This is a genomic window from Streptomonospora alba (genome assembly GCF_000826685.1).
In the GTDB taxonomy this organism is placed as follows: Bacteria; Actinomycetota; Actinomycetes; order Streptosporangiales; family Streptosporangiaceae; genus Streptomonospora; species Streptomonospora alba.
On sequence record NZ_JROO01000009.1, the window covers coordinates 56,356 to 111,402 of the forward strand.

Genomic DNA, 55,047 nt, shown 5'->3' on the forward strand with positions numbered 1-55,047 from the left:
ACCGGCGAGAACGGTCGCCGGGTGCCCGGCCAGGTCATGGGGCACGAGTCCGCGGGCACCGTCGCCGGCCTCGGTGCGGGCGTCGACGGCCTCAGCGTCGGAGACACCGTCACCTTCAACCCCGTGGTGGTGGCCGAGGAGGACGTCGAGGCCTACGCCGGACGCGAGCAGCTGTCCCCGAACAAGCGGGTCGTCGGCGTGACCCCCGACATCGTCGCGTCCTTCGCCCAGCGCATCGTCGTGCCCGCCCGCAACGTCGTGCCGCTGCCGCCGGAGATGCCGATCGAGCTGGGAGCGCTCGTCGAACCGCTGGCCGTGGCCGTCCACGGCGTGCGCAACGCCGGAGTGCAGCCGGACGACGCGGTCGTGGTCCTGGGAGGCGGGCCCATCGGCCAGTCGACGGTACTCGCGCTGCAGATGATCGGCGTGAGCCGCATCGCCGTCACCGAGGTCGTCCCCTCGCGCCGCGCGCTGGTGGAGGAGCTCGGGGTCACCGCCGTCGACGCCGGAGCCGAGGACGCCGAGGAGCTCGTCGCCCGAGCGCTGGGAGGCCCGGCCGACAGGGCGATCGACGCCGTGGGGATCGAGGCGACGCTCCGTTCGGCGCTGCGCGCCACGCGGATCGGCGGCACGGTGTGCCTGGTGGGGATGGGCGCGCCCACCCTCACGCTGGACGCCTTCCTCATCAGTACGCAGGAGCGCTCGCTCGTGGGCTCCTTCACCTACTCCGCCCGGGACTTCGCCGACGCCGCCGCCTGGATCGGCACCGCCCCTCCCCAGGCCCGCGCGCTCATCTCCCGCCAGGTGCCGCTCGCGCAGGGCCCCCAGGAGTTCTCCGCGCTCGCCGCCGGCGACGGCACCCCCGGCAAGGTCCTGATCAGACTGGACGAGGAGCAGTGACGATGGATCGGACCATCGCGCAGGTTCGCGCGTACACCGTGCGCGGCAAGGGTGCCGACTACCACGATCAGCCCGGATACCACTGGATCGACGACCACATCGCCACGCCGATGTCGGTCTATCCCGAGTACCGGCAGTCGCGGCAGAGCTTCGGCATCAACGTCCTGGGGACGCTGGTCGTCGAGATCGAGGCCGACGACGGCACCGTGGGCTTCGCCGTGACCACGGCCGGCGAGATCGGGGCCTGGATCGTCGAGAAGCACCTGTGCCGCTTCCTGGAAGGCCGCCCGGTCACCGACATCGAGCGCATCTGGGACCAGATGTACCGCTCCACGCTCTTCTACGGCAGGCGCGGCGTGGTGCTCAACGCGATCAGCGGCGTCGACCTCGCGCTCTACGACCTGCTGGGCCGGCTTCGCGGCGAGCCCGTCTACGCCCTGCTGGGCGGCCCGGTCCGCGACGAGCTGCGGTTCTACGCCACCGGCAGCCGCCCCGACGTCGCCAAGGAGCTGGGGTTCATCGGCGGCAAGATGCCGCTGCACCACGGTCCCGCCGAGGGCGAGGAAGGGCTGCGCCGCAACCTCGCCGAGCTGGCCGACATGCGCGAGCGGGTCGGCGACGACTTCTGGCTGATGTGGGACTGCTGGATGTCGCTGGACGTCGAGTACGCCACCCGGCTGGCGCACAAGGCCGCCGACTACGGCCTGAAGTGGATCGAGGAAGCGCTCATCCCCGACGACTACTGGGGATACGCGCAGCTCAAGCGTCAGGCGCCGCCGGGGATGCTCGTCACGACGGGCGAGCACGAGGCGACACGCTGGGGCTTCCGGCAGCTGCTGGAGACCGGCGTCGACGTCGTCCAGCCCGACGTGGGCTGGTGCGGAGGCATCACCGAACTGGTGAAGATCTCCGCGCTGGCCGACGCGCACGGGGCGATGGTCGTGCCGCACGGGTCGTCGGTGTACTCCTACCACTTCGTCGTGACGCGGACGAACAGCCCGTTCGCGGAGTTCCTGATGATGCACGAGACCGCAGAGCAGGTCGTGCCGATGTTCTCTCCGCTGCTCCTCGGCGAACCGGTCCCCGAGAACGGCCGGCTGCGCGTGCCCGACACCCCGGGATTCGGTGTCGAGCTCAACCCCGAGGTCGAGCGGACCCGCCCTTTCACCCACTAGGAGATTCGATCGTGCGATTCATGAGACTCGGAGAACCCGGTCAGGAGATCCCCGTCGCTGTCGACGGCGACGGGCGCAGGCTCGACCTGCGTCCGGTGACCGGCGACGTCGACGGCGCGTTCCTCGCAGACGGCCTCGGCCGGGCCCGCGAGGCCGTCGAGGGCGGCAGGCTGGAGCCGCTGGCCGGCGCCGAGGGCATGCGTATCGGAGCCCCGATCGCCCGGCCCATGGCCGTCCTGTGTATCGGCCAGAACTACGCGGCCCACGCCGCGGAGTCGAACAGCCCGCCTCCCGACGTGCCGATCCTCTTCTTCAAGCACCCCAACACCGTCGTGGGGCCCTACGACGACGTGGCGATCCCGCCCGGCGCCGAGACCGTGGACTGGGAGGTCGAGCTCGGGGTCGTCATCGGGCGCAGGGCGCGCTACCTGTCCTCCGCCGAGGAGGCCTCGGCTCACATCGCCGGCTACGTCACCAGCAACGACGTTTCCGAGCGCGAGTACCAGAGCGAACACTCCGGCGGCCAGTGGTCCAAGGGCAAGTGCGCCGAGACCTTCAACCCGGTCGGGCCCGAGCTGGTCACCGCCGACCGGGTCGACCCGCAGGATCTGCGCGTGTGGTCGCGCGTCAACGGCGAGCCCCGGCAGGACTCCACGACGGCCGACATGATCTTCACCGTCGCCGAGATCGTCCGCCACCTGTCCCACTACGTGGTGCTGGAGCCCGGCGACCTGATCAACACCGGCACACCGCAGGGCGTCGCGCTCTCGAAGCGGTTCCCCTACCTGCGCGCCGACGACGTCATGGAGATCGGAATCGACGGCCTCGGGGCGGCCCAGCGCCAGCGCCTGGTGGCCGCACGCCCCTGACGTCCCCGTACGGCATCCGCGTACGGCGCAATGCCGCGCCCGCATGCGGCGCCCACGCAAGTCGCTCACGTGCGGCGCCCACGTGCGGCGCCCACATACGGCGTCCCCGTACGCCGGGGCCCCGGCACGACCGGGGCCCCCATCCCCCCTCACCCGATCGGACCCGCGGCGGTCGAGCGGCCGCGCTGTCCGCTTCCGGGCCGGAAGAAAGGAAATGACAGTGGCCGACGCATCAATCCCGCCGGAGCGGTGGTCGCGCGCATGATCGATCTCCTCTGGCTTCTCATCAGCATCCTGGTGATCGTCCTGCTGATCATCAAGGCGCGGCTGCATCCGGCGATCTCGCTGGTGATCGGTACGCTCCTGCTGGGGCTGCTCACCCGGATCGCCCTGCCCGACCTCGCCGGCGCGGCAGCCGGCGGCTTCGGCGACCTCATGGCCGGTATCGGGCTGTCCGTGGGCTTCGGCATCATCCTCGGCCAGCTGCTTTCGGACTCCGGCGGCGCCCGCGTGATCGCCCGCACCCTCGTGAACGCGACCTCGGCGCGCTTCTCCATGTACGGGCTGGCCGGCGCGGCGTTCGTGCTCTCGATCCCGGTCTTCTACGACGTGACCTTCGTGATCCTGGTCCCGCTGGCCGTGGCCATCGCCCGGGAGGCCGGCAAACCCATGCCGCTGGCCGTGGGGTCGGTGGCGCTGGGTGCCGGGACGGCGCACACCCTGGTGCCGCCGACCCCGAACCCGCTGGCTGCCGGTGAGATCATGGGCTTCGACGTGGGCATCATGCTCCTCGTCGGCGGGATCGGCGCGCTGATCGCGGTGCTCCTGGCCGTGGCGGCCTACTCGGCGATCCTGCCGCGGATCTGGAAACCGGAGTGGGACGAGGAGGGGGCGCCCGCCTTCGTCGAGCAGAGCGCCGACACGGAACGGCGCGAACCCGGCTTCCTGCTCTCCCTGCTGCCCCTGTTCACACCCATCCTGCTCATCCTGCTGGGCACGGTGTGGAGCGCGGTGGCCGGCGACATGCCCGGCTGGCTGACCTTCATCACCGACAAGACCGTCGCGCTGCTCCTCGGCGTGCTCGTGGCCTACGCCATGGCCTCGCTCAACATGAGCAAGCACGAAAAGGACGCCTCGGCCGCCACAGCGGTGCAGAGCGCGGGCATCGTGCTGCTCATCACCGGTGCCGGCGGCGCCTTCGGCGCGATCATCCAGGAAGCGGGCATCGGCGACCTGATCGCCGAGTCGGTGACGGAGTTCGGTGGCAACTTCTTCGTCGCCCTGCTCGCCTGCTACTTCGTGGGTATGGCGTTCCGGCTGGCCGTCGGCTCGGGCACCGTCGCCTCGATCACCACACTGACGATCATGAGTTCGCTGGGACCCACGATCGGCGTGCACCCCGTGTGGGTGGCCATGGCGTGCCTGGCGGGCGCACTGAGCCTGGGCCACATCAACGACAGCGGCTTCTGGGTCACGGCCAAGCTCCCGGGCTTCTCGGTCTCCGGCGGGCTCAAGACCTACACCCTGGCGCAGTTCCTGGCGTCGGTGTTCGCCCTGCTGGTCGCCCTCATCGGCGCCACCCTGCTCCCGATGGGCTGATGCCCCGAGCTGTTCCAGCGCCCCGGCCCGTCGTCCTCCCCGCCACCACAGCAGGGGAGGACGACGGGCCTTCCTGATGCCCGGATCGCGGGCGGCGGGGACGGCCGGGCACAGGGCGCGGACCGTGCGTCTCACCGGTGCCTCGGCTGCCCCGGCCAGCGAGGGTTCATGCGGGGGAGAGAGAAGCCCGGTGCCGGCGGTTCGTGGCGATCGCCTCGTCGAGGGAGTCGCGGGTGCGCAGCAGTTCGGCGATGTGGGCGTCGAGGCGCTCGCGCTCCTCCGTCAGGCGTCTCCACGCCTGGTCGCTGTTCTGCGTGCTCGGATCGTCGACGCAGGGCAGCAGTTCGGCGATCGTGCGGCTGGACAGGCCGGCGTTGAAGAGCCGGCGCAGGAGCAGGACCCGGTCCACGTCGGAATCACCGTAGTGCCGCTGCCCGCTGGCGCTGCGCGTGCTGGTGAGCAGCCCCTGCTCTTCGTAGTAGCGCAGCGAACGAGCGCTGACCCCCGCCCTTTCGGCCAGCTCGCCGATTCGCATCCCAGGCCTCCGTGATCCTCGGCACAACACTTGCCTCTGACGTCAATGTCAACTCCTACCGTACAGGCATGAACACTCTTTTCGACAGCGTGGCACTCGGCGACCTCCGCCTGCCCAACCGCGTCGTCATGGCGCCGATGACGCGGGTCCGCTCCAACGCCGAAGGACTGGCCACCGCCTCCATGGCGGCCTACTACGCCCAGCGCGCCTCCGCCGGGCTGATCGTGACCGAGGGCGTCCAACCGAGCCTGGTGGGCCAGTCGAACCCGCTGACACCCGGGATCCACACCGACGAGCAGACCGCATCGTGGCGGCAGGTCACCGACGCCGTCCACACCAACGGGGGACGGATCTTCGCCCAGATCATGCACGGCGGACGGATCAGCCACCCGGACACCACAGGCCTCCAGCCGGTGGGGCCGTCGGCGGTGGCCGCCCGGGATGCAGGCGTCTTCACACCGAGCGGACCCCAGCCGGCACCGGTCCCGCGCGCGCTCACCACCGAGGAGGCCGGACACGAGGCCCTCTCCTACGCCGCCGCGGCCGAGCGGGCCGTAACCGCCGGTTTCGACGGTGTGGAACTGCACGGCGCGAACGGTTACCTGATCGGGCAGTTCCTCTCCAGCAACGCCAACGTCCGCACCGACCACTACGGCGGCTCGATCGCGGGCCGGATCCGCTTCGCCGTCGAAGCCGTCACCGCCACCGCCGAGGCGATCGGCCCGCAGCGGGTGGGCCTGCGGCTCTCGCCCGGCGCCGGAATCTGGGACGCGGTCGAAGACGAGGTCGCCGAGCTCTACGGCGCTCTCCTCGCCGCGCTCGCACCTCTGGGGCTCGCCTACATCCACGTGGAGGCCACCACCGACGAACAGACACTGGTGGATCTGCGCGGCGCCTGGCCGGGCCGGTTGATCGTCAACCCGTCCTTCCCGATGGGGCCCGTTGTCGCCGACCGCAAGCTGGCGGACCACTGGCTCGACCTCGGTGCCGACCTGATCTCCTTCGGCCGGGCGTACCTGGCCAACCCGGACCTGGTGGAGCGGCTCCGCGCGGACCTCCCCTTGGACGAGGCCGACCCGGCGACCTACTACCAGGGCGGGGACGAGGGGTACCTCGACTACACCTCGTACCGCTACTGACCGCCCGGGTTCACACGGCACCGCCGATGCTGAGCCCCCGCCCGGCGCGGCGGGCGCCGCGGTACCCGCGTTCGCGGCGTCCGCCCCGGGAAACGGGGGCGACGGGAGCTCTGGGAGAGGCCCGCTTACCGTGGAGCGATGACGAAGTACGCGTGGATGTACCGCCTCGGCATCACGCCGTGGGAGCGCTACGGCGCCGTGGCAGGGGCGCAGCTCGGCGCCCTGCTCGACCGCGAGGCGGAAACGCGTTCGGCCGGTACCGGGCGGGCGTTGGACATCGGTTGCGGCCGCGGGCAGTTCACCCCCGAGCTGGCCCGACGCGGGTGGGAGGCGGTGGGCGTCGACATCGTCCCGGAGGCGATCGAGGCCGCCCGGAGCAAGGAGCCGGCGGAGGCGACCTACGTCGTCTCCGACGCGACCGACCTCGCGTCGGCGAACCTGGGCACGTTCGACCTCTTCATCGACATCGGCTGCTTCCAAGGGCTCGGCAAGGACCAGCAGGCCGCGGAGGGGCGAGGCGTGACTGCGCTCGCCGCGCGGGAAGCCACCCTGCTGATGCTCGCCTTCGGACCGTCGCGGTACCGGCGGCTGGTGGAGGGCGTCTCTCAGGCGGAGGTCGAAGCCGCATTCCCGGAATGGGAGCTACTCGAGGTCGAGGATGCGGCCACCGACGGCCTGGGCTGGCCGATGAACCGCACATCACCGAAGTGGTACCGGCTCCGCCGCCCCACCCGTTGACGCAGGCCCGGCATCCGAAGCCCCTCGGCTGGGAGCGGTAGGCACCGACCCGGCGGTGGTGTTCTCGGGCAACCTGCTGCGTTCGTACCGCCCGGCCGGCGTCCGCCCCGCCCGGATCAGCTTTGCTCGGTGTGTCCGACTATCGCCGAGACGACCACGTCCCACTGTTCCGGGGGCGGTTGTTGGTGCCCGACGCCGGGCAGGGGGACGAACCGCGCGCCGGTGATCTCCTCGGCAAGTGCCCGGCCGTGTGCCATCGGGAACATCGGGTCGGTGGTGCCATGCATGACCAGGGTGGGTGCGGTGATCCGGTCGAGCCGGGCCCCGGTGGGGGAGTCGTCCTCCAGGACGAAGTGATTGGTCATCGAGGCAGCCATGCTCCGGGTCCGATCCACCTCCAGGGCGGCGAGCCGCCGCTGACGGGGCTCGTCGAACCCGATGTCTCCCGCGAACGGTCGTTCGACCTCGGTCCGATAGGCCACCGCTGCGTCCCGGTCGGTCCAGTCGGGTTCGGGGTCCGGGTCGGTGAACGCCGCCATCACCCGCGGCGCCGGCGGCGGCAACCCGCGGTCGTGCTCGGCCGGGACCGCGGGGCTGGTCGAGATCAGGCACAAGGTACTCACCCGCTCGGGGTGTTCGAGGGCGATGCGCTGCGCGATTCCGCCGCCCATCGACAAGCCCACCAGATGTGCACGGCCGCCTCCCAAGGCGTCCAGGATCCTCAGCGGGTCGGTTGCCAGATCGTGGGAGGTGTACGACGGCCGTCCAGGCGGCGAACTCGTCGATCGGCCGGTGTCACGGTGGTCATAGGGCACGACACGGCGACCCGCCTCGGCGATCCGCGCACAGAAGGCGTCCTCCCACCAGACCATCGACTGTGCTCCCCCGGCGATCAGCAGCACCGTCGGAGCGGTCGGAGACCCGAATCGCTCCACGCACAACTCGGTCCCGTCGAGCTTGAGTAGTTGTTCGCTCATGGTGGTGAGACTGGGCGGCGCTCCGGGACTCATCGGCAGCCGCGCCCCGAGGGACCGCTCGGAGAACCGTGCTCCCCTGTGCCGCGGTCTTCGGGAGCCGAGCCGGGTCCGGGCGCCCGCAGGCACGGGGACCGATCGACGTCACGCCGACCGAGGCGGACGCGAGTCCCTAACGGCTGTACGCGGAGTGGTAGTGGTTGCGGGAGGGCCGGACCAGCAGCAGAGTGAGGATCACCGCGAAGGGCACCAAGAACGCCAGGATCACCGCCATGTCGGGCATCAGCACGACGCCGACGACGTCCAGCACCGCCACGACCGAGTGGATGCCGACCGTGCTCCACAGCACCGCCGGCGAGCGGCGTCCGCCGATCCCGCCCAAGACGAAGAACACGACCGCCAGTACGAGGGCGGTGAGCGCGACGAGCCCGATTTCGTTGGAGACGCGCTCGGCGTCGGCGCCCATGTCGGGGTCGAAGCGGGCGCCCAGGGAGGCGATCGCGAACGCGAAGGCCAGGAGCGCGGCGAAAGCGCCGAGTCCGAATGTGAAGACGCGCGCCAGGATGACCGTCGCGGGCTGCCGGCTGGCGGCGGGCCGCTGGTGGTAGGCGGAAGGATGGCCCGGGTATCCGAAGCTTCCCGGGTGGCCGGGTGCAGGAGCGGGGTAGCCGGGCGCGGGAGGAGCCGCCCACTGAGGGCCGGGGGCGTCGGGGCGGTGTGGAGGGGTCATAGCGAGGAGGTCCTCGGACACGTGGGCGGAAAGGGAGCTTTCGCATTGTGGCAGTAGTTCGGCCCGCCCTCCTGCCGCATTCGCCGCATCTCCCCGGCCGACCGACCGGGGTGGCCGCGCTTCGCCCGACGGATTCCGATTCCGCTGGCGGTGCTTACGGTTTCGACCCTGGTCAGGCGGTTTCGGGCGGGATCGGCTCCGCCGGGCAGGGCGGGAATCGCCGTCCAGGCGGCTCATTTCGGGAATCTACTCACATTCGGGAATCGCGGCGTCCGTTCGAGCGGGATCCGGCGGCGCCGATGCGGTGGCGCTCCCAGACCGCCAGTGTCAGGGCCGTGGCCAGCGGCCCCGACCACCACAGCTGGTACCAGAAAACGGCTCCCAGCTGGCTCCAGGCGGTCGTGCCCAGCGCGGCCCCCGCCAGTAGCCCGAGGTAGAAGACATGGCCTGCCGTCGCGATGCGCACACCCACGCGGCCCCCGCGGCTGAGGTGTTCGCCGGCCAGCAGTAGTCCGCCCAGCCCCCAGACCACCAGGAACACGCGGTGGGCCACCGGGGAGGGTACGTCGGCGTTCCATGCCCATGCGGCCAGTGCCACGGTGACGGCCGCAGGGACGACGCCCCCGAGCACTCCGGTGCCCGAGGACGCCCGGGTGGGGGATGCCTCTTGTTGCTCCATACTCCCGGTCCCTTCCCGCCGAAAGGGCGGTCGATCCATGGGGAGGTGCACGCTCGCCATCATGCGCGGCAGGTGACCGGGACTGCACGGTGGAAGTCGGGACTCTGCCGGGGCGGTCCATGGGCCCCGCCCGAGAGGCCCGGCCGGATGAACCGAGTGACCGGGCCCGGCCGTGGGACGGGCGGTGGATATGCCCGCTAACGCTAGGATGCGTGGAGTCTGTTCGAATTGCCATGCCTCGTGGACAGGAGTTCCCGGATGAGCGAAACGCCCGAATGGATGCGACCCGGAGCCGAGGCGGGCGCCGTCACCCGCGAGATCGACACCAGCGTTGCTCATCCCGCCCGGATCTGGGATTACTGGCTCGGCGGCAAGGACAACTTCGCCGCCGACCGCGAGACCGGTGACCAGATTCTGGCCGCCATCCCCGATATGGTCGACAACGCGCGCGCCGACCGCGCCTTCCTCGGGCGGGCCGTGCGCTACCTGGCCACCGAGGCCGGCGTGCGCCAGTTCCTCGACATCGGCACCGGCATCCCCGCCGCCGGCAACACCCACGAGATCGCCCGCGACGTGGCGCCCGGCTCCCGCGTCGTCTACGTCGACAACGACCCGGTCGTGCTCGCCCACGCCCGCGCGCTGCTCACCGGCGACGAGCACGTCGTCACCGACTACATCGACGCCGACCTGCGCGAGCCCGAGCACATCCTCACCGGCGCCGCACAGACGCTGGACTTCGACAGCCCGGTGGTCGTCATGCTGCTGGGCATTCTGGAGTTCGTCCCCGACGCCGAACAGGCGCGGGGGCTCATCGAACGGCTCATGGACGCCGTTCCCAGCGGCAGCTTCCTGGTGATCTCGCATTCCACCAACGAGGTCCACCGCGAAGCCATGGACGAGGCGGCCCGGCTGTGGAACGAGGGCGGCTCGACCCCGCTCACCCTCCGCGACGCCGCGGGACTGAGGGAGCTGTTCGCCGGGCTGGAGCCGGTGGAGCCCGGGGTGGTCTCCTGCACGCTCTGGCGGCCTGACGCCCCGGAGGTGGGCGCCCTCGCGCCGGTCGCGCAGTACTGCGGCGTCGCCCGCAAGCGCTAGCTTCCGACCAGTGAGGCCGTTTCGTCCTCTGGCGAGGACACGCCGGTCACACCATGATCGCAAGCTCGCGGTTCGCCTCCCTATGTAGAGGGGCCCCTGGTAGACGGGTTGATCACCACAACCACCACGTCCGAACCAGGGGCGCTGCATGCTTTTCCACCGTGCCGCCGTTGATTTTGCCGCGTTCGCCCACCCGGCGCCGCGCCGGCGCGCTCCGGGCTGATGCGGGTGCTCCCGGGGGGCGGCGCACGTTCACCACCGCCCCCCGGCCCGTCGTCGGCGTGCTGGGCCCGTTGCGACCGGCCCGCTCAGGTGGAGCCTGCAGGGTGCCTCATCTGCGGCAGCGCCCGCACGCCGGCCCGCCCCGCTGCGCACCGCCGGGCCCGGGTGATGAGGGGGACATCGGCCTACGAAGCGCCCTCTCAGGCCGACGTGCGCTCCTCGCGCCCCATCGATTCCAGCGTTTTGCCCTTCGTCTCGGCCACGAACCGCCACACGAAGAAGAAAGACACGACCGCGAAGACCGTGTAGATCAGATAGGTGCCCGGCAGGCTCCAGTCGCGCAGGCTCGGGAAGGTGGCCGTCACCAGCCAGTTGGCCACCCACTGGGTGGCGGTGGCCACCGCCATCGCGGCCGCCCGCACCCGTAGCGGGAACATCTCCCCCAGCAGCACCCACACGACCACACCCCACGACAGGGCGAAGAACAGGACGAACGTGCTCGCCGAGGTCAGCGCGACCGCGCCCCAGGCGAACGGCAGTTGCGCCGTCCCGCCGCTGACACTGGCGTGGCTGAAGGCGAAGGCGGTCGTTCCCAGCGCCACGGCCATCCCGGCCGACCCGACGAGCAGCAGCGGCTTGCGGCCGATCTTGTCGACCAGCCCGATCGCGATGAACGTGCCGATGATGTTGACGATCGAGGTGAACAGGCTCAACAGCAGCGAATTGCTCTCCTGGACCCCCACCGACTGCCACAGCGAAGCCGAGTAGTAGAAGATCACGTTGATGCCGACCAACTGCTGGAACGCCGACAGCGCCATCCCGATCCACACGATCGGCAACAGCCCGAACTTGCCGGTGATGTCGCTCAACCGCGCCTTGGTCTCGCGCCCCAACGCGTTGTGAATCTCGCGGATGCGGTATTCGACGTCGCCGCCCTCGACCTCGGCCAGCACACTGCGCGCCCGGTCCTCACGGCCCGCACGCACCAGGTAGCGCGGCGACTCGGGGATCACCACGCTCAACAGCAGGTACAGCAGCGCCGGGACCAGTTCCACACCCAGCATCCACTGCCAGGCCTGCAGCGGTCCCATCTCGTTGCTCGCGCTGCCCCCGGCCGCCGCCGCGAGTACGAAGTTGACCAACTGCGAGATCGCGATACCCAGCACGATGGCCAACTGCTGCAGCGATGCCAACCGCCCGCGGTAGGCCGGCGGCGACACCTCCGCGATGTAGGTCGGCGCGATCACCGAGGCGATACCGATCGCGGTACCGCCGACCACCCGCCACAACGCCAGGTCCCACACGGCGAAAGGCACAGCGGACCCGATGGCGCTGATTCCGAACAGCAGCCCCGCCAACTGCATCACGCGGATGCGCCCGAACCGGTCGGCCAGGGCGCCGGCGATCAGGGCGCCCACCGCCGAGCCCAGCAGCGCCGCCGACACGGTGAGCCCGGTGACAGCGTCGCCGACGTTGAACGCCTCCTCGATCGCCGGGACGGCACCGTTGATCACCGAACTGTCGTAGCCGAACAGGAATCCGCCCATCGCCGCCGCGGCGGCGATCAGCGTCACATGGCCGATGTTGATCTCCCCGGCGGATTCGGCCGCATCGGGATCCGGATTGGCCACACGTCCTCCTTCGCTCGCATTGCGGGCCGCCCGACGGCCGAAACATGCCTCCCCCACCGCGCACCCGCCTCCCCGGGGGGCGCACGAGCGCACCCGGGGACACGGCGACGAGGCGGGCGGTTGCGCCGGGCCGACCACGGTCGCCCCCGCGACTACGGCGCCGGCGGCCCCGTCCCCGCACCACGCACGCACCCGTACCGGTGCGCCACGGGTGCTCTCCCGGCCCGCCCACTGCCCAACACACGCCGGGCCTATCGCCGCACCCGCCGCCGCACCCCGCACCCCGGGCCCGACCCCAGGGCACCCCCGACGGGCCGGTCGTACAAAGCCCGGCGCACCGACTCCGCCCGGGCGCGACAGGTCGCGGATGGCCTGCTCGGGTGCCGCCGTCGTGCCCGGTGACGAAGTCGTAGTAGACGGTGCTGCGGGGCGGGACGCCTGGAGAATCGGTCCTGAGGTGAGCCGTGTGCCGGGGAGACCCACTGTCCGGCGAGCCTGCCGGACCGCCGGGGCGCCCTAGCGCGAGGGCGCCGCACCGCGCCGCATGCTGGGAGCGGCGTCGGAGTCGCGGATGAGCGATACGACCACCAGCCCGAAGACGGCGAAGGCCACAGCCGCCAGGAAGGCGCTGTGGTAGGCCTCCATCTGGGCTTGGGCGCGAGCCGCACTTGAGGCCGCCTGGCCCAAGGCCGCGCCTTCGGCTTGGCCGCGGACCACCAGCACTGTCGACAGCACCGCCACACCGGTTGCGGTGGCGACCTGGCGGCTGGCGTTGAACAGCGACGTCGCCCGCCCCATGGATTGGGGAGTGGTCTGTGCGAACGTCGCGGCCTGCAGCGGAACCATGGAGATCCCCATGCCGATCCCCTGGATGAACATCAACCCGCCCAGGACCCAGTACGGCGTGGACAGCCCCACCAGTTGGAACGACAGGTTGAGGCACCCGATCAGAGCGACACCCGCCAGGAGGAGCCGGCGCGGCCCGACCCGCGGATAGAGGCGGCTGATGAACTGCGTGGTGACGACCATGCCCAGCGCCTGCGGCATCAGCACGAGCCCGGCCTCCAGCGCGGAGGCGCCGCGCAGGTTCTGCATGTAGAGCGGCACGAGGAACAGCACCCCGAACATCCCGGCGGTGATGCACAGCAGCGCCGCGTTGCCCGCGCCGAAGAGCCGTTCCCTCAGCAGGCGCAGGTCCAGCATCGGTTCCTGCGCCGTGAGCTCCCGCCAGATGAGCAGGCCGATGAGGACGGGGGCGGCGACGAGGCCGCCCCACACCGACGGTTCGCCCCAGCCTGCCTGCGCCGCGCGGTCCAGGGTGACCAGCAGGCTGGCCAGCCCCGCGCCGGCGAGGAGGAATCCGGGGATGTCGAAGCCGCCGGCGCGCTCCTGTACCTCCTCGCGCAGGAACACCACGGTGAACAGCAGCGCCAGCCCTCCGATGGGCACGTTGATGAAGAAGATCCAGCGCCAGCTCGCGTACTCCACCAGGAAACCGCCCAGGACCGGCCCCAGGGCGGGGGCGATACTCGTAGGGATCATCAGTACCGCCGACGCCTTCGCGCGCTCCTCGGCGGGAAAGGCGCGAAACAGCATCGCCTGGCCGACCGGCACCAGCATGCCTCCGCCCACGCCCTGCAGGATCCTGGCGGCGATCAGCCATCCGATGCCGGTGGCCAACCCGCACAGCACCGATGCCGTGGTGAAGACGAGCACGGCCAGCTGGAAGGTGCGCTTGCTGCCGAACCTGTCGCTGATCCAGCCGGAGGCGGGGATGAACACCGCGAGGCTCACCATGTAACCGGTCAGCACCCACTGCAGGGTTCCCTCGTCGACGCCGAACTCGCGCCCCAGCGTCGCCAGCGCCACGTTGAGGATGGTCACATCCAGGATCTGCATGATCAGTCCGAAGACGAACGTGACCGCGACCAGCCACTTGTACTCGACACGACGCAAGCGAGGGCTCCGTCTCCCTAGGGCGGTGATCGGTGCGGCTCGGAGCCGAGCGGGCGGTGGACCGCTCGTACCCCGCCCCGAAGCCCGGCTCCAAGTCCCGCTCCCGTACTACCCACCAACCGCAAGGAATGCCTGCGTAGCCGTGCCCGAAGAGGGGTGTTCGGCCCCGGCGACGGCGGCGAGACCACGGGGAAAGCAGCGCTGGCACGGCGATCGCCGCAGCGATGCGGCCGTCTTGCCGAAGCGGCAAGATTTCGTGCCGACGCCGAGGAGACGTATGAGACTGGCCCCGTCCCGAAGGGTGAGGAGTCCGAGCCCGGACGGGCGCACCGCCGGGGTCGCCGACCGCGACCTGTTCATCCGCCGCACCGCCCGACCCGGCTAGCGGAGCCATCCAGCGTCGAAGAGAGGCCGCCATGCCCACCGCACCCCGCCGCAGCGACGCCCCGCCGCCCCGGACCGGAAACAGCGAGACCGAGGTCCTGCGCGGATTCCTCGACTACCTGCGGAACTCGATCGCCGCGAAGGTCGAAGGCGCCCCCGAACCGCAGGTCCGAACGGCCGCGGTGCCGTCGGGCACGAACCTGCTCGGCCTGCTCGGCCACCTCACCTTCGTCGAACGGTCGACGTTCCTCGGCGAGGAAGTCACCGACTGGCAGGCGACGTTCCAGGCGGCCTCGACGGACAGCGTGGCCGAAGTCGTCGCCCGCTACCGGGCGGCGGTCGAGGATGCGAACACGGTCCTCGACGAGTGCACCGACCCCGGCGCACCGGTCCCCCGACCGCGGCCGGGGCGGCCCGCCCCCAGCCTCCGCTGGGCGCTCACCCACATGATCGAGGAGACCGGGCGCCACGCCGGCCACGCCGACATCCTCCGCGAACTGATCGACGGCACGACCGGACGCTGACCACGCCATTCAACGCCGCGGACAGTGCGGCAGGTGGGATCAGGGCCGGGCGTAGCGGGAGTAGGTGACGCCGCCGCGAAACGCCTTCGCTTCGAGCAGCTTCAGCTCCGGCGGTTCGGCCCCCTCCGGGAACAGCCGGCGGCCGCGGCCCTGCACGGCGGGAAACACGAACAGCCGGTACTCGTCGACCAGCCCGGCCTCGATCAGGGTGTGGCACAGCGTGATGCTGCCGGTGACCACGATGTCCTGGCCCTGCTGCTCCTTCAGCGCGCGAACCTCCTGCGCGGGATCGCCGGACAGGACCGTGGAGTTCTGCCACCGCGGCTCGCTCACGGTCGAGGAGACGACGTACTTCTGCACCCGGTTGAGGTAGTCGGTGACACCCGTGGTGTCGTCGGACTGTTCGGGCCAGTAGCCGCGGAAGTCCTGGAAGGTCCGGCGGCCGAGGACCAAGGCGTCGGCCGTGCTGTCCTGGCGGTGCAGCTCCTCGAGAAAGTCGGAGTTCTCCGCTTCAGCCTGCCCCTGAGGGTCGAACCAGTCTCCCAGCATCTCGATCGAGCCGTCGACGGTCATGTTCTGCGTAATCGCGAGTGTTCGCACTGCGCGTCTCCCTGGGGTGTCGTCGCCGGTGGTTCGTTTCGTCTGCCGGTAAGGCCCCCGTGCCGCGCCGTTCCGGCCGGGAGGGCGGCGGTCGGACCGCTGGGGCCGCCCGCGAGGAAGCGGACCGCGTCGGTCCGGCCGTCGGTGTCAGCGCCGGCGCTCAGGTTCGGGTGCCGTAGAGGGCGGCGACGTCCTCGGAGGAGGGCCACCCGCCGTAGGCCGGGCCCTGCGGCCAGCCTTCGGGGGAGTCCTGCCACGCCTCCCGGCGCCCGTAGGGCAGCAGGTCGATCAGCGGGAACGTGTGGCTGAGCTGCTCGGTGCCGCGGCCGTCGGTGTGCCAGGTGCGGTAGACGGTGTCGCCGTCCCGCAGGAACACGTTGACGGCGAATCCGCCGCCGGGCGGGGCGCCGACGTCGGTCCCGAAGGCGCTGTCGGCCGTGGAGTACCAGGTCATCTCGTTGCCGACCCGGCGCTTGTAGGCCAGGGCCTCCGCGATCGGCCCCTGGGTGACCACGACGAACCGTGCGTCGTAGTTGTCCAGGAACTCCAGCCGGGTGAACTGCGACGTGAACCAGGTGCAGCCCCCGCATTGCCACCGCTCGCCGGGGAACCACATGTGGTGGTAGACGACGAGTTGCGACGCGCCGCCGAAGACGTCGGCCAGCCGGATCGGGCCCTCCTCGCCCTCCAGCGTGTAGGCGGGCATCTCGACCATCGGCATGCGTAGGCGCTGGGCGGCGATCGCGTCGAGTTCACGGGTGGCGGCCTTCTCCCGTGCGCGCAGCGCGTCGAGTTCACGCCGCCAGGCGTCGGCGTCGACCACAGGCGGGAGTGCGGTTCCGGTCATGGCGTCCTCCGGGATGTCGTGGGGCTGAAGCCGGTTGTTCGGGGCCGCGATCGGACGCGCGACCCCGTCGGAAGGGGAGACCCCGCTCGGGCGCCGGATTCATCGGTGATCGGACGCCGCGATCCTCCGGCGCCCTCGCGCCGCGTTCCCGGCCGCGCCGTTTCCCTCGCGGCGCCCGAAGCCGCGGGCGTGCCGCCTGCGATTCCGCCGCGATCCTTCCCGCGTGCCGTCGACTCCCGCGCACGCCTGGCTATGGCGCCGCCCCTCGTCCAACCCCCGGGGTCGGCCGATAATCCGTTACATTCCGAATCGGAATCGTCTGGCATACTGGTGGCATGGCGCAGCGGGCACCCGAGGAGCAGGACAAGACCAGCGGCCGGCCTCGCGACCGGAGCATCGGCGAGGCCGCGATCTCGGCCACGCTGGAGATCCTGGAGACGGACGGGTACTTCGCGGTGTCCGTCGAAGCCGTTGCGCGCCGGGCCGGCACCTCCCGGCCGGCGATCTACCGGCGGTGGAGCGGACGTGCATCCTTGGCGCTAGCCGCCGTGGCGGCCCGCCTCGACGTTCCCGACTCGCCCGACACCGGATGCACCCTGTGCGACCTCGGCGACAGCTTCGCCCTCTTCCTGGCCGCCTATCGCACCATCAGACCCGACGCGCTCAGCGCGCTGTACGCCGAATGCGCCTCCGACCCCGACCTGCGGGAGCGGTACCTGGACACCGTGGTCGCGCCGGTCCGCTGTGCTGTCGCCCAGACCCTGGACCGCGCCGTCGCCCGCGGCGACCTGCGCCCGGAAACCGACCGGGGCCTCCTACTCGACATGGTCGGCTCGCTCGTCTACTACCGTGCGATGCTCGGCCAGGAGCACCTGAGCAACGACGAGGCCGTCCACGCCATCCGGATCCTTCTCCAAGGGGCGGCAAGGGACTACGGCGCGCTCCTCGCGCACAGCGAAGCGATGGAGCACGCGCACCTTCACGCCTCCACCGAGTCGGGATAGCCCCCGTGGACACCGCACGCGAAGAGAACGCCGCCGACCTGGCGCTGACGGCTTTCTGCTGGTGGCGTGCGGATCTCCCGCACAGCGTGGCCGAGACGTACTGGCGCGACGTGCACGGCATCATGTTCGCCCGTGCCCCCGGCCTGTGGCAGTACCGGCAGCTGCGCCTCGCCGCCAACCGCCCGGACCTCTGGCCCGCGGATCCGAGGATCTCGTTTACCGCGCCTCGCGCAGCTCAGCCCCACGGCATGCCGCACGGGCTGTTCCTGTCCGAGTCCGATCTGACCGCGTTCGCGCGGCACCCCCTCCCCGCACGGACCATCCCCCAGGACACCGGCAACTTCATCGGCCGCATCGGCGCGCTGCTCTCGCCCCGCCGCCGAGGGACCACCCTCGTCGACCGCATCGGCGATCCAGCAGCGCAAGGCTCCCCCCGCGTCCCCGCGTTCGTGCTCTGCTTCGTTCCCGCAGCGCCCGACGCCGCCGCGGAGGCCTTCCACGAGTATCTCGTGGACCGCGTCGCAGCACCGTGGAGCGAGCACCCCGGCGTCCTGCGGTTGCGAGTCGAACCGCTCCCGCCCTACGACCGTTCCGTGATGAGGTCTCCCGGCGTTCCCCACCGATGGCCCGCCGAAGACACGTACCTCGGCTGGATCGAACTCGCGGTCCGCGACGAGAACCTGCTCAGAAGCCTCCTGGCAGGCACGGCCGCCGATGGCCTCGCGCGGTACGTCGGCGCCGTCCACACCTATCCGATCCGCGAGATCTACACGCTCGTCTCGCAAGGCCGGCCCACCGACGTCGGGCTCCGCGGCTACCCGGCGGTGCAAGCCATCACCGCGGCCGGCGCCACCGCGCAACGCGACCAGGCCACCCTCGAACTCCTCTTCGGCGAGGAGACCGTACGGGGTCTCGACCGGCCAGGGCGCTGAGTCCCGGACGCGGTCCCGCAGCGCGCGCGGTCCGCGTCACCGGGCGAGGGGGCGCCGGCCGCCGCCGGAGCGGTGTCCGTGCGCGCTCACTCCCCGCCGAGGGGTGCGAGGAGGCCGCCGACGCGGTCGTCCTCGGCGGCGAGGAAGGCGCCGAAATCGTCGCCGGCGAGGTAGGCGTCCTGCCAGTGGTTGTCCTCCAGCGCCTCCCGCCACTCCGGGCTGTCGCGCAGCTCCGCCAGGGCGCCGATCAGCTCCTCGCGCCGCGAGTCGCTGATGTCGGGCGGTGCGAGCAGGCCCCGCCAGTTGAGGAACTCCAGGTCGATGCCGAGCTCCCGCAGGGTCGGCGCGTCGAGCCCCGGGACCCGTTCGGGGCCGGTCACCGCCAGCACACGCAGCTCCCGGGCCTCGACCGCGTGCCGGTACTCGCCCGCGCCGGCGGCCGCAACGTCCACCCGCTGCTCGATCAGCGCCGACAGCATCTCGCCGCCGCCGTCGTGCCACACGTAGTCGGTGTCGCCGGTGGGAATCCCGAGCCGCTCGGCCAGCAGCATCAGCGCCAAGTGGTCGGGCCCGCCGGGGCTGGAGCCGCCGCCGAGCCGCACGGGTACCGCCGGGTCCCTCCAGTCGTCGACCAGGTCGTCCAGCGTCCGGTACCGGGAGTCGGCGGGCACCAGCAGGACCGTGGGCTCCTGCACCATCCGGGCCAGCGGGACGGCTTCGGTGATGCGGTGGGTGTCGTGCAGGTGCGTCCGGGCGACCAGGCCCATGCCCATCTGCAGCAGCAGCCGTTCGTTGCCCGCCTCGTACATCAGCCGGGCCATGCCCGCCGTGCCGGCGGCGCCGGGGAGGTTGAACACGTCGACCTCCCCGGCCAGGCCGGTGTCCTTGAGGGTCGCGGCGACGGTGCGGGCCGTCATGTCGTAGCCGCTGCCGGGCGGATTGGGCACCATGATGCGCACCCCGCTCATCGGAGCGACCGGGGCGCACCCGGCGGCCGCGGCCAGCAGCAGCGCCGCCGCGGCCGCGGCGATCCGGAGCCGCCGCCGGACGCACCGGCGCGCGGCGCGGCGGTTACCGGTCCGGCCCCGCATCGCCGTCTTTACCTCCCCTCCGCCGTCGTGTGCTCGCCGCCGCCGGCGGGCCCGCCGGAGTTCCCGGAGCTCTCGGGCCGCCCTGCGTCCGGGCGGCCGCCGGGGCCGCCGTCCGGCGCGCCGTCGCCGGCCTCCGGGCCGGACGCGTCCGACGGTGCCGCCGGGCCGCGCCGCAGCCGGGCCAGCAGCGGCCCCACCGGCGCCAGCACCGCCAGGGCCAGCAGCGCCACCGAGAACGGGCTGGTGAGGAACGTGGACCAGGCGCCGTCGGAGATCTGCAGCGCCTGGCGCATCGACTTCTCCATCAGTCCGCCCAGGATGAGGCCGAGGATCAGCGGCGCAGCGGGGAACCCGTTCTGCCGCATCACGTAACCCAGTACGCCGAACCCCAGCAGCAGCCAGAGGTCGAACGTCGTGAAGCTCAGACCGTACACGCCGACCATGCAGAACACGACGACCAGGGGCAGCAGCACCGCCCGCGGGGTCTTGAGCACCTTCGCGAACAACGGGATCAGCGGCAGGTTCAGCACGAGCAGCACGAGGTTGCCGACGTACATGCTCGCGACCACACCCCAGAACACGTCGGGGCGCTCGGAGAGCATCAGCGGGCCGGGCTGCACGCCCAACACAAGCAGCGCGCCGAGCAGGATCGCTGTGGTGCCCGACCCCGGGACGCCCAGCGTGAGCAGCGGGACGAACGAGCCCACCGCCGCGGCGTTGTTCGCCGACTCCGGCGCGGCGACGCCCTTGATGTTGCCGCGTCCGAACGTCGCGCCGTCGCGGGCCAGGCGCTTCTCCGTCGAGTAGGCCATGAACGAGGCGATCGTCGCGCCGGCGCCGGGCAGCACCCCGACGAAGAACCCCAGCAGCGAGCCGCGGGCCGTGGGCGCGGAAAGCGTCCGCACCTCGCGGCGGTTCAGCCGCAGCGAGGTGATGGCGCCGTCCCCGCCGCCGCTGCCGCGCCGGGCCAGCATCGCGAACACCTCGGCGAGCGCGAACACGCCGAGCGCGACGATGAGGAACTGCACGCCCTCGAACAGCTCCGGGACGCCGAAGGTGAAGCGCATCGTCGCGGTCTGGGAGTCGATGCCGACGAGCGAGATGACGACCCCCACCACAGCGGCGATGAGGCCCTTGGTGAGGTTCTTGCCGCCCAGCGAGACCACGGCGGTCAGGCCGAGGATCATCAGCGAGAAGTAGTCGGCGGGACCGAAGCTGACGGCGAACTTCGCCAGCCACGGCGCGATGAGCATCAGGAGCACGACGCCGACGGTGCCGCCGGCGAAGGACGCGATCGCGGCGATGGCCAGCGCCTTGCCGGCCTTGCCCTGGCGCGCCATCGGGTAGCCGTCGAAGGACGTGGCCACCGTGCCCGAGATGCCCGGCGCGTTCAGCAGGATCGACGACGTCGAGCCGCCGAAGACGGCGCCGTAGTAGACGCCGGCCAGCATGATGATGGCCGTGGTGGGGTCCATGCCGAACGCGATCGGGATCATCAGCGCGATGGCGCTCATGGGGCCGAGGCCGGGCAGCATCCCGATGACGGTCCCGGCGAGCACGCCGATGAAGACGAACAGCAGGTTCTCCGGCGCCAGCGCGACCGCGAACCCGTAGCCGATTTGGTCGAGGGTTTCCATGGGGACGGCTCCGCGGGGTCAGAACGGCAGCGGCCCGGTGGGCAGCGCGACGTCGAGGAATTCGGACATGGTGAAGTACAGGACCGCCGGCACGCCCACGCTGACCAGGGCGTTGGCCCAGTGGCGGCGGTAGCCGAGGTACCAGGAGGCGCCGAAGACGTAGACCGCGGTGCTGATCAGGAACCCGAGCGGTTCGAACAGCAGGACGTAGGCGGCGATGGAACCGGCGAAGGCCGCCAGCTCCAGCCGCGCGTCGGGGATCCGCCCGAGGAAGGCCCGCGGGGCCGCGGCACCCGCCGCGGCCCCGGCGCCCTCGCCGCCGGCGTCCCCCGAACCGCCGTCCATCCCGGCGTCACCGGTACCGGCCGCGGTGCCGGCGGAGCCCGCCGCCGGCACCCGCTCGCCGTCCTCGCCGGGCGCTCCGCGCTGGAAGAACAGCACCCCGGCGAGCACCAGCAGCACCGCACCGAGCCAGCGCGGCAGCGTCGACGGCTGCACCGGCACCTCGACCGCCGTGAACTCCGGCATCCGAAACGCCAGCACCAGGTAGCCGATCGCGAACAGGGCCACCACCACGGCCAGCACCCGGTTGGAGAAGCCGAACGGGGTCATCTCAGCCCTGCCCCTTCTGCAGCCCGATCTCGCCGAGCAGCTTCTCGGCGTCCTCGCTCGACTTGTCCAGGAACGAGCCGAACTCGTCGCTGTCCATGTAGGAGGTCTCCCAGCCGAGCTTCTTCGCCTCGCTCTTCCACTGCTTCTGCTCGAGCATCCGCTTGTACGCCTTCTCGTAGTAGGCGACCTGCGCGTCGGTCATGTCGCCCGGCCCCATGACGCCCCGCCAGAGGTCGTAGGTGTAGTCGACGCCCTCCTCGCGCAGGGTCGGCACCTCCGGCAGCGTGTCGGTGCGCTCCGGCGCCGAAACCGCCAGCGCCCGCAGGTCGCCGGACTCCACCAGGCCGGCGGCCTCGGAGGCCCCGATCACGGACGCGTCGACGTGCCCGCCGACCGTCTGGGTGAGGGCCTCGCCGCCGCCGTCGTAGGGCACGTACTTCAGACCCTTGGGGTCGATCCCGGCGGCGTTCATGGCGCCGGCGAAGGCGACGTGGTCCATGCTTCCGGGCGCGGAGCCGCCCGCGACGCTGAGCGAGGAGGGGTCCTCCTTCAGCTTGTCGACGAGGTCGCCCATCGACTTCAGCGGCGAGTCGGCGGGCACGACGTAGACCATGTACTCGGTCATCAGCCTGCTGATGGGGGTGAAGTCCTCGTGGCTGTGGCCGGACTCGCTGGTGAGGGGCACCAGGGTGATGGGCGGGCTGGTGACGAACAGCCGCGTCGGCTCCGCCGCGCCGGCGACATAGGCCCAGCCCACGGCACCTCCGCCACCGGGCTTGTTCACCACCTGGATCGGCTGGTCGACGAGGTCGTTCTTCTCCAGCACCCGGGAGCTGGTGCGGGCGAGTGTGTCCCAGCCGCCTCCGGTGGCGGCCGGGGCGACCATCTCGATGGGCTTCTCGGGCGCCCAAGCGCCGCCGTCGCTGTCGCCGGCGCCGCCGCCGGAGCCGCAGCCGGTGGCCAGAAGCACCAGCGAGGCGCCGACGGACACCGGGGCGGACAGGCGCGCGGCCAACGTGCGGAACATGCTGCCTCCTGAAGGGGGTCGGGGGACGGTGATCCGCCGTACTCGCGGATGTGAGGGGAGGCACATCGAAACAGGGGCGCCCCGGCGCGCAGAACCGTTCTGGCCGTTGTGCGAGCAGTGGTGGTAGTGGACGTTTCGGTCGTATTGGTCATGCCTCGGCAGGCGGTCGACGTGCGAGGATGAGGCGGTTCGGGTCGGCGCGCCGCCGCGGCGCGCCGACCGGGGCCGAGGTGTGCGTCGTGGCGTCGGGGAGGAGCGGTGCGGATCAGGCTCACGCTCGCGGGCCGTTTCCTGGGGCTGCAGCTGGCGATCGTCGTCGCCGTGCTGGTCGCCGTGGCCGGCGTGTCGATGGCGCAGGCGGACGCGCGCTTCCGCGAGGTCGAGGGCGAGCGCATCCTGTCGGTCGCGGAGACGGCCGCCGCCACCGACGCCATCCGGACCGGCCTGAGCAGCCCCTCCGAGGAGGGCATCCTGCAGCCCGCCGCCGAAGGGCTGCGCGGCCTCGCCGACATCGACGACCTGATCATCGCCGACACCGACATGCGGGCCGCCGCCTCGGCCGACCCGCGGCTGATCGGGCGGGAACTGCCGCGGGGCGACAGCCCGGTGCTGGCCGGGCGCGCCTGGGTCGGGGTCGTCACGCTCGGTGAGCAACGGGTGCTGGCCGCGCACGTCCCGGTGATCGACGACGGCGGCCGGGTGATCGGGGTCGTCGCCGGGGTCCGCGACTACCCGGGTCCCGTCGAGCTCATGGCCGAAGCCGCGCCCACGCTGCTGGTCTACATGGGAATCGCCTGCGTCCTCGGAGTCGCCGGCTCGCTGCTGCTCTCCCGCCGGATCAAGCGGCAGACGCTCGGCCTGGAGCCGGGCGAGATCGCCGGCCTGGCCGAGCACCGCGAAGCCATGCTGCACGGCATCAAGGAGGGAGTCCTCGGCCTGGACCGCGACAACCGGGTCACCCTGGTCAACGACACCGCCGCCGAACTGCTCGGACTGCCCGCGCGGCCCGAGGGGCGCCGGCTCACCGAGCTGGACGTGGACCCGCAGCTCGTGGAGGTGCTCACCGACCAGGTGCAGGAGCCCGATCGGGTGGCGGTGATGAACGACCGGCTGGTCACCCTGAACTGGACGCCGTTGAGCACGCGCGGGTTGCGCATCGGGTCGGTCACCACCATGCGCGACCGCACCGACCTGGTCGCGCTGCGGCACGAGCTGAACATCACCCGCACCACGACCGAGGCGCTGCGCGCGCAGGCGCACGAGTTCAGCAACCGGCTGCACGTGATCAGCGGACTGCTGAGCCTGGAGGAGTACGACGAGGTGGAGCGGTACGTGGCCAGCGTCGGCGGTGCGCGTGCCCGACTGGCCGCCGACGTGACCTCGCGGGTGTCCGACCCGTCGGTGTCGGCGCTGCTCATCGCCAAGGCGAGCCTGGCCGCCGAGCAGGGGAGCGAGCTGCGCGTCTCCGAGCGCACCGAGCTGAGCGAACAGGACGAACGGCTTTCGGCGGACCTGGTGACGGTCGTCGGCAACCTCGTGGACAACGCGCTGGAGGCCGTCCGCGGCGAGGGCGAGGCGGGGTGGGTCGAGGTCGAGGTCGCCGAAGCGGACGGCGCCGTCCGCGTGCGGGTGCGCGACTCCGGCCGCGGCGTGCCGCCGGAGCTGACCGAGGAGGTGTTCCGCAGCGGCTTCTCGACCAAGGAGTCCGGAGCGTCCGCCCGCGGCGTGGGCCTGGCTCTCACCCGCCTGGTGTGCATCCGCCGGGGCGGCGGGGTCGAGGTGGCGGGCTCGGAGTTCACCGCCTGGCTGCCCTTCCGGGAGGCCCCCGCTTCCGGGGCGGTGGACGGCGATGCCGGTACCGGCGGCGGGGGCGCGGCGGCCGGAGACGGAGAGGAGGAGACGGCGTGATCCGGGTGCTCGTCGTGGACGACGACTTCATGGTCGCGAAGGTGAACCGGCGGCTCGTGGAGCGGGTGCCGGGGTTCACCGTGGTCGGCGAAGCGCGGACGGGCGCGGAGGCGCTGCGCCTGGCCGAGGAGCTGCGCCCGGACCTGCTGCTGCTGGACATCTACCTGCCCGACATCAGCGGCGTCGACGTGCTGCGCCGGCTGCGCGGCGGCGGGGCGCCGGAGGTGGACGCGCTGATGATCACCGCCGCCCGCGAGGCTGCGACGGTCCGCCGGGCGCTCCACGGCGGCGCGCTGCACTACATCATCAAGCCCTTCGACGCCGCCGCGCTGCAGGAGCAGCTGACGCGCTACCAGGAGGCCCGCCGCGTGCTGGAGGGGCCGGGCGTCCCCGGCCAGGCCGACGTCGACCGGGTGTTCGGCGGGTCCCGCGCCGCTCCGGCGGCCGGCGGCACGTCGGGTCCGGCGATGCCGAAGGGCCTGACACCGGAGTCCGCCCGCCTCGTCGAGGGCGAACTGCGCCGCGCGGGCGAGGCGTCCGCTTCGGAGTGCGCGGGCCTGACCGGGCTGTCGCGCGTCAGCGCGCGCCGCTACCTGGAGTACTTCGTCCAGGCGGGCAGGGCCGAGGTGCGCCTGCGCTACGGGACCGCCGGCCGCCCGGAGCGCCGCTACACGTGGGTCGGTCCTCCGGCGGAGTGAGCAGGGCGGGATCGCCCGCCTTTCGCCGGACCGCGCCGATTTCACCGGCGAGGAGGAACGCACAGCCGCGAACAGCACACGGGCCGTCCATTGCAGCTGCCACCGGCCCGCACACCGGAGCCGGCGGTCAGCCACCTCACCTTCCTCACGTCCGGTGTCACCAGCCGCCGGCCCTCATGCAGTTAATGGGCGGCCTCGTACTCGGCGACGATCGAGGCCGGTATACGTCCCCGATCATTGACCTGCTTGCCCTGCTGCCTGGCCCACGCACGGATATCGGCCGTGCGCTCTCTGCTGTTGCTCTGCCGATTCTTGCGTTTGGAGCCTGTGCTCTTCGTTCCCCGGACTTTGCGCGCGGACTCGACAAACGACGCGAGGGACCGCCGCAAATCCTCGGCGTTGTCGGAGTTGAGATCGATCTCATAGAACGTCCCGTCGAGTGCGAAAGACACGGTCTCCTCGGCCGTGCCGCCGTCCATGTCGTCGACGAGCAGTACCTGAACCTGCTGTGCCATTGCGGACCTTCCGAAACATATCGTGGAACATGGGAATGTGCGGGGTGGAAGCCGAATCGTCGACGGTTTCGCCGGACAGGCGGCCTCGGCGGACAGGCCGTATATCCTCCGCTGCGGGACATCGGGGACACCCGGGATGCCTCCGTGGAATCCTTCGGTGCGGCTGCGTATCGACTGCCGTCCACCGCGCTTGTGACGCATGTTTACGCCAGGAATGTATTCGCGTCAAGCTATCCGATCGATATCGCGTGAGCGGTTCACGGAGGGTCCTATCCGCGTCGAGGGCGCGTATACGCTCCTGTTCCGGTAGGCGCAGTGGCGTGTCGGCGGCCCGGAGGCCTTCGGTATGGACCGGATTCCGGGCCGAAGAAGCCCCGCCGCGGCCGCCGAAGTCCTTCACGGGCCACTCCGGAATGCCGACGAATCACCGCATGCGTATTCGGCGACGGGCAAGTATGCGACTCGGGTGAAGGCGCGGATACCCGCCGCGCGTGGGCGGTGCGGACCGCGGCAGCCGGGGCGCACACGGCAGGCAGGTGCACCGCCGTGTCGATTCTCGACGCCGCCCGGGCGGATTCCTCAGCCTCAGGGCATCGAGCACGCAGCGACCGAGCCGGAACACATCCGATGTCCCGTCCCTCGCCGCAGGACGCGCCGCCGCAGGCGGTGCGGCCCTCGCCTGAACACCCGCCGAACAGCAGGGCCGAGACCGCTGTCCGACCTCTCCCGACACCCGGAATCCGGCGACTCGTTGAATCGGAGAGCGATGGCGCCTGTCCGGCGGAGCCGGTCGGCCCTGCCGGGGTTCGAATGGCGCCGGCAGAGCACCGGGCGGCGTCAGCCGGCGTCGGTACCGCCCTGTCGGAGGACCTCTCGCGGGTCCATGCGGTCCTCGTCTACCAACCGGTAGGCCACCTCGGTGAGGTACGCGCCGTGGTCGCGCGCGTAGGTGCGCAGCGTCTGGAACGCCTGGTCCATCCTCGCCGCGGCGGATCGCGCGCTCCTGCGACCGGCGGTGTCGGCGAGAGGGGGCCGACACCCCGGAGCAGGAGACCGCCCCTTCTTTCGAGCGGGGTGGCGAGCCGGCCACTGATGCATCCCCGCGCCGGCCTGAGCGGGCCGGGCGGCAAGGGATGCGCCGGCTACGCGCCGAGGGTGCCTACCCCGTTCACTACTCCATGGACAGAGCGTCGAGCAGGTCGCCGGACTCGGGGTTGGGCAGAGCCCGCGCCGCATCCGCGATGGTGACGATGCCCACGAGGCGATCGCCGTCGATCACGGGGAGCCGCTTCACCTGATGGTGGGTCATGGTGGAGAGCAGTTCGTCGGTAGAGTCGTCGGCACCCACCGTGACGGCCTCGCCCTGGTTGAGTTCGCCCACAGGGGTGTCGAGGCGCCGACCGCGTGCCAGCCCACGCACGACGATGTCGCGGTCGGTGATCATCCCCTTGAGGCGGTTCTCGGGGCCGCAGATGGGCAATCCTCCGACACCCAGACGCTCCATCTGCTCCGCCGCGGCCTGCAGTGTGTGGTCGGTCTGGGCGCATTCGGGATTTCGGGTCATGATCTCACGTACAGTAGCCATCGTCGGCTCTCCGTTTCGTTATCGCTGCCAATGGGATCGCGGACACCTCCGCGGCACGCGGGCTCCTCCGGGCCGGTGCATGTCCCCAGCCCGTCTCCGGAATGAAGCCCTTGGGAGCAGTGGACCGGCGGTTCCGGCTTCCACGCCGCGCCCTTGACGACGAAAGAGAATCGCCGGGCGACGAAACCAGAACGCCAATGGTCATCACAATGCCCACAACGGCTGCCGGTGCGAATGCGCAGAGGCTCCGCCGACAATACGCATATTTCCAATAAGCAACATTATGATGTCCCTATCCGGCTACTGCCCTGGCATCAGCTGAGAAAACATCGCGGTGTGCTCGTCGTGCCGAACGCCCAGTCACACCCTGGTTGCGCCGGTTCGTTGCCGCCGAGCGGCCGCCGCTGAGCCGTTTCCTGTCCGCGCCGGCCCCGATCGGCTGCGCAGCCCCTTCCCGTCGCCCCTCGGCCGATGGCGGCCGTCCGCGCCCGCGAAACGGCAACCGGGCGAGAATGCGCAGTCCCGCGACGGAAATTCCGGCCGGATCATCGCCGTGGGTCGAAGCTCGCGGTTGACCGTGCAGTATCGACCCTCCTGCCGGCACGCCGACCGTGCTCGCCATCGCCGCACTCCTCCGCTTTCGGTAGGAGCCGCCAGGAGTGCGATCTGCCGACCGCGAGCCGTGGGACCGGGCGTGCTCCATCGGTGCGCCTGTCCGAAGACGACTGGCGTGGGACAACGAGGCCGCCGCGCCCTCTGCGCGGCTGTGTAGCGGTGGAGCGCACGGACGGAGTGACGCTTCGCCCTTGCGCCACGTATCGCGCAGGCGGATACTTAACCTTGTGGCACAGTATTCGGCGGAGCTCGACGGGGTCTTCCTCGCTCTTGCGGACCCGACGAGGCGAGCCGTGGTCCACCGCCTCGGGCAGGGCCCGGCGAGTGTCGGCGACCTGGCCCGCGAGGCCGCGATGACACTTCCTTCGTTCATGAAACACGTGCGGACGCTGGAGTCGAACGGGCTGATCCGGACGGCGAAGTCCGGCCGCGTACGCACCTGCGAACTCAACCGGGAACGGTTCACGGTCGTCGAGGACTGGTTGGAAGAGCAGCGGCGCCTCTGGGAGGCGGGCGCCGATCGACTCGACCGGTTCGTCACCGGCGCCGAGGAGAGGAACGACGTATGAACCCCGACCTTGATCTCAGTATCGAACGGGTCATTCGCGCGCCCCGCAAGGCCGTGTGGGACGCCTGGACCGATCCGGCCGGCCTGGCGCAGTGGTGGATACCCGCCCCGATGCTGTGCCGCGTCGACCGCTTGGAGGTCCGCCCCGGCGGCGCTTTCGTCACGCGGATGAGCGAAGACGGCGCCACGTTCGTCCCGCACATCGACGCGTGTTTCCTTCTGGTGGATCGGCTTGAACGCCTTGTGTTCACCAACGCCGTGGACAGCGGATGGCGGCCGGCGAATCCCGCTCCCGTGACGATGACCGCCGAGATCACGATGCAGGATCACGTGGACGGCACCGACTACCGGATCATCGTGCGACACGGCGACCCGGCCGCGAGGCGGCGCCACGCCGAACTGGGCTTCGCTGAAGGCTGGGGCACTGTGGCCGACCAGCTCACCCGTTTCGTGGAGGCCGCCCGATGAAGATCACGATGACGCATTTCGTCACTCTCGACGGGGTGAGCCAAGGGCCCGGTTCGCCCACGGAAGACACGAGCGACGGTTTCGGCGCCGGAGGTTGGCTCGTGCCGCACATGGACGAGGTATTCGTCCAGCGCACCTCCGAATGGCTCGACCGCGCCGACGGACTGCTGCTGGGACGCAGGACGTACGAAGCATTCGCACGCGACTGGCCACAGATCACCGATCCCGGCGATCCCTTCACCGAGCGGATGAACGCCCTGCCCAAGTACGTCGTGTCGAACACGCTCGCGACCGGAGGCTGGGCCCCGACCACCGTGCTTCGCGGCGACCCCACGACGGCCGTCCGCGAGTGCGCCGAGCAGCCAGGACGTGAACTCCAGGTCCACGGCAGCGCCCGACTCGGCAACACCCTGCTCTCCGCGGGCGTCGTCGACACCCTGCGCCTCGTGGTGGCCCCCGTCGTGCTCGGATCGGGGCGGCGCCTGCTCGCACATCCGAGCACAGCGACCGGTCTGCGACTCGTTAGGCACGAAGCGACGGCACAAGGCCTGCTGCTGCTCGAGTACCGCACCACGGGCAGCGCCCGCACCGCCCACTACGAGGGCGTAACGAACCTGCCGTAGATGCGGAGTCCGAGGCGGTATCCGCATTCGGGAGCCGGGCAGCCCAGCAGTTCTCGTGGTGGATGTAGAGAGCGGCTTACCGGCTCCGTCTCACCGGGGAACGTGCGGCCACCGCGGCCGCACCGAGCGAAGGAGGACCGGTATGGCGATCCAGCGGATGGACAACGTCCTCATCGTCGTCGACGACCTTGAAGCTGTTGTTGCGTTCTTCGTCGAACTGGGCATGGAGCTGGAGGGCAAGGGGCCGCTCGAAGGGCGCTGGGCGGAACGCGTCATCGGGCTCGATGGCGTCCGGCAGGACATCGCCATGCTGCGGACCCCAGACGGCCACGGAAGAGTAGAGCTGGCGAAGTTCCACCGGCCGAAGGCCGTCGAGCCCGAGCCGAAGAACGCGCCGGCGAACACCCTGGGGATCCGTCGCATCATGTTCGCAGTCGACGACATCGAGGACGCCATCGCTCGCCTGCGCACCCACGGCGCCGAACTCGTGGGGGAACTGGAGCGGTACGAGGACAGCTTTCTGCTCTGCTACGTCCGCGGCCCCGAGGGCATCGTCGTCGGACTCGCCGAGCAGCTCGGCTGAAGGCCGCCGAGAGGCGCCGGCTGCGCAGACCACGCGGGACCGGTTCCGCTTTTGCCGGCTTCCCGGCTCTACGCGGTTGCCCGCAGGCGCGCGCCTGACATAAAGTCGTCCTTTCCTGTCTGGCGGCAATTCTTATTCTGCTGCGCTGAGGATCGCGACGCACCGGGCGCTTCCCGGGGCGGGACCCGCGCTGCCGCTGCTCTCCCTTGCGTCCCGCCGATCACCGAGGCTGCCCTTCCATGGCCGAACCCCTGTCCGATACTTCCGGCGACCCCGAAATCAACGCCGAACGCGCCTTCCTCGCCGCTGCGCGCGCCGCGCTGCGCAGGATGCACACCGACGTCGTCTCCACCGAGACCGTGCAGGACAGCGCAGAGGACGCCGACTACTACTTTCCGAACAAGCTGCTGGAGATGGACCGCCGGCGCCGCGCCGCGGCTCTGGCCGACCTGCCCGACGTCCCGCTGTTCTTCGGGCGGCTCGACTATCCGGTCGGCACGGTCTACGAGCACGGCGGCGACCCGCCCCCGTCCAGCGCCGCCGCGCCCGTCGCCCCCGCCTCCGACCCCGGTGCGGCTGCCGTGTCGACCCGCACCGACGGTGCCGACCGCGTGTACATCGGCCGGCGGCACGTGCACGACGGCATGGGCAATCCGCTGGTCGTCGACTGGCGCGCACCCATCTCCGGCTCCTTCTACCGCGCCGGCCCCGCCGACCCGCAGGGTGTGCTGTGCCGCCGCCGCTACGGGTTCTCCGACACCGCCGAGCTGACGGCCTACGAGGACGAGCCCTTGGCGGCCGCACCGTCACCCCAGGAGGGTTCCGGCGCCGCGGGCGGCTCGCAACTCGCCGACGAGCTGCTGCACGCCGAGATCGAGCGTCCCCGTACCGGGCCGATGCGCGACATCGTCGCCACCATCCAGCCCGAACAGGACGACCTCGTGCGCGCGCCGCTGCGCCCCACCCTGTGCGTGCAGGGCGCCCCCGGCACCGGCAAGACCGCGGTGGGCCTGCACCGCATCGCCTACCTGCTCTACACCGAGCGCGACCGGTTGCGCCGCGACGGCGGCGTGGCCATCCTCGGGCCGAACCGCTCGTTCCTGTCCTACATCCGCCGGGTCCTGCCCGCCCTCGGCGAGGTCGGGGTCCGCCAGACCACCGTCGAGGAGCTGACCGCCCACGTTCCGGTGAGCCGCACCGAAAACCCCGCCGCCGAGCGGACCAAAGGCGACGCCCGCATGGCCGAGGTCATCCGGCGCGACCTGTGGGCGCAACTGCGGCCGCCGCAGGAGACCCTGGTGGTGGAGCGCGGATCGCGGCGGTGGCGCATCCCCGCCGACGAGCTGGACGGCGCCCTCACCGAGCTGCGCAACCGCGACCTCGCCTACGGCGCCGGCCCCGGCCTGCTGTCGCAGCGCATCGCCCACCTGCTGATGCGGCGAATCGAGAATGAAGGCGCGTCGGTCGAATCGGGGACCCTGGGCGCGCTGCGCCGCAACAAGGCCGTCAGCGCCGCCGTCCGGCACATGTGGCCCAAGGCCGATCCCGTCAGGCTGGTGCTGGGCCTGCTCACCGCCCCCGACCGGCTCGCCCGCGCGGCCGAGGGCATCCTCACGCCTGAGGAGCAGCGGGCCGTGCTGCTGCCGGGCCGCCCGCGCGGGCCCAAATCCGCCGCGTGGTCGATCGCCGACCTCGCCCTGATCGACGAGGCGGCCGGGCTGATCGAGCGCCCCGGCACCCTGGGCCACATCGTCGTCGACGAGGCCCAGGACCTCAGCTCCATGCAGTGCCGCGCGGTCGCCCGCCGCTGCTCCCGCGGTTCCCTGACCGTGCTCGGCGACATCGCCCAGGGCACCAGTCCGGCGGCGGTGGACGGATGGGAGGTTCTGCTGGGCCACATCGGCCAGCCCGACGCCCGCCTGGCCGTGCTTGACCGCGGTTTCCGGGTGCCCGCCCAGATCATCGACTACGCGGCCCGACTACTCCCCGAGATCGCCCCCGGCCTGGGGTTGCCCACCGGGGTGCGCGGCGGCACCGACGCGCTGCACATCACCGCGACCCGTCCGGACGAGCGGCTCGACCAGCTCGTCGCGTCCTGCCGCGAGGCGCTGAGGGGACCGGGCTCGGTCGGCGTCATCACCGCCGACGCCGAGGCCCCCGCGGTCGCCGCGCGGCTGCGCGCCGAAGGGCTGGAGACCGCGGTGGTGGGCGAGACCGAGGACGCCTTGGAAGCCGCGCGCCTGGCCTGTGTGCCGGCCACGCTGGCCAAAGGGCTGGAGTTCGACGCGGTGGTCGTCGACGAGCCCGCACGCATCGCCGCCGCCGGGGCGCGCGGGCTGCACCGGCTCTACGTGGTGCTCACCCGGGCGGTGACGAGCCTGCGCATCGTGCACGCCGAGCCGCTGCCCGAGCCGCTCGGGAGCCGGCCCGCCGAGGCGGGCGCCGCACTGGCAGCGGCGGCGGGGGGCGGTACGCGCGGCGGCCGCGCAGACTGACCGGCACCCGGGTCGATCGGCCTGGACGGTCTCTTCGACCTCTTCGACCTGATCGATTCGATGTCCGCGCCTGAAATCCGCTGTCGACATCGGGCGAGGGAACCGGGGCCTCTTCGGCGGTCGTGCGCCGATCGGATCGCCGACCACCCACCGAGCCGCTGATCCCGTCCGCGGTTCGCGCCTGGCACGTCATGCGCGTCCACTCCTCCCGGTCAGCTGCGCGAATCCCCCCGTCGTACAGCTGGCGACCGGACCGGACACGATGACCTTCGACAGCGACTCGCGCGCCCGCGACCGTGCGCGGTTGCAGCGGCATCCGGCCCGGCCGCCCTTCGCCGACGGCGAAGACGGCAACCGCCTGGCCGCGGACATGGCGCCCGCCCGCAACGGAATCCCCGGCCGCTGAGGCCGGAACGAGCCGCGGCCGCTGCTAACCGTCGCGGTCTTCCCGCCCCTCCCGGTTCGCCGCCACCGGGGACTCGACCGGTGCCGGGAGGGCCGCGGCGATGCAGTCGAGGACGCGCTCCAGCCCGTATCGGAACCGGTCGTCGCGGTGCAGGTGCGGCCCGCTCGCCTCCATCACGATCTTGCTGAAAATCGGGTACTCCCCGCTCTCCAGCAGTTGGTTGACGTACGGGCCGGACCGCACCATCCAGTCCGTCTCGCTGAGACCGCTGCGGCGGACCTCCTCGGCCCAGCTGACCTCGTCACGGGCGGCGCCCTCGACGTAGCCGTTCAGAACGGCCATGAGGCCCAGGTTCTCGTCGATGGAGACGTGGGTGTCGAGGGTGCCCATCACCCGTTCGATCAAACGCAGTCGGTTGGGGCCGAAGCTGGGGACGGCCCGGTGCACTGTGGCGATCCACGGGTGCCGCCGCCACATCGTCCGCACCCCGTAGGCGTAGCGCGTCAGATCCGCGCGCCAGTCGCCGGAGGGCATTCCCTCGACGTCGATCTCGCCCATCACCCGGTCGGCCATGAGTTCGACGAGGTCGTCGCGGCCCGGCACGTAGCGGTAGAGCGACATCGTGCCCGCGCCGATCTCGTCGGCGATCCGCCGCATGGTGGCGGCCTCCAGCCCTTCGGCGTCGGCGATGCGTACCGCCGCATCGGTGATCTGCGCGCGGCTGTAGGCCGGCTTGGGCCCGCGGGCCGGGCGCTCCGGCCGCATCCAGATGCTCACGTACTCGGCGTCGGTCACGGCACCCCCTCCTGTTGCGTACATCGTACCCAAAGGATTAACCTCGCCACCAAAACCGAGTACAAGGTACCCAGTGGAGGGGTCATGGCGGATCCGATCGTCGTCGCCGAAGGGCTGCGCAAGTCCTTCGGCGACGTCCATGCACTGCGGGGCCTGGACCTGAGCGTTCCGAGAGGAACGGTCTGCGGCGTGCTGGGGCCGAACGGCGCGGGGAAGACGACCGCAGTGCGCATCCTGGCGACCTTGTCCGATCCCGACGCCGGACACGCCCGCATCGCCGGACACGACGTCGTCCGCGAGGCCGGCAGGGTGCGCACCAGCATCGGACTCGCAGGCCAGTACGCCGCCGTGGACGAGAAGCTCACCGGACGCGCCAACCTGCGCATGTTCGGCCGCCTCTACCATCTGTCCCGGCGCGAGGCGCACCGGCGAGCCGACGAGCTGCTGGAACGCTTCGGCCTGATGGACGCCGCCGACCGTCGGGTCGCCGGCTACTCCGGCGGTATGCGGCGCCGCCTCGACCTGGTCACCAGCCTCATCCTGCGTCCCGAGGTGCTCTTCCTGGACGAGCCGACCGCCGGCCTGGACCCGCGCAGCCGCGGCGAGATCTGGGACAGCGTCCGCGGGCTCGTGGCGGAGGGCACCACGGTGCTGCTTACCACGCAGTATCTGGACGAGGCAGACCGACTGGCCGACGATATCGCCGTCATCGACCACGGGCAGGTCATGGCCACGGGCACACCCGACGAGCTGAAGGCCGCGATCGGGGACCGTCTCGACGTCGTCCTCGAAGACCCCGCTGCGCTGCGTCCGGCGGCGACCGTGCTGAACGCCGTGGCCGGGAGCGACCCGACGATGACGGGCGCCGACCGGCTCAGCGTCGCCCTGCCCGGCGGAGGCTTCCGGCTGGCCGACATCGTGCGCGAGCTCGACCGCGCCGGGGTCGACGCGGCCGACGTGCGGCGGCGCCGCCCCACTCTCGACGAGGTGTTCCTGCACCTCACCGACCGGAAGGAACCCGTCCGATGACCGCCCTCACCCCGCCGATGATCCGATTGCGATGGACGTTCACCGACGGGCTGACCCTGGTCGGCCGCGAGCTGGGACGGCTGCGGCAGGAGCCCGGCCAGCTCGTCGCCATGCTGATCTTCCCCGCCGTCATGGTGGTGCTGTTCGGGTACGTGTTCGGCAGCGCGATCAAGGTGCCGGGGGGCGGCGACTATCGCGCGTACCTGATGCCGGGCCTGTTCTCGATGGTGACCTTCACGGCGGTCATGACGCTCACGGTGCGGGTGGCCGTCGACGCCTCCCGCGGCGTGATGGACCGCTTCAAGTCCATGCCGATGGCGCGCTCGGCCGTGCCGTTCGGGACGACCGGTGCCGACCTGCTGGTCGGTCTGCTGTCGCTGGCCATCATGGTGGGGGCGGGCCTGCTGGTGGGATGGCAGCCGCATCGCGGCCTGCTGCCCGCGGCCGAGGCGTTCCTGCTGGTGATGGTGCTGCGGTACGCGCTGAGCTGGGTGGGCGTATACCTGGGACTGGTGGTGAAGAACGACGGGGTCGCCGACCAGCTGGTGCCGCTGTTCCTGCCGTTCACGATGCTGTCCAACGCGTTCGTCCCGACGGACGGTATGCCGGGGTGGCTGCGGGTCCTGGCCGACTGGAACCCGGTGAGCGCGCTCACAGCCGCCTCCCGGGAGCTGTTCGGCAATCCGGGCGCGCCGTCCGGAGACGTGGCTTGGCCGCTCGCGCACCCCGTAGCCGCCGTCCTGCTCTGGTCGGCCGCGCTGCTGGTGGTCTTCGTCCCGCTGTCTATCCGCACCTACCAACGCAAGGGACGCTGAAGGCCCGAACCGGTGGCCGCGGCGACACGAGCTACGCGCAGCCGCCGCCACCGGCCCTTGCCCACGCCTTGGTCCGGCGGGGCGGCCGGATCCGGTGAGGGGATGCAGCGAACCAGCGGGGGCCGCGTGATCATCATAAGGAGCGGCAGTACGCCGGAACCGCGACCGGCGCCCCGCACACGCACAACCGAAAGGCCGTCCGACGTGCGACCGATCCACCATGCCCTGATCCCCCTGGCCTTCCTTCTCGCGGCTGGAACGGGCTGCTCCGCCGGCGAGCTGGCCGAAACCCAGGGAACGGAGAAGCAGAAGGCCCCGTCGGCAGTGCCGAGTACGGGCCCCGAAGCCGAGGCGGCTGCGACCGAGACCGCCGAGATCTATGTCGAGGCGCTAGAGGAAGGAGACGCCGCGGCCGGCTGCAGCGTCGCCTCCGCCGAGATGAAGGCGGCGCTGGAGGAGTCGGCCGCGCAGCAGGCCGGTTCGGCCTCGTGCGCAGCCGGCTTCACGGCCTACGCGGATCGCCACACGGGCGTAGGCGGCATGGAGGTCGGAGAGGTCACCGTCCATCCGGACGGCTGGGCGGACACTGACGATGGACCGACGGCCCACGCCGAGGTCGTCTACCCCGACGGCGTGCACAGCGAAGAGGGTATGAAGGTCGACGGATTCCGCTTCCCCTACATCGACGGCGCCTGGGTCGTCGACATGGAAGTGAGCTGACCTGGCCGCCCAGCCGCGTCCGTCTACCCGGGCACCGCCGATCTGGCACCGCTGCGCCCCAGTAAGCCGTAGAGCGCCTCGGTTCAAGACGCCACAGGCAGCGCGAGTTCTCGGGCAGGCGCGCAGCAGTACGGATCCTGGCCCGGCGAATAGGGCTTCGTGGGCGGAGCGGGTCCGTTGTCAGTGGGATGGGTGGTCTGAACACCCCCGCAAGCGTTTGACGGCTCGGCGCTCGCAGCGGTCTTCGCACTGGACCGCCACTAAATCGCCTGACGATTCGGTGGCATACCTGGGAACACTGCTAACGCTCTCGGAAAAACTGCAATGCACTCATCCACCGAACGCGACTTCCGCGAGTCCATTTACAGCGGCTCCGGCGACAATTGCGTCGAGACCGCTGACCTTTCCGCGGGCGCTGCGGTGGGCGACTTCAAGACCCCGGAGAAGGGACACTTCGACCTGAATGCCACCGAGGGGTCGCCTTCCTGAGCGGAGTGCGCACCGGTGTACTGTGACCTGCGATAGTTGCCCTCGATAAGCCGAAGACCCCAGCGTCGCCGGGGCCTTCGTGCACTCATCCGTGCCATGGATTACCGTCCGTCAGGAGGACGAACAGACGTGCGTCTCCCTATTCCTGGAGCGACACCACCGCGGACTGGTCCAACGTGAGGAAGTCGCGCAGCTCGATCTTCGTCGGCTCCACGCCCTCCGGCACGTCGAAGGGCAGCTTTCCCTGAACCGTATTGCCGGGGTTGATCTGGTTCAGGAACGCGTCCTGGCTGGTCATAGCCTCGGCCGCGGAGTCCGCGCTGTACTCCTTGCCCTCGGCGTCGAGCAGGGTCTGCTGCGTCGAGTCGAAAGTGCCCGCCTGGTCGCCGATGTTCTCGACGGTGACGTGCACGATCACGTACTGCCCGTCGGGCGTCTCGGTCATCATGCCGGAATCGTCGCTCAACTCGGTCACGCCGGTCTCGACTTCGGTCACGGTGAAGCGGAACGCCCCGGATTCGACCGGGTCGCCGATGCCGGCCTCAGCCTCCTGGCCGCCGTCCCCGCCGTTGCCGGAGTCGTCGCCGGCCTCGACCGAGGGCCCGTCAGAGGGGCCGTCCCCGCCGCTGGAGACAGCGACGACAATGCCGCCGACGATCAACACCAGAACCATGAGGCCGCCGCAGCCGAGGCAGCCCCACAGGACGGGCCGGCTCTTTTTCTGCGGTGGCGGGGCGGCGGTGTAGGGGTTCTGCTCGCTCATGTAGGGAGCTCGCTCCAATCGATCGGTCTTCTGTGCGGAGTGGCTGGACGGTACCGAGCCATCCGCGCACGTCGCGGGCATTCGCCTGGCTCGGCCACATCGGGCCAGCCGGTCAACCTCGACACCCGGTTAGGCGTCGGGGAGCTCGGGGGAGCGGGCCGACCGTCATGGCGGCAGCGGCCTCGTGTGTGGCGGGCGCGCTCTCCCGGGCGCCCTGCTTCGGTGTGGTATCGACGGCGGCGTGTACGCGGACGCCTAGCCGTAGCGCATCGGCCGCGCGTCGGAAGTGTCGACGACGCGCATGCCGGTGGCGTCGTGCTGCGCAGCGACGTCGAGCGGGTCGAGGAGGAGCTGCGGGAGGTGCGCTCGCTCGTCGGAGACACAATCGCGTAGAGCAAGGAGCTTGCCTACGCGCAGCGGCGACTCAACCTCGCTGCCGAGATGGAGAACGCCAGGAACCTCTTGACGGCCGCCGGCATCCGCGTACGCGTCGTCCGGGAGTCCCGCTGTCCGCGCGCGTGCAGCGTCCGACGATGAAGACCCCTCCGCCGACGACACGCCCCCGACGGCCACGAGGCCACCAGCGCCGCCCCGGCCCCGGCCGAGCCCCGACCGCCCCCGGCCACCGACGCACACGAGCAGGACACGCCCTACGCGGCCGCTATCGGCGAGGCCCACACGCCCGCCCGTGGCTGAACGAGGCTCCGCCGCCCCGCGTTGCGGAGACGGGCCCGGACGCGCCCGAACCAGCTCCCGACAACCTGTCGCCGGCCCGGGGATCGTGTCAGCACGCGGACGCAACGTTCGGGTCACATCCTGCTCGGAGACCGCCCACCGACTCTAAAGCAACATATTGTTGCTATAGATGGTTCGTCGGTACAGGGCTCGAGGGGAGACTTGATGAAGGTTCTGGTCAGCGGCGCAGGAGCGGCTGGGCTGTGTGCGGGAATCGATCTCGCGCGGGCCGGGCACACGGTGGAGATCGTGGAGCGGGCGAACCATCTGCGCGTCAACGGCTCGCCCATCGACGTGCGCGGCGACGCGCTCGAGACGGCCGAGCAGATGGGCATCCTGGATGCGGTGCACGAGCGGCGGATCACGATGACCGAGCAGACGAAGTTCGTCGACCGGTCCGGCGCGGTGGTCGCCTCCCTGATGACGCAGGAGATCAACGAGAGCTCTGATGACATCGAGCTCCCCCGCGAGGACCTCATGATCATCCTGCGGCAGGCCCTTCCCGAGCAGGTCGACCTGCGCTTCGAGGAGTCCATCGCGACGCTGGTCGACAACGGGGACCGGGTCGCGGTCACCTTCGCCTCCGGCCGCGAGGCCGCCTACGACATCGTCGTCGGCGCCGACGGGGTGCACTCGGGGGTGCGCCGGCTGGTCTTCGGCCCGGAGAAGGAGTTCAGCGAGCCCCTCGGGGTGTACGTCGCGATCGCGGACGCGCCCGGACAGGCGACGCCCGGCGACACCCGCATGACGGAGGTCCTCAACCTGCCGGGGCGCATGGCCGGCGTGGCCCGCTACCGCGACAAGGCGCTGGCAGTCTTCGAATTCCGGTCCGAGTCGATCGACTACGACTACCACGACTCGGCCGCCCAGAAGCGCATCCTGGCCGAGGCCTTCGCCGGGATCGAGGACTGGAAGGTCCCCGAGCTGATCGAGACGGCCCAGCACGATCCCGAGCTCTACTTCGACGCGATCGCCCAGATCCACATGCCGACCTGGCACCGGGGACGGGTCGTGCTGATCGGGGACGCCGCGCACTGCGCGACGTCGATGGCCGGGCGCGGTACCTCGCTGGCCCTGCTCGGGGCGTGGACGCTCGCCGAGGAGCTCGGTCGTCACGGCGACGACGTCGAGGCGGCCTTCGGCGCCTACGAGCAGCGCCTGCGCCCCCACGCGGCGGCGGCCCAGGAGTTCGCGCGCGGCGGGGCCGACCTCGTGGTCCCCGCCACCTGGGAGGCCATCGAGGCGCGCAACGCACGGCTGCGCGCGGCTCAGCCGCTGTAGGCTGCCGGCTGTGGCCGAGGATGGACACACCCGAGAAACCGCCCCGCCGCCCGGGCGGGCGCACCGCCCGGGCGCAGCGCCGGATTCTCGAGGATGATCTCCGCGACGGTGCGGGTTGAGCCACCGGATTGCGGACCTGCTTGCTGCGTCGGCGGGTGCACTCGAGCTCCTGCCCCGGTGCTGGGCCGAACCCGGTGCGATGCGGGAAGGTTCCGGCGGTAGCAGCCGACGGTGCACTCGACGGCCGCGGTGGCGGGGTCGCTGGCCTCCAGGACCCGCTGTGACACGTGGTTGTCCGGTGTGAGCCACGCCTCAATGCGTGCGAAGCCCACCGAGCTCAGTCCCCACCCGCTTGCGAGACCGACCGCGCGGGTGGCGTGGCGAGCCCCTGCCTGCGGGCCGTGGGTACGATCCGCGGGCTCGGGCGGCCGGGCTGCCAACCCTGGCACCGATCACCCGACCCGGCGAACGTTTCCGGTCAGAGCACTAGACACAGCTTTCATACGAGCGCTCATCGCGGGGGGCGACCTTCCTCGACAGCGGACGGGGGAGCAGTGGCGTGTCCCGGTCGTCTCGCACGGGCTCCACGGGCGCGGTGCAGAGCAGCGTTCACCCGATTGGCGCAGCCCACAGAGCAGAACCGGCGCCGGCCGTTGCGGGACGTGTCGATGAACACCGTCGCGCATCCGGCGCCCTTACACCGCCCCAGGAGATCTCCCCCCGCTCCGCACACGGCCACCGCAAGACCTCCCGCTGTGGTGGCGCGGACCCGCGCCACCAGGTCATCCTCGTCGCGAAGGTAGTGCAGGTGCGGGTGGTAGCCGTCATGGACCGAGATGCGCACGCAGGCCGCTCCGTCTTCAAGGAGACCGTTGACCAGGTCGACCTGGTGCAGCGTGTCCTTTTCGCCGAAGACCGGAGCGATACGCAGGCACCACCGAGCGAGATCCTCGGCCTGCGCCGTACCGACTTCGGGGTGTTCGATGCCCTCCCGTCTGAGGACCTCGGTCAGTGCGGCCGGGGTGTGCTCGGTGGAGTTCGCCAAAGAGGCGGCGAGGCGGGCGCCGTTGCCACCGTAAGTGTTGAACTGCATAAGGTCCTTACACCAATCTGAGCGAGTGGAGTTGGATGTCGTATTTGTCTTGATGGCGGTTGCCGCAGCGGCCGGATGGCTCGACGCCGTGGTCGGCGGAGGCGGTCTGTTGCTCCTGCCCGCTTTGATGGTGGCCGCACCCGGTACGCCCGTTGCGACTTTGCTGGGCACGAACAAGCTGTCATCGATCTTCGGAGTCTCTTCCGCGGCGGTCGGATATGCGCGCACGATCAAGATCGAGCGCCGTATCGTCGTCCCTACGGCGTGCCTGGCCCTGGGCGGATCGGCTTTGGGCGCCGGTCTCGCCGGCGTACTCTCCACGGAAACACTGCGACCGATCATCATGACCGTTCTCCTGGTGGCCATGGCGATCGTCGTGCTGCGCCCGGGTCTGGGAAAGCTACCGGACCCGAAACCACTCACCCGAGGACGGGTCATCGCCGCATGCGCGGTGGCCGGAATCGCCGTGAGTTTCTATGACGGGCTTGTAGGTCCAGGGACCGGGGTCTTTCTGATCCTCTGTTTCACCGCGGTCACCGGCCTCGACTTTGTGCGGGCGTCGGCGTCGGCCAAAGTCGTCAACGTCGGGACCAACCTCGGGGCTCTGGCAGTGTTCGCGTTCAACGGCCAGGTCCTGTGGCTGCTCGGTGCCGGGCTCGCGGCTTGCAGCATCCTCGGCGCGCAGATCGGCGCCCGTACCGTGCTGCGTCGGGGAACCGGTTTCGTCCGCACGATTCTCGTGGTCGTGGTGCTCGCCTTGCTTGTGAAGCTCGGATACGACCAGTTGATCTCATGACACAGAGTCCGATTGTTGGTCGCCACTATGCATAAGAACGGCGCTGTCGAATTTTCAATCGAGCCATGCGGTATTAAGGAGCTAATTTGGAAGCCGGCAGTCCCGTTCCTTGTTCCAGCGATGGGAATCCCAGTGTGGGGAATCGCTGTGAATGGTGCAGTCGTCGGCCCGGCTTCAGTGGGGATCGCATTCACGGTCATGGGATTTTTGCGATCGCTGCTTTGGGTGTTTCTGTATAAACACAATGTCGGTCCGGCACCGCACGCCCCCCGCGGCCCGGGCATCGAGGATGGCGTGAGTGGGGCCGCCCGGATGTCGTGGATCGCGCACGGCAGTGCTGACGAGCCTTTGAACCTGCGACCTTCGGGTTATGAGTGCACCGACGCTCGTAGGAGCTGGTCGGCGTTCATCGGTGTTCTCCCTGATCACAGAGCGTTTCTAGTCAGCCGAGCTGCCGTGTCGTATGCGCTGGTGGGATCCCGTTGGTGCTCGTCGTGTTGTACGCCTGTTGTACGGGACTCCTCCCGAGCGGCGCCACGCTCGTCTGCTTTGGTGGGTGTGAGTCGTGCTGACATGGTGCTGACAGCACATCACGCGAGCCGTCGGGCTCCCGAACGGTCGATCACGGGCGGCGCGCCATAAGCGGGGTCGCTACGGCTTGAGGTGGAGCCGGAGCTCGGAGACCGACCGGGTGAGCCCGGAGCGCTCGAGCGTTGCGAGCACGTCGTCGAGCGATTGCGCGAGGCGAAAGTTGAGGTCGTTCATCACGAGCCCGGCAGAGGGGATCGCGTACCAGAGCTCGAAGTGACGTGCAGAGATCAGCATCAGCAGACCAACACGATCACCTCGGCGCAACCCGCGGCCGACGAGTGCCGTCGCCATGCCGTCGACTCGGCGCCTGGTCTGTGTCCAGGTTCGACGTTCGCCTGTTTTCGTGTCGATGGTGGCATCGCCGCCGCCACGTTGGGTGGCGGCGCGTTCGAGGGTCCATCCGGTCAGCGGGATACCTCGGTGCGGCTCCGATGCGTCAGACCTTTATGCCGAACAGTTTCTCGGCATTGCGGAACGCGATCTTTTCCTTATCTTCACGCGGAAGATCGACTGCTCGGAACCAGTCGGTCCCTTCTTTGATGCCTGCGAAGGGGTAGTCGGTTGCGAACATCACTCGATCCACACTGATGTACTTCAGCAGGAGGTGGAGCAGTTCATCCTGGAAGAACGCGCTGGTTGTGAACCAGAAGTTGTCCTGGAAGTACTGCTCGAAGGGCTTCTCGAGCGAGTCTTCGGTCGGCTCGCCCATGTCTCCGGCGATCCGCTTGTAGTAGAACGGAAGACCTTCGCCCATGTGGCCGATGACGATCTGCAGATTGGGGAATCTGTCGAAAACCCCGTATGCAATCATCCGGATGCACTGGGTCAGCACCTCCTGGTGCCAGCCATATCCAGATCCACTGAAAATGTAGTCTTGGTACTCTTTCGTGTATTCCGACCGTGTCGTGCTGTAGTAGATTTGGTGAATCTCTTCGGCCGGATAACCGGGATGCAGATAGATCGGCACATTGAGGGATTCGGCACGCGCTAGCACGGGCTCGAATTCCGGATGATCGAGAAATTTCTTCCCGATGTGTCCGTTGGTCAGTGCGCCCAAGAAGCCGTCTTCCCGAACCGAGCGTTCCAGTTCGTCCGCCGCCGCATCCGGGCTCTGCAAGGGCAAGGTGGCGAAAGCCTGGAATCGGCCCGGATAACTCGCCATTGGCCCTTCTACAAGCTGCCGGTTGAGACGATGGGCAAAGTCGATGCCCTCTTGCCCCGGGACATTCTGCACAGCCGGCGTATGCGCAGAGAGGATCTGAACGTTGAGTCCCCCCTCGTCCATATCACCGATGCGGCGCCGGCCCAAATTCGAAAGACCTGTTCCCTCAAGGAACTCTATGTGTTCCTCGTTGATGGAGTTAAGCTGCATCAACTCGGGAGTCGAGAAGGTCTCTTCCGTACCGATGAATGACAGGTCTTGGTCACGGAGCGAGATGTCCGAAGCATCTTGCTCGTTGGTGCACGACGCGAGGATCGGCGCGGCCAATCCAGCGCTAGCGCCAAGTGCAGCCCCGCGAGTGAGGAAATTTCGGCGTCCCATCGACATTTTCGTCGCTCCTATTTCGGTCGATTTCATGTCTGTATGTGCTCCGGCGTTGCGTTGTGCAGTGAACGCAAAGATTGACGATCGTGGTCCGCAAGTACCCGCCCGGGTTCGCGATCCGCTTCAACTCGCGCTGGGCCGGCGTGGCGGTCGAGAGGAGCGTCGTGAGGTCGAGTGATGGGGTGTATGACACGACCCATCACGGCCGTGAACTTTCCCGCTGGGAACGCGATGGTGACGTCGTCGAGCGCGACGACGGCTGACTCGCCGGAGCCGTAGTGCTTGACGGCGCCGGCGAGCATGGCTGCAGCGGCGTCAGCGTTGGATGACATCGCTCCTCGCAGCGCCGCTCGACAACTGTGGAATCTGGACGTGGGGACACGAGATCTCCGATCAGTGGTTGGTGTCCACCACGATGACGGCGGGCGCCGGTCGCCGCGTAATCCCACAGGAGGTGACGCGTACTCCCACGGGAGGTACATGTGCGCAACCAGAACGAGATCGATCAAGGTGTCCGCGCGGGTCGGTCGGCGAGCGAGTCGGGCACCTACCGATCCAAGAGACGGCGGGAGGACGTCGCGCAAGTCGTGAGCGAGCTCCTCCTGATCGCGCTCAGGAGGGTCATCGGAGGAGGGGAGGCTTCCCGGGCCCTGGACAGACACCGGGATGGCCGCTGACCTGCACAAACGACACGGCGCCGACACAAGAGCACCCGCGGAGCGACATCCGCCTCGGCGTCGTCCGCTCCACCGGTCACACAGGCCAATGACCTGCGAAAACAAGGTGGGCCACCAGGGGATCGAACCCTGAACCCGCGGATTAAAAGCGCGCTCTGTGCCTGCCGTCGAGTGCCAGCAATCGCCGCCACCTGCCATTCCATCGACTCGACGACGCAGCCCAAGGCCGCACCGTCCCACCGTGTGCCGGTCGCGTCGACAACCACCGAGCACCGACGGAGCACACGAACGATGGACAGCTTCGGCCTCGTGTCAGGCCGGCGGCTGCCGCCCCGTGTGTGTCGGCGTGGTCCTCCGGTGGCTGTAGGTTCGCCGAAGCTCTTCGACGGCCGGGGTGTGGCGATCGGCGCGCGTCGCGGGATGTACGACGCCGCGCCGCCTATTCGGTGAACGCGGTGAAGGAGAGTGCCTTGTCGAATCGGCCGGCGGCGAGGTCGTCGTGGCGGATCAGGAAACGCGCAATGTAGACCTCGTCCCCCGGATCGAACTGGGCAAGGGGCACCCACTCGCGCATCAACCGAAGAGCCTCCTCCTCCAAGCGCAGCTGCCGTTCGTCCGGCGGGACGACGAGTTCGCCGGCCTTCTCGCGCGCCTCAAGGATGTCCTCCGCCATCCCGGTCTCCGGAGTGTCGTACATGTTTTCGGTGACAAGCCCGCAGGTGTCTACGGAGTACCCGCCGAGATAGATGTCGGCAATGTTGTCTTCCGGCCAGAGTTCTCCGACCAGAGCGCAGAGTTCCTTTCTGTGGGCCAGGTTGCGAGCCAGGTGCTCCTGGCCGTCGGACCGCGAGGCCTCGTCGTCGAACCAGCGGGGCAGTTCCGCGTTGACCGTGGCGAAGAGGTCGTACTCCCGGCCGACGAAGTCGAGCCTCACATCGCAGAACATATCCTCGTCGTGGTCGGGCTCCTCGGCTGTTGCGGTGTCGGTGCCGGCCGGCACATACACAATCCGCGCGAACTCCTGCTCCTTGGCGATGGAACAGCTCTCGTCGGCCCACTCGTGGTGCAGGAAGAGGAGCAGCGAGCCGTCCGCCGGCAGGGCGAGGCCGTCCACTCTGGGAAGCGCCGCACAGTCCAAGGAGGCGATGAACGGCAGCGGCCCGTTCTCGGAGGACGGCCACTCCATGCCCACCGGCAACCGGGGCAACCCGCCGCGCCGTCCGACCGGAACGCCGTTGGGGCACCCGCTTGTCCAAATCGCGAATCGCAGGAATTCGGCGAACTTGCCGACCTCGTCTTCCGGGATGCCCCGTTCGATCGCCGCGCGATGGAATTGCTGGTGATAGTTCATGGCTGGGGAGGGTACCGGCCCGCAGGCGGCATACACCGCCGGCCCGCACAGGCTCGGTCCCTCACGCCTCCGGGGGTCGGAACCGACGTCACCGCACATCCAACCGCCACGACCACCACCCCGGCGAGTCAATTCGCTCAGAGTAAAAGCGACGGGCCACTTGACCTGGCGCTTTACTGGCAGACGCGGGAGCTTCCGGCGCCGCGTTCCGGACACGCGGACCGATGGTGCAAGGTCACCGGGCAGGCAGGTCCGGTCGGCGGGAAACGGGTTCTATAGGAGGCAGTGATGGTTGGCGGTGCGGATCGCGGTTTCGCATCGGCTGCCGACCGTGTCCGTGCCCGTGCGGTTGATGGCGTAGGCGATGCCGATGCCGGAACCGAATTCGAGACGGCGGATACGGGGCCGGTTCATGTTCCAGTGGTTGAGCAGGAAATTGGGATTGCCCTCGTTCCGGGCTGTCCTGCACCCGGAGGTAAGGGTACCCATACCCTGAAGGCGCGGCAGCGGGTTCAGGGTGCTGCTCCGGGGACATCCCGATCCACGCGCGCGGAAGGAAGACCGATGATGGCGCCATGACAACCAAGAGGACATCCCCCCAGAGTGGCCTTCGCCGACCGCTCGTCGTGTTCTTCGCTCTGACCTTCTTGTTCGGCTGGGGAGCTCTGGCGTCCCTGATCGCCTTCGGCGGTCTCATGGAGCCGGTCTTGGGCCCTCCGTCCGGCACGCACCCGGTGTTCGTCCTGGCCGTGTACTCACCCGAGTTCGCGGCCCTCTACGTCATCTGGCGTGAGGGCGGCCTGCGCGATGTCCGGGACCATCTGCGCCGTCTGACCCTGTGGCGGATGCCTGCCGGATGGTGGTTGTTCCTACTGCTCGCGATGCCCGCGGGCAAGTACGTGAGCGCGCTGCTGAACGGGACGGCCGCCGAGTTCCCCTTCTCCCCGTGGTACATGGTCCTGCCCGCGCTGATCCCGGCGCTCCTGCTCGGACCGATCGAGGAACTCGGCTGGCGCGGTTACGCCCAGCCGATGCTGCAACGCCGGTTCAACCCCTTGGTGACCAGCCTGGTCCTCGGATTCTTCTGGGGGCTGTGGCATCTGCCCGCGTTCCTGCTCAGCGGCACCCCGCAGAGCGCATGGTCCTTCGGCCCGTTCATGCTCGGTGCGTTCGCCCTGTCGATCATCATGACGCCCCTGTTCAACGTCTCCCGCGGCAGCATCCTCATCCCCGCCCTGTTCCACTTCCAGGCCAACATCCCCGCCTACCCCGAAGGGCAGCCCTGGGAGAACTACGTGTTCGCCCTCGTGGCGGTAGTCATGGTGATCTGGAAGCGGGACCACTTCTTCTCCCGCGACGGCGCCGTCACCGACGTCGTCCTGCGTACCCGCTGACTTCTGGCGCCCGAGCGGGCAGCGGGCGCACCCGGAAGGATGCGCCCCTGTGGACCTCATGGATGCACGTCCCCTGTTGTCCGCGGCTCAGGTACAGGTCCGAGATTCCGCAATCGTGGACCACGGCATCAACGTCGACGAGATCCCGGAGCCGTACCGGCTCGCCGAGCGCGCCTGGTGAGCGCCGTGTGGTCGCCCGCGTCTGCCTGCGGGTTCGCGGGCGAGGCTGGCGTCCGCGCCGCAGGGTGTGCAGGAACCCGCTCTGGGGATCCAGGCCGGCGATGTGGCGGCCACCACCGCGTCGTTGAGCAGCAGTGTGTAGCCCAAGGACAGCATCGCGTTGATGGGGTCGGGCGGGGGCGCCGGCGCCGGTGGGTGAACTCCCATTCAGCCGGGAGCAACCGCCCCAGGAAAGCGAAGTATTCGCGTGCGGCCGCGCCTTCGGTTCCCAGCAGTTCGTTCGTCCCCGGCGCACCCAGCGCCGTGGCGCGCGGTCGCGAGATGCTCGGCGACGGGGGCGACGTCGCTGGGGCGGGCGCCGCGTTGGCGCGAGCGCGCAGCAGTCCGGTACGCAGATTGGCGAGTTTGCCGGCCACGAACACGCGCGCCAAGGTCATGGCGCGGGCGCCGTCGAGTGCGGCCTCGTACTGGGCGGCGCGCACGTGGACGTCTCCTCCCAGGGCCGCCGACAGGCGTCCCTGGAATCGGCCCAGATCGTCCAGCTGCACCAGCTCGACTTCTTGGCGCAGGGCCCGGTGCAGGAACGGGGTGCTGTACCCGACTCGCCCGAGGCCCACGATCTGGCGGAGGCGTTTGAGGTTGACCGACAGCAGGGTGGTGTCGTTGTGCTCGACGCGGTGATGACGGACAACCGTTCTCGCTCCTCGGCCGGGCCGACCTTCTGGATTTCGTGCAGCGGTTCCTCGCGGTCGCGGTAGTGGTCCAGGCGGGGGGCTTGGGCGCCGGAGGTGTGGGTGAGGAGGTGGCGCACCGTGGCCTCGCCGGTGGGCGCCGAACCGTCGACTGGCGGAAGGTAGGCGCGCACCGGAACATCCAGCTCCATCAGGCCTGTGTCCACGGCGTGGCCGATCAGCGGCCAGGTGGCGACCACCTTCGCCAGGCTCGCGATGTCATAGACGGTGGCCTCCTCGGGCTCGGTGTCGCTGCATTCGGGCGCCACGCGACCGGCTGCGGCCACCCGGGGCGGGCGGCGCACGACGCCTTGCAGGTGCTCGTGGATGAGCACGTGCGGGGTCGACGGTGGCTATGTCACCCTGAGTCGTTCACCAGGCCGCGCTGTGCTGGGGTATTGCCCTCATCGGGTCGCCGCTACCTGGGACCGTGTATGAGAAAGCCCTGGCGGCCCGGCCCGCCAGGGTCTTCCTGGGATCTCGGTTCCAGTCCCGGTCCCGGCTGGTCACGTCTCGCCGGGGGAGAGCTCCAGGTAGTCGATGTTGGGCAGGCCGTCGGAGCCGGTGGCCACGAGCCGGACGGTATTGCTGCCAGAGTCCACCTGCACCGGGATCGTCGCTGTCGCCCAGCTCTCCCATGCGCCCGTGGTCGCGAACGAGGTCGACTCCGCGGTGGAGTCGTTCACCACCACCTCCGCCGACCGGCTACTCGAACCGCCGTTGGCGTACCCGATCACTAGAGTGACCGTTGCCGGGCTGTCGGCGTCCACCGTGAACTGCGCCGCCGCACCAGTGACGTTGTCGGTGTTGCAGAATCCGCTGCCGGAGTACCCGGAGTGGTCGGCGTCGATGGAGCCGTCGCAGGTGGCTGGCGCGTGCTCCGCCTCATAGCGCCCGGGAACCGGTCCGCCTCCACCGCTGTCGTCGCTGAAGTCGGCGCCGAGGTTCGCGTGGTCGCGAGGGCGCAGGAACTCCGTGGGCGGGATCGAGTCGTCTGCGGTGCGCGGGCCTTTGATGTCCGAGGTCGAGGTGTTGACCAGGTCGGCGTTGCTCCAATTGTCCTTGAGATCCCATGAGTTGCCGCTGCCGTCTGAGGAGCCGAGGTTGACGCCTGTCCCGTTGGCCACCGACAGATTCCGGTTCAGCGTCGAGGCCGACCGGTTGAACACGAACCCGCTGCCGCCGTTGGCCCAGGCGGTGTTGTTCTCCAAACGCAGCGAGCCGGGGTTGCCGTTGTCGATGAACCCGCCCACGGCGTTGTCGAAGGCGATGCTGTTGGTCACGACGTGGTTCGCTGCGCCGCGTCCGAGTTTGAAGCCGTTGCCGTCGCCCTCCCATCCAGGGAAACCCCAGCGGTCGACGCCGTTTCCCCAGGCGACAGAGTCTTCGATGCGGATCGGGTCGAGGAAGTCCCAGGAGTCGAAGCCGTCGTCGGCGTTGTTCCACATCCTGGCGCCGATCACGACGTTGCCCGAGCCGGCTCCCTGCTTGATGGCCAGGCCGTCGGCGCTCTCGCCGTTCTTGCGCGGGTCGCGGTTGCCGTAGCTGTCGAGGCGGATGACCTGGTTGTCGCTGGAGTCGAGCACGAGGTGCAGCCCGGTCTCGTAGTTGTCGCGGGTGACCAGGTCCTTGTAGATGTTGTTGCTGGACTCGATGGCGAAGATCCCATAGGGGCCGTTGATGATCTCCAGGTCCTCGAAGCGCCACCAGTCGCCGCTGACGTGGATCGCGCCGCGCTCGATGCGCGGATAGGACTCGCCGAACGGGGCGGGGGTGTTGGGCATGTTCTCGCCGTCGATGACGACGTGCTCGCCGTTGTAGGCGCGCATGGTGATCGGCTGCGAGCGGGTGCCGTTCTTCTCGATCCGGACGTTGACGATCGGGTCGTAGGCGCCGCCGCGTATCTGGATCACGGTGCCGGGCTCGGCCAGATCGACGGCGCGTTGGATGGTGCGCAAGGGGGACGCGACGGTGCCGGGGTCGGAGTCGCTGCCGTCGATCGCGACGGTGAGCGTACGGTCTTGGGCGGCGGCGGGCTGCGCCGGCGCGACCGCCGCGAACAAAACGAGCACCGCCACCGCCACGGCGAGCCGCAGCGCTCCCAGCGGTTTGCCGCGAGTTCGAAGCCTGCTGAACCGCATGATCGATAGAACCTCTCTTGAGATTGCCGGAGGAGTGAACCGCGGCCGAGGCGATGACCCGCGGCCCGGCACCGACGCCTGGAACGGCCGGCCCGCCCGGTCTGTTCGGACGGACCGGCCGGCATCCAGTCGGCTGCGGTGTGGTCGGCCGGATCGATTACAGGTCGGCCTCGTCGCCGCCCGAGGTCACGACGAGGCGGCCGTCCGCGTCGAAGGAACAGTCCAGGGCGCCGGTGTAGGAGGCGCACCGGGACCCGTTCGAGCCGGACCAGAACTGATTCGAGCTGTCAGCGTCGCCGATGATCCTGTCGTTCGATCCGCTGTCGCACGAGGTGTTGTTCCGGAACACCGAGGAGCCGCCGTCGAAGTTGAAGTTGCGCTCCTCATTGCCGGTCCGGAGGCGAGTCGCCTTCGCCGTCCGGGGGCGAGTCGGCGTAGGTCTCGAACTCGGCGACGCGCGGTGTGCCGTTCGAGCTGGTGATCTCGAAGTCGATCTTTCGCAGCGTCGTCGAGTCGAAGGTGATGACACCCGCTCCGCTGCCGGTGGTCAGGACGGCGCCTGTGTCGTGGTCGACGACCCGCCAGGAGCCGATGTTGCCTTCGGCTCCGGACGCCTCGCGGATGTTGATCGTGGACACCGTGGGGTCGGAGTCCCACTTGACCGAAATGCGACCGGTCGAGTCGCTCGGCGACCAGTAGGTGCTCATGTCGCCGTCGATGGCGTTTCCGTAGCTGGTCCCGCTGGCCTTGCTGGAGCCGTCGGCGCCGGCCCCGATGCTGAGGTTGCTCCCCTCGGGAGGATCGGTCGGGTCCGGGTCACCCGGGTCCGGGTCACCCGGGTCCGGATCACCCGGGTCAGGATCACCCGGGTCCGGGTCGGTCGGGTCCTCCGCTTCGCAGTTGCCGTCCGAGATCCGATTGCCCTGGCCCGCGCCCGCGGTCTGGTCCAGTACCTCCGGCACGCAGCCGGCGTCGTCGAGCTCGTAGGAGTACGGAATGCTCACCGTCGTGGTGGACTGCGGGTCGGGTCCGGCGGGGTAGTTCTCGTCGCCTTCGCCGGACCAGGTCACGTTGTCGTAGATGTTGCCGCTGACCTCCCAAGAGCCCTTCTCATTGGTGTAGAAGGTGCCCAGGACGTCCTTGGAGTCCTTGAAGTAGTTGTTCTCCACCTTCGCGCTCGCCCCGGCCCGGGAGTTGATGCCGGACTTGTGAAGGTCCACGTAGTGGTTGTTGTACACGTGCGCGGTGGCGCCACGCAGCAGGGGGGTCCGGGAGTCGATGTTCTCGTACAGATTGTGGTGGTGCGTGACGAAGTCGTTGGAGCGGTCACTCTCGCTGGACCCGACCAGGCCGCCGCGGCCGGAGTTGCGCAGGGTGCTGTAGGAGAGGGTGACGTACTGGGTGTTGTTCTTTATGTCGAAGAGGCCGTCGTAGCCCTCCGACTCCCCGCCCGACGCCTGCAGGGTGACGTGGTCGACCCAGACGTTGCGGACGTCCTTCTCCATCCCGATGGCGTCACCGCCGTTGGACGTGGGCGAGCCGGACTTCTTGACGTTCTGGACGGTCACGTTCTGGATGATGATGTTGCTGGACTCCCGGACGTGGATGCCCAGCTGGTCGAACACGGCTCCGCCGCCGACGCCGACGATCGTGACGTTGCTGATCCTCTTGAGCTCGATCACGTCGTCGGCAGTGTCGCAACCGTCGCCCGACACCTTGGAGGTGTTGCCGTGGTTGATGGTCCCTTCCACCTCGATGACGACCGGAGTGCTGGTGCTGGGCCGCTCGCACAGCGCCTCGTGGATCTGGGTTCCGGTCGTGGCCCGGACCGTCTCGCCGCCCGCGCCGCCGGTGGTCCCGCCGTTCTGAGTCGCGTAACCCGTAGCGCTACCGGTCTGCGCCGATGCCGGGGACATCGGCAGGGCCAGACCAGCCGCCACCACGGCCGCAGTGGCCAGCGTCGATACGAGTCGACGCGCCGTTGATCGTCTCACTGCTTACCCTTCGTAGTTGAGCATGAGCCTCGGGAAGCGCTTTCCTAGAGCGTAGAGAAAGCGCTTTCCATGTCAAGGGGAGCTAAGGGTCTGGTCTGATTCGGATCACGGAGTGGCTGGCCCACGGCCAGAAATCGGTCGCAGACGCCGCCACGGCCGTCGCGGCGGGGTCGGCTCTGCCGGATGCGCCACATCGCCGGCACGGCGACGATCAGCCCTACCGCGGGCAGGAGGACGCTCGCTTCGGCGACGGGGCGCAGCGTGGAGGTTCCCATGCGGCGGCTGCGCCACACGCCGGGAATCGCCGACGTGTGACGGCTCCAGAAGCCGCTCCGGCGCATCCCGTCTGCCCGAGCGCGAGGAGTTGTTGCCGGCCTGCATCCTCGTGTCGGCTGGGCCTGTCTAGCGCTGCGCGGCTTTCCCGAGTCGGCCTGCGGGTTCGCGGGCGAGGGGAGGTCAGCGTCGCTGGGACGGCCCCGCTTCCAGCCACGGGATTCCGCGATCGCGTGAGAGGGGGCCGCTCCCGTTTCCGGGCTCCAGCTGAACGGCATTCTGCCCGACTTTCCGTACTCGCCGGGTTTCTAGCAGTATGCGTGATGGACGCTCGTAGAGGACGACGAGGCGGGGCCAGCGTGTCCCGCCCGGTCGCGCCAGGCTGATTGGATGCGTATGAGTGAGTTCTCGTCATCGCCGGAAGCCGACCCACCGGTTCCGGACTCGGTGGACACGACCGTGGCCCATTCCGCGCGGGTGTGGAACTACGTACTCGGCGGCAAGGACAACTATCCCGTCGACCGTGAGGCGGGTGACCGTATGCGTCGTATCTATCCCGCCATCGTCACCGACGCCCGCCAGCACCGCGCATTCCTCGCCCGGTCGGTGGGCCATCTGGCCGACGAGTGCGGCATCCGCCAGTTCCTCGACATCGGCACCGGCATGCCCACTCACAACAACACCCACGAGGTCGCACAGGCCCACGCACCCGACAGTCGGGTGGTATACGTCGACAATGACCCCTTGGTGCTCGCCCACGCCACCGCGTTGTTGACCAGCAGCCCGGAAGGCTATACCGACTACGTGCACGCCGACCTGCGGGACCCGGACACGATTCTCGCCCAGGCGCGCGAGCGGTTGGACTTCACCCAGCCGATCGCTTTGGTCCTGCTGAGCATTCTGGGGCATATCCCCGATCCCCATGCGCATCCGCTCGTTCGTCACCTGGTGGCGGATCTGCCGGTTGGCAGTTACCTGGTGATCTCCGATGGCGTCAACACCAACGACGAGATGGTCGAGGCCGTCGAGCACCACAACGAGATTGTGGCGCTGCCTTACTACCTGCGCAGCCCCGCAGACATCGCTGCCTTCTTCGACGGTCTCGCTCCGGTGGAGCCGGGCATCGTCTCCGCCGACCGGTGGCGACCGGACGGCCGGGTTGAAGTGGGCAGCGATTCCCCTGCCCACATCCACGCGGGGGTAGCACGCAAGGTGCAGTGACCGGGAGGTCCTCCGGGACGCCGAGGATGCTCGCCTCCTCCGGGGCGCCGCCGGAGTCGGAGACGATCAGCGCGGCGGCCTCGGCCAAGGCGAGTAAGGCGGGATAGGTCGCGGGGCCGGTGATGGTGAGTCCGGCGAGTAGCGGGTCGAGGCCGAACCGGGCGATTCCCTCGCGGGTGCGGGGGTGGAGCGGCAGCAGGACCGGCGGCTCCAGTCGGCGCAGCGCGGTCAGGACGGCTGCGAGCCGGTCGGAGGTGTCGACGTTCTCAGGCCGGTGCAGAGTGGCCAGGACGTAGGACTGTCTGTTCAAGGCCGCGGTGGCGGCCCGCGCGGCGCCGTGGTCATGGGAGGTGAGGTGGACGGCTTCCACGATGGTGTTGCCGATGAGGACGATTCGCTCCTTTGCGATCCCTTCCGCCCACAGATTGGTGACGTTGCCGGGAGTGGCCGCGCAGCACCGATCGGCCAGGTGGTCGATCACGATCCGGTTGTGCTCCTCGGGCCATCGCCCGGTCCCCGCTGCGCAGCCCGGCCTCGATGTGGATCAGGGGGACGCCGACGGCGTTGGCTGCGAGCGCACCGGCCAGGGCGGCGTTAGTGTCGCCTTGGACGATGAGCGTGCAGGGCGGGTGCCCCGCGAAGTGGCGGGAAATCTGAGCGGTTGCCTGGCCGACCTGGACACCACGCGGCCCCGCCGACGGTCAGTTGCACATGCGGGCGGCCGTCGGCGAGAGCGGGGGCGTGGTCCTGGCCTGTGTGGATGAGGCGGGCATGATCGCCGAGCAGGGTGACCAGTACGGACAGTTTGATCTGTTCGGGTCGGGTTCCGTAGACGAGGGCGATGGACCTCTCGGGCAGCACGCTGCGCATCGGGTGAGAACTCCAACCGTCCCCTGTAGCGCGGAGGGTGGTACCTCCCTGCCGGTGCGCGAGAGGGGCAACTGCTGCCTGCGGTCTCGTGGGTCACCGCTCCGGAGCCCCCTTGGCAGCCGAGTCGTCCGACTCGAATTGCCACCTGGGGCGCCACCATGGCCGGGTCAGCCCGGCACCTGCCAGCGCTCCGGTGGT

General features: G+C 69.9%; 55 protein-coding genes and 5 pseudogenes (2 of these 60 cut by a window edge). 30 read left to right on the forward strand and 30 right to left on the reverse strand.

What is annotated here, in order from left to right; genetic code table 11:
- From LP52_RS05250 to LP52_RS05265, 4 genes are all read left to right on the forward strand, one after another.
- A protein-coding gene (locus LP52_RS05250) for a zinc-dependent alcohol dehydrogenase (RefSeq protein ID WP_040271238.1) crosses the window boundary here: on the forward strand, window positions 1-900 show its 3' portion. 132 nt of this gene lie to the left of the window's left edge; only the last 900 of its 1,032 coding nucleotides appear in the window; its start codon lies beyond the left edge, outside the window; the stop codon is at window positions 898-900.
- A gap of 2 nt (window positions 901-902) precedes the next feature.
- Window positions 903-2,075, forward strand: a complete 1,173-nt coding sequence (rhmD, locus tag LP52_RS05255; protein WP_157036212.1) for an L-rhamnonate dehydratase — start codon at window positions 903-905, stop codon at window positions 2,073-2,075.
- 20 nt (window positions 2,076-2,095) lie between these two features.
- Window positions 2,096-2,944: a fumarylacetoacetate hydrolase family protein gene (locus LP52_RS05260; RefSeq protein WP_084722912.1), complete on the forward strand. Its 849-nt coding sequence runs from the start codon at window positions 2,096-2,098 to the stop codon at window positions 2,942-2,944.
- A 261-nt stretch (window positions 2,945-3,205) separates the two neighbouring features.
- The gene (locus tag LP52_RS05265) at window positions 3,206-4,543 is read left to right on the forward strand and encodes a GntP family permease (RefSeq protein ID WP_040271475.1); all 1,338 of its coding nucleotides are present in this window, start codon (window positions 3,206-3,208) and stop codon (window positions 4,541-4,543) included.
- A gap of 166 nt (window positions 4,544-4,709) precedes the next feature.
- Here the strand turns inward: LP52_RS05265 and LP52_RS05270 are convergent, their stop codons facing one another.
- Window positions 4,710-5,078: a MerR family transcriptional regulator gene (locus LP52_RS05270; protein WP_040271246.1), complete on the reverse strand. Its 369-nt coding sequence runs from the start codon at window positions 5,076-5,078 to the stop codon at window positions 4,710-4,712.
- Window positions 5,079-5,146: 68 nt separating this feature from the next.
- Here LP52_RS05270 and LP52_RS05275 point away from each other — a divergent pair, with 68 nt between their 5' ends.
- Together LP52_RS05275 and LP52_RS05280 are read left to right on the forward strand one after the other, a co-directional pair.
- Window positions 5,147-6,217 (forward strand): alkene reductase, encoded by a 1,071-nt coding sequence (locus LP52_RS05275; RefSeq protein ID WP_040271247.1) that lies wholly within the window; start codon window positions 5,147-5,149, stop codon window positions 6,215-6,217.
- Between the two features lie 138 nt (window positions 6,218-6,355).
- Window positions 6,356-6,955 (forward strand): class I SAM-dependent methyltransferase, encoded by a 600-nt coding sequence (locus LP52_RS05280; protein WP_238580741.1) that lies wholly within the window; start codon window positions 6,356-6,358, stop codon window positions 6,953-6,955.
- A gap of 116 nt (window positions 6,956-7,071) precedes the next feature.
- Here LP52_RS05280 and LP52_RS05285 read toward each other — a convergent pair whose 3' ends face one another.
- The 3 genes from LP52_RS05285 to LP52_RS05295 form a co-directional block, all read right to left on the reverse strand.
- Window positions 7,072-7,932 (reverse strand): alpha/beta fold hydrolase, encoded by an 861-nt coding sequence (locus tag LP52_RS05285; RefSeq protein ID WP_040271249.1) that lies wholly within the window; start codon window positions 7,930-7,932, stop codon window positions 7,072-7,074.
- Window positions 7,933-8,101: 169 nt separating this feature from the next.
- Window positions 8,102-8,659, reverse strand: coding sequence for a hypothetical protein (locus tag LP52_RS05290; protein ID WP_040271256.1), 558 nt, complete (start codon window positions 8,657-8,659; stop codon window positions 8,102-8,104).
- Window positions 8,660-8,909: 250 nt separating this feature from the next.
- Window positions 8,910-9,338, reverse strand: coding sequence for a hypothetical protein (locus LP52_RS05295; protein ID WP_193789955.1), 429 nt, complete (start codon window positions 9,336-9,338; stop codon window positions 8,910-8,912).
- 258 nt (window positions 9,339-9,596) lie between these two features.
- Between LP52_RS05295 and LP52_RS05300 the strand changes: the two genes are divergently transcribed.
- Entirely contained in the window at window positions 9,597-10,433 is an 837-nt protein-coding gene (locus tag LP52_RS05300; protein ID WP_040271261.1) for an SAM-dependent methyltransferase, read from the forward strand.
- Window positions 10,434-10,855: 422 nt separating this feature from the next.
- Here LP52_RS05300 and LP52_RS05305 read toward each other — a convergent pair whose 3' ends face one another.
- Together LP52_RS05305 and LP52_RS05310 are read right to left on the reverse strand one after the other, a co-directional pair.
- A complete protein-coding gene (locus LP52_RS05305) occupies window positions 10,856-12,286 on the reverse strand; it encodes a sugar porter family MFS transporter (protein WP_040271263.1) in 1,431 nt (476 codons plus the stop codon).
- A gap of 516 nt (window positions 12,287-12,802) precedes the next feature.
- The gene (locus LP52_RS05310) at window positions 12,803-14,242 is read right to left on the reverse strand and encodes an MDR family MFS transporter (RefSeq protein WP_040271265.1); all 1,440 of its coding nucleotides are present in this window, start codon (window positions 14,240-14,242) and stop codon (window positions 12,803-12,805) included.
- Window positions 14,243-14,658: 416 nt separating this feature from the next.
- Between LP52_RS05310 and LP52_RS05315 the strand changes: the two genes are divergently transcribed.
- Window positions 14,659-15,150, forward strand: coding sequence for a DinB family protein (locus tag LP52_RS05315; protein WP_040271266.1), 492 nt, complete (start codon window positions 14,659-14,661; stop codon window positions 15,148-15,150).
- Window positions 15,151-15,189: 39 nt separating this feature from the next.
- Here LP52_RS05315 and LP52_RS05320 read toward each other — a convergent pair whose 3' ends face one another.
- The gene (locus LP52_RS05320) at window positions 15,190-15,750 is read right to left on the reverse strand and encodes a dihydrofolate reductase family protein (protein ID WP_040271267.1); all 561 of its coding nucleotides are present in this window, start codon (window positions 15,748-15,750) and stop codon (window positions 15,190-15,192) included.
- Between the two features lie 160 nt (window positions 15,751-15,910).
- Window positions 15,911-16,597, reverse strand: coding sequence for a DUF899 domain-containing protein (locus LP52_RS05325; RefSeq protein ID WP_040271269.1), 687 nt, complete (start codon window positions 16,595-16,597; stop codon window positions 15,911-15,913).
- A 335-nt stretch (window positions 16,598-16,932) separates the two neighbouring features.
- Here LP52_RS05325 and LP52_RS05330 point away from each other — a divergent pair, with 335 nt between their 5' ends.
- A complete protein-coding gene (locus LP52_RS05330; protein WP_040271270.1) occupies window positions 16,933-17,601 on the forward strand; it encodes a TetR/AcrR family transcriptional regulator in 669 nt (222 codons plus the stop codon).
- A 5-nt stretch (window positions 17,602-17,606) separates the two neighbouring features.
- The gene (locus LP52_RS05335) at window positions 17,607-18,533 is read left to right on the forward strand and encodes an ethyl tert-butyl ether degradation protein EthD (RefSeq protein WP_202966046.1); all 927 of its coding nucleotides are present in this window, start codon (window positions 17,607-17,609) and stop codon (window positions 18,531-18,533) included.
- Window positions 18,534-18,619: 86 nt separating this feature from the next.
- Here the strand turns inward: LP52_RS05335 and LP52_RS05340 are convergent, their stop codons facing one another.
- Genes LP52_RS05340 through LP52_RS05355 form a run of 4 tightly spaced genes read right to left on the reverse strand, consistent with a single transcriptional unit; the run spans window position 18,620 to window position 22,900 of the window.
- Window positions 18,620-19,624, reverse strand: coding sequence for a tripartite tricarboxylate transporter substrate binding protein (locus LP52_RS05340; protein WP_052809460.1), 1,005 nt, complete (start codon window positions 19,622-19,624; stop codon window positions 18,620-18,622).
- A gap of 8 nt (window positions 19,625-19,632) precedes the next feature.
- Window positions 19,633-21,261, reverse strand: coding sequence for a tripartite tricarboxylate transporter permease (locus tag LP52_RS05345; protein ID WP_084722913.1), 1,629 nt, complete (start codon window positions 21,259-21,261; stop codon window positions 19,633-19,635).
- 18 nt (window positions 21,262-21,279) lie between these two features.
- A complete protein-coding gene (locus tag LP52_RS05350) occupies window positions 21,280-21,873 on the reverse strand; it encodes a tripartite tricarboxylate transporter TctB family protein (protein WP_040271272.1) in 594 nt (197 codons plus the stop codon).
- A gap of 1 nt (window position 21,874) precedes the next feature.
- Window positions 21,875-22,900, reverse strand: coding sequence for a Bug family tripartite tricarboxylate transporter substrate binding protein (locus LP52_RS05355; protein ID WP_052809461.1), 1,026 nt, complete (start codon window positions 22,898-22,900; stop codon window positions 21,875-21,877).
- 258 nt (window positions 22,901-23,158) lie between these two features.
- Between LP52_RS05355 and LP52_RS05360 the strand changes: the two genes are divergently transcribed.
- Complete coding sequence (locus LP52_RS05360; RefSeq protein ID WP_084722914.1) at window positions 23,159-24,808, forward strand: sensor histidine kinase; 1,650 nt, start codon at window positions 23,159-23,161, stop codon at window positions 24,806-24,808.
- The gene (locus LP52_RS05365; RefSeq protein WP_040271273.1) at window positions 24,805-25,506 is read left to right on the forward strand and encodes a response regulator; all 702 of its coding nucleotides are present in this window, start codon (window positions 24,805-24,807) and stop codon (window positions 25,504-25,506) included. Before LP52_RS05360 ends, LP52_RS05365 begins: the two co-directional genes overlap by 4 nt.
- A 182-nt stretch (window positions 25,507-25,688) precedes the next feature.
- Here LP52_RS05365 and LP52_RS05370 read toward each other — a convergent pair whose 3' ends face one another.
- The 3 genes from LP52_RS05370 to LP52_RS05375 form a co-directional block, all read right to left on the reverse strand.
- On the reverse strand, window positions 25,689-26,021 hold the full coding sequence (locus LP52_RS05370) for a histone-like nucleoid-structuring protein Lsr2 (protein ID WP_040271275.1): 333 nt from the start codon (window positions 26,019-26,021) through the stop codon (window positions 25,689-25,691).
- A gap of 837 nt (window positions 26,022-26,858) precedes the next feature.
- Window positions 26,859-26,999, reverse strand: coding sequence for a hypothetical protein (locus LP52_RS27060; protein ID WP_157036213.1), 141 nt, complete (start codon window positions 26,997-26,999; stop codon window positions 26,859-26,861).
- Between the two features lie 193 nt (window positions 27,000-27,192).
- Window positions 27,193-27,606, reverse strand: a complete 414-nt coding sequence (locus LP52_RS05375; protein ID WP_040271276.1) for a CBS domain-containing protein — start codon at window positions 27,604-27,606, stop codon at window positions 27,193-27,195.
- A gap of 842 nt (window positions 27,607-28,448) precedes the next feature.
- Here LP52_RS05375 and LP52_RS05380 point away from each other — a divergent pair.
- The 6 genes from LP52_RS05380 to LP52_RS27065 all read left to right on the forward strand — a co-directional run bounded on the left by LP52_RS05380 (window position 28,449) and on the right by LP52_RS27065 (window position 33,364).
- A complete protein-coding gene (locus LP52_RS05380) occupies window positions 28,449-28,790 on the forward strand; it encodes an ArsR/SmtB family transcription factor (protein WP_040271277.1) in 342 nt (113 codons plus the stop codon).
- A complete protein-coding gene (locus LP52_RS05385) occupies window positions 28,787-29,257 on the forward strand; it encodes an SRPBCC domain-containing protein (RefSeq protein ID WP_040271279.1) in 471 nt (156 codons plus the stop codon). Before LP52_RS05380 ends, LP52_RS05385 begins: the two co-directional genes overlap by 4 nt.
- A complete protein-coding gene (locus LP52_RS05390; RefSeq protein WP_040271281.1) occupies window positions 29,254-29,880 on the forward strand; it encodes a dihydrofolate reductase family protein in 627 nt (208 codons plus the stop codon). The genes LP52_RS05385 and LP52_RS05390 overlap by 4 nt, the downstream gene beginning before the upstream one ends.
- A gap of 157 nt (window positions 29,881-30,037) precedes the next feature.
- The gene (locus LP52_RS05395) at window positions 30,038-30,463 is read left to right on the forward strand and encodes a VOC family protein (RefSeq protein WP_202966050.1); all 426 of its coding nucleotides are present in this window, start codon (window positions 30,038-30,040) and stop codon (window positions 30,461-30,463) included.
- A 239-nt stretch (window positions 30,464-30,702) separates the two neighbouring features.
- A complete protein-coding gene (locus LP52_RS05400; RefSeq protein ID WP_052809462.1) occupies window positions 30,703-32,958 on the forward strand; it encodes a HelD family protein in 2,256 nt (751 codons plus the stop codon).
- 262 nt (window positions 32,959-33,220) lie between these two features.
- Complete coding sequence (locus LP52_RS27065; protein ID WP_157036214.1) at window positions 33,221-33,364, forward strand: hypothetical protein; 144 nt, start codon at window positions 33,221-33,223, stop codon at window positions 33,362-33,364.
- Between the two features lie 24 nt (window positions 33,365-33,388).
- On the opposite strand, the gene LP52_RS05405 is transcribed toward LP52_RS27065, so the two are convergent.
- On the reverse strand, window positions 33,389-34,159 hold the full coding sequence (locus LP52_RS05405) for a TetR/AcrR family transcriptional regulator (protein WP_040271284.1): 771 nt from the start codon (window positions 34,157-34,159) through the stop codon (window positions 33,389-33,391).
- 84 nt (window positions 34,160-34,243) lie between these two features.
- Here LP52_RS05405 and LP52_RS05410 point away from each other — a divergent pair, with 84 nt between their 5' ends.
- The 4 genes from LP52_RS05410 to LP52_RS25620 all read left to right on the forward strand — a co-directional run bounded on the left by LP52_RS05410 (window position 34,244) and on the right by LP52_RS25620 (window position 37,212).
- Window positions 34,244-35,188: a daunorubicin resistance protein DrrA family ABC transporter ATP-binding protein gene (locus LP52_RS05410; protein ID WP_040271285.1), complete on the forward strand. Its 945-nt coding sequence runs from the start codon at window positions 34,244-34,246 to the stop codon at window positions 35,186-35,188.
- On the forward strand, window positions 35,185-36,003 hold the full coding sequence (locus tag LP52_RS05415) for an ABC transporter permease (RefSeq protein WP_040271287.1): 819 nt from the start codon (window positions 35,185-35,187) through the stop codon (window positions 36,001-36,003). Before LP52_RS05410 ends, LP52_RS05415 begins: the two co-directional genes overlap by 4 nt.
- A 204-nt stretch (window positions 36,004-36,207) precedes the next feature.
- Window positions 36,208-36,723, forward strand: coding sequence for a hypothetical protein (locus tag LP52_RS05420; protein WP_040271289.1), 516 nt, complete (start codon window positions 36,208-36,210; stop codon window positions 36,721-36,723).
- Between the two features lie 324 nt (window positions 36,724-37,047).
- Complete coding sequence (locus LP52_RS25620) at window positions 37,048-37,212, forward strand: DUF397 domain-containing protein (RefSeq protein ID WP_084722915.1); 165 nt, start codon at window positions 37,048-37,050, stop codon at window positions 37,210-37,212.
- Between the two features lie 139 nt (window positions 37,213-37,351).
- On the opposite strand, the gene LP52_RS05425 is transcribed toward LP52_RS25620, so the two are convergent.
- Complete coding sequence (locus LP52_RS05425; RefSeq protein ID WP_084722916.1) at window positions 37,352-37,975, reverse strand: DUF4352 domain-containing protein; 624 nt, start codon at window positions 37,973-37,975, stop codon at window positions 37,352-37,354.
- Window positions 37,976-38,299: 324 nt separating this feature from the next.
- On the opposite strand from LP52_RS05425, the pseudogene LP52_RS28230 reads away from it, so the two are divergent.
- Together LP52_RS28230 and LP52_RS05435 are read left to right on the forward strand one after the other, a co-directional pair.
- Window positions 38,300-38,476 (forward strand): annotated as a pseudogene (locus tag LP52_RS28230) (sensor histidine kinase); the annotation flags it as partial.
- Between the two features lie 399 nt (window positions 38,477-38,875).
- Window positions 38,876-39,991 carry an FAD-dependent monooxygenase gene (locus LP52_RS05435; protein ID WP_040271292.1) on the forward strand — a complete coding sequence of 372 codons (1,116 nt, stop codon included), beginning with the start codon at window positions 38,876-38,878 and terminating at the stop codon, window positions 39,989-39,991.
- A 511-nt stretch (window positions 39,992-40,502) separates the two neighbouring features.
- Here the strand turns inward: LP52_RS05435 and LP52_RS26185 are convergent.
- The gene (locus LP52_RS26185) at window positions 40,503-41,084 is read right to left on the reverse strand and encodes a CGNR zinc finger domain-containing protein (protein ID WP_084722917.1); all 582 of its coding nucleotides are present in this window, start codon (window positions 41,082-41,084) and stop codon (window positions 40,503-40,505) included.
- Window positions 41,085-41,109: 25 nt separating this feature from the next.
- Between LP52_RS26185 and LP52_RS05445 the strand changes: the two genes are divergently transcribed.
- Entirely contained in the window at window positions 41,110-41,880 is a 771-nt protein-coding gene (locus LP52_RS05445; protein WP_040271295.1) for a sulfite exporter TauE/SafE family protein, read from the forward strand.
- Window positions 41,881-42,531: 651 nt separating this feature from the next.
- Here LP52_RS05445 and LP52_RS26190 read toward each other — a convergent pair.
- Entirely contained in the window at window positions 42,532-42,885 is a 354-nt protein-coding gene (locus LP52_RS26190) for an AMP-binding protein (RefSeq protein WP_084722918.1), read from the reverse strand.
- 22 nt (window positions 42,886-42,907) lie between these two features.
- On the reverse strand, window positions 42,908-44,050 hold the full coding sequence (locus LP52_RS05450) for an amidohydrolase family protein (protein WP_052809463.1): 1,143 nt from the start codon (window positions 44,048-44,050) through the stop codon (window positions 42,908-42,910).
- 53 nt (window positions 44,051-44,103) lie between these two features.
- On the opposite strand from LP52_RS05450, the gene LP52_RS27070 reads away from it, so the two are divergent.
- Window positions 44,104-44,280: a hypothetical protein gene (locus LP52_RS27070; protein ID WP_157036215.1), complete on the forward strand. Its 177-nt coding sequence runs from the start codon at window positions 44,104-44,106 to the stop codon at window positions 44,278-44,280.
- 853 nt (window positions 44,281-45,133) lie between these two features.
- Here the strand turns inward: LP52_RS27070 and LP52_RS05465 are convergent.
- Window positions 45,134-46,045, reverse strand: a complete 912-nt coding sequence (locus LP52_RS05465) for a DUF1963 domain-containing protein (RefSeq protein ID WP_040271300.1) — start codon at window positions 46,043-46,045, stop codon at window positions 45,134-45,136.
- Window positions 46,046-46,318: 273 nt separating this feature from the next.
- Window positions 46,319-46,534 (reverse strand): hypothetical protein, encoded by a 216-nt coding sequence (locus tag LP52_RS27075; protein WP_157036216.1) that lies wholly within the window; start codon window positions 46,532-46,534, stop codon window positions 46,319-46,321.
- Between the two features lie 86 nt (window positions 46,535-46,620).
- Here LP52_RS27075 and LP52_RS05470 point away from each other — a divergent pair, with 86 nt between their 5' ends.
- A complete protein-coding gene (locus LP52_RS05470; RefSeq protein WP_040271301.1) occupies window positions 46,621-47,439 on the forward strand; it encodes a type II CAAX endopeptidase family protein in 819 nt (272 codons plus the stop codon).
- 49 nt (window positions 47,440-47,488) lie between these two features.
- Window positions 47,489-47,620, forward strand: coding sequence for a hypothetical protein (locus LP52_RS28700; protein ID WP_274518784.1), 132 nt, complete (start codon window positions 47,489-47,491; stop codon window positions 47,618-47,620).
- Window positions 47,621-47,784: 164 nt separating this feature from the next.
- On the opposite strand, the pseudogene cas1 reads toward LP52_RS28700, so the two are convergent.
- The 5 genes and pseudogenes from cas1 to LP52_RS05490 all read right to left on the reverse strand — a co-directional run.
- Window positions 47,785-48,236: pseudogene (gene cas1 / locus LP52_RS28890) on the reverse strand (CRISPR-associated endonuclease Cas1); the annotation flags it as partial.
- Window positions 48,237-48,340: 104 nt separating this feature from the next.
- Window positions 48,341-48,685 (reverse strand): annotated as a pseudogene (locus LP52_RS28895) (serine hydrolase); the annotation flags it as partial.
- 171 nt (window positions 48,686-48,856) lie between these two features.
- Window positions 48,857-50,491 carry a right-handed parallel beta-helix repeat-containing protein gene (locus LP52_RS05480; protein WP_084722922.1) on the reverse strand — a complete coding sequence of 545 codons (1,635 nt, stop codon included), beginning with the start codon at window positions 50,489-50,491 and terminating at the stop codon, window positions 48,857-48,859.
- 157 nt (window positions 50,492-50,648) lie between these two features.
- The gene (locus tag LP52_RS05485; RefSeq protein ID WP_040271304.1) at window positions 50,649-50,840 is read right to left on the reverse strand and encodes a hypothetical protein; all 192 of its coding nucleotides are present in this window, start codon (window positions 50,838-50,840) and stop codon (window positions 50,649-50,651) included.
- A gap of 34 nt (window positions 50,841-50,874) precedes the next feature.
- Window positions 50,875-52,485 carry a pectate lyase family protein gene (locus LP52_RS05490; protein WP_052809465.1) on the reverse strand — a complete coding sequence of 537 codons (1,611 nt, stop codon included), beginning with the start codon at window positions 52,483-52,485 and terminating at the stop codon, window positions 50,875-50,877.
- 183 nt (window positions 52,486-52,668) lie between these two features.
- Between LP52_RS05490 and LP52_RS28705 the strand changes: the two genes are divergently transcribed.
- Together LP52_RS28705 and LP52_RS05495 are read left to right on the forward strand one after the other, a co-directional pair.
- A complete protein-coding gene (locus LP52_RS28705) occupies window positions 52,669-52,800 on the forward strand; it encodes a hypothetical protein (protein WP_274518785.1) in 132 nt (43 codons plus the stop codon).
- A 354-nt stretch (window positions 52,801-53,154) separates the two neighbouring features.
- Window positions 53,155-53,979 (forward strand): SAM-dependent methyltransferase, encoded by an 825-nt coding sequence (locus LP52_RS05495; RefSeq protein ID WP_040271306.1) that lies wholly within the window; start codon window positions 53,155-53,157, stop codon window positions 53,977-53,979.
- A gap of 25 nt (window positions 53,980-54,004) precedes the next feature.
- On the opposite strand, the pseudogene LP52_RS28900 reads toward LP52_RS05495, so the two are convergent.
- The 3 genes and pseudogenes from LP52_RS28900 to LP52_RS28910 form a co-directional block, all read right to left on the reverse strand.
- Window positions 54,005-54,472 (reverse strand): annotated as a pseudogene (locus LP52_RS28900) (UDP-N-acetylglucosamine 2-epimerase); the annotation flags it as partial.
- Between the two features lie 25 nt (window positions 54,473-54,497).
- A pseudogene (locus LP52_RS28905) lies at window positions 54,498-54,650 on the reverse strand (UDP-N-acetylglucosamine 2-epimerase); the annotation flags it as partial.
- Window positions 54,651-54,942: 292 nt separating this feature from the next.
- A protein-coding gene (locus LP52_RS28910; RefSeq protein WP_157036226.1) for a VanZ family protein crosses the window boundary here: on the reverse strand, window positions 54,943-55,047 show its 3' portion. The gene runs 57 nt beyond the window's last position; the window shows 105 of its 162 coding nt (coding positions 58-162); the start codon falls outside the window, past its right edge; its stop codon occupies window positions 54,943-54,945.

Coding starts and splice junctions, on each gene's coding strand:
- LP52_RS05415 (WP_040271287.1), top strand. CDS start 35,185: ATGACCGCCCTCACCCCGCCGATGATCCGATTGCGATGGACGTTCACC.
- LP52_RS05385 (WP_040271279.1), top strand. CDS start 28,787: ATGAACCCCGACCTTGATCTCAGTATCGAACGGGTCATTCGCGCGCCC.
- LP52_RS05400 (WP_052809462.1), top strand. CDS start 30,703: ATGGCCGAACCCCTGTCCGATACTTCCGGCGACCCCGAAATCAACGCC.
- LP52_RS05260 (WP_084722912.1), top strand. CDS start 2,096: ATGAGACTCGGAGAACCCGGTCAGGAGATCCCCGTCGCTGTCGACGGC.
- LP52_RS05315 (WP_040271266.1), top strand. CDS start 14,659: ATGCCCACCGCACCCCGCCGCAGCGACGCCCCGCCGCCCCGGACCGGA.
- LP52_RS05265 (WP_040271475.1), top strand. CDS start 3,206: ATGATCGATCTCCTCTGGCTTCTCATCAGCATCCTGGTGATCGTCCTG.
- LP52_RS05395 (WP_202966050.1), top strand. CDS start 30,038: ATGGACAACGTCCTCATCGTCGTCGACGACCTTGAAGCTGTTGTTGCG.
- LP52_RS28705 (WP_274518785.1), top strand. CDS start 52,669: ATGCGCCACATCGCCGGCACGGCGACGATCAGCCCTACCGCGGGCAGG.
- LP52_RS27075 (WP_157036216.1), bottom strand. CDS start 46,534: ATGGGTACCCTTACCTCCGGGTGCAGGACAGCCCGGAACGAGGGCAAT.
- LP52_RS05465 (WP_040271300.1), bottom strand. CDS start 46,045: ATGAACTATCACCAGCAATTCCATCGCGCGGCGATCGAACGGGGCATC.
- LP52_RS05470 (WP_040271301.1), top strand. CDS start 46,621: ATGACAACCAAGAGGACATCCCCCCAGAGTGGCCTTCGCCGACCGCTC.
- LP52_RS05290 (WP_040271256.1), bottom strand. CDS start 8,659: ATGACCCCTCCACACCGCCCCGACGCCCCCGGCCCTCAGTGGGCGGCT.
- LP52_RS05280 (WP_238580741.1), top strand. CDS start 6,356: ATGACGAAGTACGCGTGGATGTACCGCCTCGGCATCACGCCGTGGGAG.
- LP52_RS05355 (WP_052809461.1), bottom strand. CDS start 22,900: ATGTTCCGCACGTTGGCCGCGCGCCTGTCCGCCCCGGTGTCCGTCGGC.
- LP52_RS05345 (WP_084722913.1), bottom strand. CDS start 21,261: ATGGAAACCCTCGACCAAATCGGCTACGGGTTCGCGGTCGCGCTGGCG.
- LP52_RS27065 (WP_157036214.1), top strand. CDS start 33,221: ATGACCTTCGACAGCGACTCGCGCGCCCGCGACCGTGCGCGGTTGCAG.
- LP52_RS05285 (WP_040271249.1), bottom strand. CDS start 7,932: ATGAGCGAACAACTACTCAAGCTCGACGGGACCGAGTTGTGCGTGGAG.
- LP52_RS05295 (WP_193789955.1), bottom strand. CDS start 9,338: ATGGAGCAACAAGAGGCATCCCCCACCCGGGCGTCCTCGGGCACCGGA.
- LP52_RS05495 (WP_040271306.1), top strand. CDS start 53,155: ATGAGTGAGTTCTCGTCATCGCCGGAAGCCGACCCACCGGTTCCGGAC.
- rhmD (WP_157036212.1), top strand. CDS start 903: ATGGATCGGACCATCGCGCAGGTTCGCGCGTACACCGTGCGCGGCAAG.
- LP52_RS26185 (WP_084722917.1), bottom strand. CDS start 41,084: ATGCAGTTCAACACTTACGGTGGCAACGGCGCCCGCCTCGCCGCCTCT.
- LP52_RS05480 (WP_084722922.1), bottom strand. CDS start 50,491: ATGCGGTTCAGCAGGCTTCGAACTCGCGGCAAACCGCTGGGAGCGCTG.
- LP52_RS05270 (WP_040271246.1), bottom strand. CDS start 5,078: ATGCGAATCGGCGAGCTGGCCGAAAGGGCGGGGGTCAGCGCTCGTTCG.
- LP52_RS05450 (WP_052809463.1), bottom strand. CDS start 44,050: ATGAAATCGACCGAAATAGGAGCGACGAAAATGTCGATGGGACGCCGA.
- LP52_RS05370 (WP_040271275.1), bottom strand. CDS start 26,021: ATGGCACAGCAGGTTCAGGTACTGCTCGTCGACGACATGGACGGCGGC.
- LP52_RS05375 (WP_040271276.1), bottom strand. CDS start 27,606: ATGGCTACTGTACGTGAGATCATGACCCGAAATCCCGAATGCGCCCAG.
- LP52_RS05410 (WP_040271285.1), top strand. CDS start 34,244: ATGGCGGATCCGATCGTCGTCGCCGAAGGGCTGCGCAAGTCCTTCGGC.
- LP52_RS05325 (WP_040271269.1), bottom strand. CDS start 16,597: ATGACCGGAACCGCACTCCCGCCTGTGGTCGACGCCGACGCCTGGCGG.
- LP52_RS25620 (WP_084722915.1), top strand. CDS start 37,048: ATGCACTCATCCACCGAACGCGACTTCCGCGAGTCCATTTACAGCGGC.
- LP52_RS27060 (WP_157036213.1), bottom strand. CDS start 26,999: ATGGACCAGGCGTTCCAGACGCTGCGCACCTACGCGCGCGACCACGGC.
- LP52_RS05390 (WP_040271281.1), top strand. CDS start 29,254: ATGAAGATCACGATGACGCATTTCGTCACTCTCGACGGGGTGAGCCAA.
- LP52_RS05425 (WP_084722916.1), bottom strand. CDS start 37,975: ATGAGCGAGCAGAACCCCTACACCGCCGCCCCGCCACCGCAGAAAAAG.
- LP52_RS05330 (WP_040271270.1), top strand. CDS start 16,933: ATGGCGCAGCGGGCACCCGAGGAGCAGGACAAGACCAGCGGCCGGCCT.
- LP52_RS05435 (WP_040271292.1), top strand. CDS start 38,876: ATGAAGGTTCTGGTCAGCGGCGCAGGAGCGGCTGGGCTGTGTGCGGGA.
- LP52_RS05340 (WP_052809460.1), bottom strand. CDS start 19,624: ATGCGGGGCCGGACCGGTAACCGCCGCGCCGCGCGCCGGTGCGTCCGG.
- LP52_RS05300 (WP_040271261.1), top strand. CDS start 9,597: ATGAGCGAAACGCCCGAATGGATGCGACCCGGAGCCGAGGCGGGCGCC.
- LP52_RS05350 (WP_040271272.1), bottom strand. CDS start 21,873: ATGACCCCGTTCGGCTTCTCCAACCGGGTGCTGGCCGTGGTGGTGGCC.
- LP52_RS05275 (WP_040271247.1), top strand. CDS start 5,147: ATGAACACTCTTTTCGACAGCGTGGCACTCGGCGACCTCCGCCTGCCC.